Annotated in this window: 51 protein-coding genes; 23 read left to right on the top strand and 28 right to left on the bottom strand. The window is 63.2% G+C overall.

Going from position 1 to position 56,571, the window contains the following annotated elements:
- Positions 1-243: 243 nt before the first annotated feature.
- Complete coding sequence (locus tag B5F28_RS00255; protein ID WP_087291832.1) at positions 244-1,647, bottom strand: ROK family protein; 1,404 nt, start codon at positions 1,645-1,647, stop codon at positions 244-246.
- A 296-nt stretch (positions 1,648-1,943) separates the two neighbouring features.
- Here B5F28_RS00255 and B5F28_RS00250 point away from each other — a divergent pair, with 296 nt between their 5' ends.
- Positions 1,944-2,150 carry a DUF378 domain-containing protein gene (locus tag B5F28_RS00250; RefSeq protein WP_087291829.1) on the top strand — a complete coding sequence of 69 codons (207 nt, stop codon included), beginning with the start codon at positions 1,944-1,946 and terminating at the stop codon, positions 2,148-2,150.
- Positions 2,151-2,227: 77 nt separating this feature from the next.
- Here the strand turns inward: B5F28_RS00250 and selD are convergent, their stop codons facing one another.
- From selD to yedE, 4 genes are read right to left on the bottom strand one after another with little or no spacing between them, the layout of a single operon-like run.
- Positions 2,228-3,268 (bottom strand): selenide, water dikinase SelD, encoded by a 1,041-nt coding sequence (gene selD / locus B5F28_RS00245; protein ID WP_087291826.1) that lies wholly within the window; start codon positions 3,266-3,268, stop codon positions 2,228-2,230.
- Positions 3,269-3,282: 14 nt separating this feature from the next.
- Positions 3,283-3,528 (bottom strand): putative Se/S carrier protein, encoded by a 246-nt coding sequence (locus B5F28_RS00240; RefSeq protein ID WP_087291823.1) that lies wholly within the window; start codon positions 3,526-3,528, stop codon positions 3,283-3,285.
- Complete coding sequence (locus B5F28_RS00235) at positions 3,525-3,734, bottom strand: sulfurtransferase TusA family protein (protein WP_087291820.1); 210 nt, start codon at positions 3,732-3,734, stop codon at positions 3,525-3,527. Before B5F28_RS00235 ends, B5F28_RS00240 begins: the two co-directional genes overlap by 4 nt.
- Before the next feature lie 14 nt (positions 3,735-3,748).
- Positions 3,749-4,834, bottom strand: a complete 1,086-nt coding sequence (gene yedE, locus B5F28_RS00230; RefSeq protein ID WP_087291817.1) for a YedE family putative selenium transporter — start codon at positions 4,832-4,834, stop codon at positions 3,749-3,751.
- A 237-nt stretch (positions 4,835-5,071) separates the two neighbouring features.
- On the opposite strand from yedE, the gene B5F28_RS00225 reads away from it, so the two are divergent.
- Together B5F28_RS00225 and B5F28_RS00220 are read left to right on the top strand one after the other, a co-directional pair.
- Entirely contained in the window at positions 5,072-6,235 is a 1,164-nt protein-coding gene (locus tag B5F28_RS00225) for an aminotransferase class V-fold PLP-dependent enzyme (protein ID WP_087291814.1), read from the top strand.
- Positions 6,225-7,130: a selenium metabolism-associated LysR family transcriptional regulator gene (locus B5F28_RS00220; RefSeq protein ID WP_087291811.1), complete on the top strand. Its 906-nt coding sequence runs from the start codon at positions 6,225-6,227 to the stop codon at positions 7,128-7,130. Before B5F28_RS00225 ends, B5F28_RS00220 begins: the two co-directional genes overlap by 11 nt.
- 73 nt (positions 7,131-7,203) lie before the next feature.
- Here B5F28_RS00220 and B5F28_RS00215 read toward each other — a convergent pair whose 3' ends face one another.
- Positions 7,204-8,394, bottom strand: a complete 1,191-nt coding sequence (locus B5F28_RS00215; protein WP_087291808.1) for an FtsW/RodA/SpoVE family cell cycle protein — start codon at positions 8,392-8,394, stop codon at positions 7,204-7,206.
- 275 nt (positions 8,395-8,669) lie between these two features.
- On the opposite strand from B5F28_RS00215, the gene tsaE reads away from it, so the two are divergent.
- The 5 genes from tsaE to B5F28_RS00190 are packed head-to-tail and all read left to right on the top strand — an operon-like array spanning position 8,670 to position 11,701.
- Complete coding sequence (gene tsaE, locus B5F28_RS00210) at positions 8,670-9,095, top strand: tRNA (adenosine(37)-N6)-threonylcarbamoyltransferase complex ATPase subunit type 1 TsaE (protein WP_087181808.1); 426 nt, start codon at positions 8,670-8,672, stop codon at positions 9,093-9,095.
- The gene (tsaB, locus tag B5F28_RS00205) at positions 9,092-9,796 is read left to right on the top strand and encodes a tRNA (adenosine(37)-N6)-threonylcarbamoyltransferase complex dimerization subunit type 1 TsaB (RefSeq protein WP_343212726.1); all 705 of its coding nucleotides are present in this window, start codon (positions 9,092-9,094) and stop codon (positions 9,794-9,796) included. The genes tsaE and tsaB overlap by 4 nt, the downstream gene beginning before the upstream one ends.
- Complete coding sequence (gene rpiB, locus B5F28_RS00200) at positions 9,793-10,239, top strand: ribose 5-phosphate isomerase B (protein ID WP_087291805.1); 447 nt, start codon at positions 9,793-9,795, stop codon at positions 10,237-10,239. The genes tsaB and rpiB overlap by 4 nt, the downstream gene beginning before the upstream one ends.
- A gap of 54 nt (positions 10,240-10,293) precedes the next feature.
- Entirely contained in the window at positions 10,294-10,926 is a 633-nt protein-coding gene (gene upp / locus B5F28_RS00195; protein ID WP_087291800.1) for a uracil phosphoribosyltransferase, read from the top strand.
- 40 nt (positions 10,927-10,966) lie between these two features.
- Entirely contained in the window at positions 10,967-11,701 is a 735-nt protein-coding gene (locus B5F28_RS00190) for a hypothetical protein (protein ID WP_087291797.1), read from the top strand.
- Positions 11,702-11,764: 63 nt separating this feature from the next.
- Here the strand turns inward: B5F28_RS00190 and B5F28_RS00185 are convergent, their stop codons facing one another.
- Together B5F28_RS00185 and B5F28_RS00180 are read right to left on the bottom strand one after the other, a co-directional pair.
- Positions 11,765-12,487: a YoaK family protein gene (locus B5F28_RS00185; protein WP_087291794.1), complete on the bottom strand. Its 723-nt coding sequence runs from the start codon at positions 12,485-12,487 to the stop codon at positions 11,765-11,767.
- A 96-nt stretch (positions 12,488-12,583) separates the two neighbouring features.
- Positions 12,584-13,771, bottom strand: a complete 1,188-nt coding sequence (locus B5F28_RS00180; protein ID WP_087291791.1) for a nucleotidyltransferase family protein — start codon at positions 13,769-13,771, stop codon at positions 12,584-12,586.
- A gap of 187 nt (positions 13,772-13,958) precedes the next feature.
- Here B5F28_RS00180 and B5F28_RS00175 point away from each other — a divergent pair, with 187 nt between their 5' ends.
- Positions 13,959-15,158, top strand: coding sequence for an acetate/propionate family kinase (locus B5F28_RS00175; RefSeq protein ID WP_087291788.1), 1,200 nt, complete (start codon positions 13,959-13,961; stop codon positions 15,156-15,158).
- A 107-nt stretch (positions 15,159-15,265) separates the two neighbouring features.
- On the opposite strand, the gene B5F28_RS00170 is transcribed toward B5F28_RS00175, so the two are convergent.
- From B5F28_RS00170 to B5F28_RS00155, 4 genes are all read right to left on the bottom strand, one after another.
- The gene (locus B5F28_RS00170) at positions 15,266-15,940 is read right to left on the bottom strand and encodes a DUF4956 domain-containing protein (protein WP_087291784.1); all 675 of its coding nucleotides are present in this window, start codon (positions 15,938-15,940) and stop codon (positions 15,266-15,268) included.
- Entirely contained in the window at positions 15,927-16,643 is a 717-nt protein-coding gene (locus B5F28_RS00165; protein ID WP_087291781.1) for a polyphosphate polymerase domain-containing protein, read from the bottom strand. The genes B5F28_RS00170 and B5F28_RS00165 overlap by 14 nt, the downstream gene beginning before the upstream one ends.
- A complete protein-coding gene (locus tag B5F28_RS00160) occupies positions 16,627-18,273 on the bottom strand; it encodes a CotH kinase family protein (protein ID WP_143424654.1) in 1,647 nt (548 codons plus the stop codon). Before B5F28_RS00160 ends, B5F28_RS00165 begins: the two co-directional genes overlap by 17 nt.
- Before the next feature lie 195 nt (positions 18,274-18,468).
- On the bottom strand, positions 18,469-18,690 hold the full coding sequence (locus B5F28_RS00155; protein ID WP_058963270.1) for a hypothetical protein: 222 nt from the start codon (positions 18,688-18,690) through the stop codon (positions 18,469-18,471).
- Between the two features lie 490 nt (positions 18,691-19,180).
- Between B5F28_RS00155 and B5F28_RS00150 the strand changes: the two genes are divergently transcribed.
- From B5F28_RS00150 to B5F28_RS00140, 3 genes are all read left to right on the top strand, one after another.
- The gene (locus tag B5F28_RS00150; RefSeq protein ID WP_247643360.1) at positions 19,181-20,428 is read left to right on the top strand and encodes a hemolysin family protein; all 1,248 of its coding nucleotides are present in this window, start codon (positions 19,181-19,183) and stop codon (positions 20,426-20,428) included.
- 5 nt (positions 20,429-20,433) lie between these two features.
- Entirely contained in the window at positions 20,434-21,441 is a 1,008-nt protein-coding gene (gene asnA, locus B5F28_RS00145) for an aspartate--ammonia ligase (RefSeq protein WP_087291772.1), read from the top strand.
- Positions 21,442-21,581: 140 nt separating this feature from the next.
- Positions 21,582-22,349: a sulfite exporter TauE/SafE family protein gene (locus B5F28_RS00140; protein WP_087291770.1), complete on the top strand. Its 768-nt coding sequence runs from the start codon at positions 21,582-21,584 to the stop codon at positions 22,347-22,349.
- A 48-nt stretch (positions 22,350-22,397) separates the two neighbouring features.
- On the opposite strand, the gene B5F28_RS00135 is transcribed toward B5F28_RS00140, so the two are convergent.
- The 3 genes from B5F28_RS00135 to B5F28_RS00125 are packed head-to-tail and all read right to left on the bottom strand — an operon-like array spanning position 22,398 to position 27,358.
- Positions 22,398-22,766, bottom strand: coding sequence for a winged helix-turn-helix domain-containing protein (locus B5F28_RS00135; protein ID WP_087291767.1), 369 nt, complete (start codon positions 22,764-22,766; stop codon positions 22,398-22,400).
- A 34-nt stretch (positions 22,767-22,800) separates the two neighbouring features.
- Complete coding sequence (locus B5F28_RS00130; RefSeq protein WP_087291762.1) at positions 22,801-24,951, bottom strand: Tex family protein; 2,151 nt, start codon at positions 24,949-24,951, stop codon at positions 22,801-22,803.
- A 28-nt stretch (positions 24,952-24,979) separates the two neighbouring features.
- On the bottom strand, positions 24,980-27,358 hold the full coding sequence (locus B5F28_RS00125) for a YfhO family protein (RefSeq protein WP_087291759.1): 2,379 nt from the start codon (positions 27,356-27,358) through the stop codon (positions 24,980-24,982).
- 134 nt (positions 27,359-27,492) lie between these two features.
- Here B5F28_RS00125 and yfbR point away from each other — a divergent pair, with 134 nt between their 5' ends.
- A complete protein-coding gene (gene yfbR, locus B5F28_RS00120; RefSeq protein WP_087291756.1) occupies positions 27,493-28,092 on the top strand; it encodes a 5'-deoxynucleotidase in 600 nt (199 codons plus the stop codon).
- Between the two features lie 5 nt (positions 28,093-28,097).
- Here the strand turns inward: yfbR and dusB are convergent, their stop codons facing one another.
- Positions 28,098-29,072: a tRNA dihydrouridine synthase DusB gene (dusB, locus tag B5F28_RS00115; RefSeq protein ID WP_087291753.1), complete on the bottom strand. Its 975-nt coding sequence runs from the start codon at positions 29,070-29,072 to the stop codon at positions 28,098-28,100.
- A 172-nt stretch (positions 29,073-29,244) separates the two neighbouring features.
- On the opposite strand from dusB, the gene polA reads away from it, so the two are divergent.
- From polA to B5F28_RS00085, 6 genes are all read left to right on the top strand, one after another.
- Positions 29,245-31,764 (top strand): DNA polymerase I, encoded by a 2,520-nt coding sequence (gene polA / locus B5F28_RS00110; RefSeq protein WP_087291750.1) that lies wholly within the window; start codon positions 29,245-29,247, stop codon positions 31,762-31,764.
- Positions 31,765-31,795: 31 nt separating this feature from the next.
- Positions 31,796-32,248, top strand: a complete 453-nt coding sequence (gene rimI, locus B5F28_RS00105; protein WP_158097463.1) for a ribosomal protein S18-alanine N-acetyltransferase — start codon at positions 31,796-31,798, stop codon at positions 32,246-32,248.
- A 61-nt stretch (positions 32,249-32,309) separates the two neighbouring features.
- Positions 32,310-33,338: a tRNA (adenosine(37)-N6)-threonylcarbamoyltransferase complex transferase subunit TsaD gene (gene tsaD, locus B5F28_RS00100; RefSeq protein WP_087291743.1), complete on the top strand. Its 1,029-nt coding sequence runs from the start codon at positions 32,310-32,312 to the stop codon at positions 33,336-33,338.
- Between the two features lie 98 nt (positions 33,339-33,436).
- Positions 33,437-34,273 carry a DegV family protein gene (locus B5F28_RS00095; RefSeq protein ID WP_087291740.1) on the top strand — a complete coding sequence of 279 codons (837 nt, stop codon included), beginning with the start codon at positions 33,437-33,439 and terminating at the stop codon, positions 34,271-34,273.
- Between the two features lie 99 nt (positions 34,274-34,372).
- On the top strand, positions 34,373-35,191 hold the full coding sequence (locus B5F28_RS00090; RefSeq protein WP_087291737.1) for a metallophosphoesterase: 819 nt from the start codon (positions 34,373-34,375) through the stop codon (positions 35,189-35,191).
- Between the two features lie 129 nt (positions 35,192-35,320).
- A complete protein-coding gene (locus tag B5F28_RS00085) occupies positions 35,321-35,737 on the top strand; it encodes a hypothetical protein (RefSeq protein ID WP_087291734.1) in 417 nt (138 codons plus the stop codon).
- Between the two features lie 75 nt (positions 35,738-35,812).
- Here the strand turns inward: B5F28_RS00085 and B5F28_RS00080 are convergent, their stop codons facing one another.
- The 5 genes from B5F28_RS00080 to B5F28_RS00060 all read right to left on the bottom strand — a co-directional run bounded on the left by B5F28_RS00080 (position 35,813) and on the right by B5F28_RS00060 (position 42,683).
- Positions 35,813-36,286 (bottom strand): phosphate-starvation-inducible PsiE family protein, encoded by a 474-nt coding sequence (locus B5F28_RS00080; RefSeq protein ID WP_087291731.1) that lies wholly within the window; start codon positions 36,284-36,286, stop codon positions 35,813-35,815.
- A gap of 30 nt (positions 36,287-36,316) precedes the next feature.
- Complete coding sequence (locus B5F28_RS00075) at positions 36,317-37,312, bottom strand: 3'-5' exonuclease (RefSeq protein ID WP_087291726.1); 996 nt, start codon at positions 37,310-37,312, stop codon at positions 36,317-36,319.
- 37 nt (positions 37,313-37,349) lie between these two features.
- Positions 37,350-38,678, bottom strand: coding sequence for a 2-hydroxyacyl-CoA dehydratase (locus tag B5F28_RS00070; protein WP_087291723.1), 1,329 nt, complete (start codon positions 38,676-38,678; stop codon positions 37,350-37,352).
- Between the two features lie 4 nt (positions 38,679-38,682).
- The gene (locus B5F28_RS00065) at positions 38,683-41,601 is read right to left on the bottom strand and encodes an acyl-CoA dehydratase activase (RefSeq protein ID WP_087291720.1); all 2,919 of its coding nucleotides are present in this window, start codon (positions 41,599-41,601) and stop codon (positions 38,683-38,685) included.
- Positions 41,602-41,765: 164 nt separating this feature from the next.
- Positions 41,766-42,683, bottom strand: a complete 918-nt coding sequence (locus B5F28_RS00060) for a YitT family protein (protein ID WP_343212725.1) — start codon at positions 42,681-42,683, stop codon at positions 41,766-41,768.
- Between the two features lie 466 nt (positions 42,684-43,149).
- Here B5F28_RS00060 and B5F28_RS00055 point away from each other — a divergent pair, with 466 nt between their 5' ends.
- The 4 genes from B5F28_RS00055 to B5F28_RS00040 all read left to right on the top strand — a co-directional run bounded on the left by B5F28_RS00055 (position 43,150) and on the right by B5F28_RS00040 (position 50,753).
- On the top strand, positions 43,150-45,024 hold the full coding sequence (locus B5F28_RS00055) for a sensor domain-containing diguanylate cyclase (RefSeq protein ID WP_158097462.1): 1,875 nt from the start codon (positions 43,150-43,152) through the stop codon (positions 45,022-45,024).
- Positions 45,025-45,040: 16 nt separating this feature from the next.
- A complete protein-coding gene (locus tag B5F28_RS00050) occupies positions 45,041-46,957 on the top strand; it encodes an EAL domain-containing protein (protein WP_087291714.1) in 1,917 nt (638 codons plus the stop codon).
- Between the two features lie 129 nt (positions 46,958-47,086).
- Positions 47,087-48,754 (top strand): glutamine--tRNA ligase/YqeY domain fusion protein, encoded by a 1,668-nt coding sequence (locus tag B5F28_RS00045; protein WP_087291711.1) that lies wholly within the window; start codon positions 47,087-47,089, stop codon positions 48,752-48,754.
- Positions 48,755-48,968: 214 nt separating this feature from the next.
- Positions 48,969-50,753, top strand: coding sequence for a M20/M25/M40 family metallo-hydrolase (locus B5F28_RS00040; RefSeq protein ID WP_247643359.1), 1,785 nt, complete (start codon positions 48,969-48,971; stop codon positions 50,751-50,753).
- A 58-nt stretch (positions 50,754-50,811) separates the two neighbouring features.
- Here the strand turns inward: B5F28_RS00040 and B5F28_RS00035 are convergent, their stop codons facing one another.
- From B5F28_RS00035 to B5F28_RS00005, 7 genes are all read right to left on the bottom strand, one after another.
- Positions 50,812-51,435: a helix-turn-helix domain-containing protein gene (locus B5F28_RS00035; RefSeq protein ID WP_087291708.1), complete on the bottom strand. Its 624-nt coding sequence runs from the start codon at positions 51,433-51,435 to the stop codon at positions 50,812-50,814.
- Positions 51,436-51,613: 178 nt separating this feature from the next.
- Positions 51,614-52,735: an SLC13 family permease gene (locus B5F28_RS00030; RefSeq protein ID WP_087291705.1), complete on the bottom strand. Its 1,122-nt coding sequence runs from the start codon at positions 52,733-52,735 to the stop codon at positions 51,614-51,616.
- Positions 52,732-53,262, bottom strand: coding sequence for a DUF5662 family protein (locus tag B5F28_RS00025; protein ID WP_275532602.1), 531 nt, complete (start codon positions 53,260-53,262; stop codon positions 52,732-52,734). Before B5F28_RS00025 ends, B5F28_RS00030 begins: the two co-directional genes overlap by 4 nt.
- Positions 53,263-53,345: 83 nt before the next feature.
- A complete protein-coding gene (locus B5F28_RS00020) occupies positions 53,346-54,707 on the bottom strand; it encodes an alanine/glycine:cation symporter family protein (RefSeq protein WP_087291702.1) in 1,362 nt (453 codons plus the stop codon).
- A 117-nt stretch (positions 54,708-54,824) separates the two neighbouring features.
- Positions 54,825-55,118, bottom strand: coding sequence for a phage holin (locus B5F28_RS00015; RefSeq protein WP_087291699.1), 294 nt, complete (start codon positions 55,116-55,118; stop codon positions 54,825-54,827).
- Positions 55,115-55,378: a hypothetical protein gene (locus tag B5F28_RS00010; RefSeq protein WP_087291696.1), complete on the bottom strand. Its 264-nt coding sequence runs from the start codon at positions 55,376-55,378 to the stop codon at positions 55,115-55,117. Before B5F28_RS00010 ends, B5F28_RS00015 begins: the two co-directional genes overlap by 4 nt.
- A gap of 11 nt (positions 55,379-55,389) precedes the next feature.
- Positions 55,390-56,403 (bottom strand): GH25 family lysozyme, encoded by a 1,014-nt coding sequence (locus B5F28_RS00005; protein ID WP_087291693.1) that lies wholly within the window; start codon positions 56,401-56,403, stop codon positions 55,390-55,392.
- Between the last annotated feature and the right edge of the window lie 168 nt (positions 56,404-56,571).

The following is a 56,571-nucleotide window of genomic DNA, read 5'->3' as shown; positions in this document are numbered from 1 at the left end:
ATAACACAAAAACGCCCACCTCCAAAGAGGTGGGCGAAAATGCTCTGCAAGTTTTACAAAAAGTTTTCAGGCAACGCCGCACAATTCACGGTGAAGCCCTCAGGCGGCGTATCACGCCAAAATTTTCTGTGATATTTTCCAAAAATGCTCGCCAAGCCACCAAGGCTTGTCTGCGCTTTTTTGTTCATCTCACAAAAAATTTTCCGGCGCGCACCACCACCTGAAATTATGCGGTGTTGCCGCTTACTTAACCTCAGGCAGGCTGGCAGCAGCGGAGCTCTGGCCAACGCGGCGGGTCATCTCGTCCGGAGCTTCGGGACGGAACTTCACGTCGGGGTACTCCTCGTCCATCACGCGGGCAGCGGTCTCCAGAATGATATCGCCGCCGCGGCCGCTCATCACGCGGCCCATCATCTGCACGTGGTGGATGTCGTAGAACTGAGCGTACAGGCCCATGGTGTGGCCCAGGTACACGCCGATGCTCTCGTACACCTTGATGGCGCGCTCGTCGTTCTCAGCCATCAGGCCCTGAACAACCTTCAGGCGCTTTGCCGGGGGCTCGGTCTCGTCCAGCTCGATGCCGGCACGGGGAGCCAGCTTGTTCACGCCGTCCTGGCTGAAGTACTTCACGCCGCAGCCGATGTCGCCGCTCCACTCGTCCTCCATGGCGTCGGGCTGACCGTCCACGGGAGCAAATGCCAGCTCGTTCAGCCAGCCGCAGATGTTGCCCTCGCCGTCCACGTAGCCAACGGCCTCGCTGGTGCCCATGGCGATGCCCATGATGCCGTTCTCACCCAGGCCCATCGCACCGGCCAGAGCGGAAACGTCGCCGTCGTTGGCAACCACAACGGGGATCTCGTAGCCCAGGATGCGGCCCAGATCCTCGGCGGCGCGGGTGTAGATGTTCTTCACCTTGGCGTCGAAGTCTTCCTTGCCCACCTTCAGGAACAGGCTGGCAACCATGCACTTGTTGTCGATGTAAACACCGGCGGAGGAAACGCCGATGCCGTCCACCTTGCGGCCCTTCTCCAGGATCTTGGCGGCAGCGGTCTCCATGGCGGCCAGGATGCCCAGGTAGTGGTAATCGGGATTGGTGTTGACCTTCGGGTACCACACAACCTCTTCGCTGTAGATGGTCTCGCCGTCGATCACGGCGCTCACCTTGCGGTCAGATCCGCCGGCATCAAAGCCGATGCGGGCGCCGTTGGTGTGACGGCCCACGCTCTCGGTCTTCTGGAAGGCAGCGGGCTTCTGGTCGTAGGGCAGAGCCACTACCTCAAACTCGCGCTCGTAAACGCCCTCCATGAAGTTCTTGTCGAACTCACGGCTGCCGCCCACGGAGTAGGCCTTCTTGATGCCCTCGGCCAGCTTGTCGTCGCCGCAGATGTACACCTTGAAGCCGCCCCAGCTCCACAGCAGGAACTTCACCAGACGGTCCACATAGTAGGCATCGGCCTCGGCCATCTCGGAGGTGTCGTAAACCTTGCACTCCCAGGTGCCGATCTGACCGCCGCTGCGCTCCACAGCGATGCACAGGGGCTTGGTGGCGCCCATGGAGTAATGCTTAAAGAACAGGCCCAGAGGCACAAAGCCCTGGTCCAGCTCAGGCAGGTTCTTTACGGGAATCTCAACATTCAAGAATTTCATGTTCTTCCGTCCTTTCGTGTCATCACCGGCGCTTCGGCCTGCGGCCCGCAGCGCACTGTGCCGGGCTGCAGACCCGGCCGCTTCTCTTGCTTTCATTGTAGTACATCCCTCAGCGCAGCGTCTATTGCAAAGCGGCTTTACAATTTGTACTTTCGTGTATTTTTGGGCGCTGTGGCCAAAATCACTGCCCCATGTTTACAGCTTTTGCACTATATTGGACGGAAGCAAAAACGCGCCCCGGCTGCATAACCCGGCCGGGACCCGGGCAGACTAAGGCCAGAAAAGGAGGAAAAAACATGTCTGTTTTTTATAAGATCTGTATCCTGCTGCTGATCGTGGGCGGCTTGAACTGGGGCCTTGTGGGCCTGTTCCGCTTCGATCTGGTGGCCTGGCTGTTCGGCGGCTCCGCCAGTGTGCTCAGCCGCATCGTCTACTCGCTGGTGGGCGTTTCGGCTCTGGGCGCCATTCCCAGTCTGTTTATGTCGTCCGACGGCGAGCACTGACCGCCTGCAGCACAAAAAGCGCGCTTTCCCGCCATTTGGGGAAAAGCGCGCTTTTTGTTATGAGAAAAAGGAAAATTTTAATCCTCCAGGCAGACCGCCGCATCCTGCTGCTCGGTCACATAGCCGATGCGTGCCGCCTTTACGCCCGCGGCCAGCAGCTGCTGAAGGCATTCTTCGGCGCACTCTTCCGGCACCGCCGCCAGCAGACCGCCGCTGGTCTGGGGGTCGTAGAACAGATCCTCCAGCGCCTGCTCCACCTTTCCCTTCACCTGCACGCCCGCCTGGGCGTATTCCCGGTTGCGGTAGGCTCCGGCGGGAATGAAGCCCATCCGGGCCAGCTCCAGCGCCTCCGGGTGGAAGGGCACCGCATGGGCCTGAATGTGCAGGGTGCAGCCGCTGCCCTGTGCCATCTCGAAGCTGTGGCCCAGCAGGGCGAAGCCGGTCACATCGGTGCAGCTATGCACCGGGTACTCCACCAGCACATCCCGGGCGGCCTTGTTCAGGGTGGCCATCTGCCGGTAGATGCGCTCCAGCACTGGCGCTTCCACCAGGTCCGCCTTGGCGGCGGTGGTGATAACCCCCACGCCCAGCGGCTTTGTGAGCAGCAGCACGTCGCCGGGTTTGGCCCCGCTGTTGGTGAGGACCTTATCCGGGTGGACAAAGCCCGCCACCGCCAGGCCGTAGATGGGCTCGGCCCCGTGGATGGTATGCCCGCCGGTGATGATGGCCCCCGCCTCGTAGGCCTTGGCGTAGCCGCCCCGTAGAATTTCGTGCACCGTGTGCTTGTCCATGGATTCGGGCAGGCACATGATGTTCAGCGCGGTGCGGGGCTCGCCGCCCATAGCGTATACATCGCTCAGGGCGTTGGCCGCCGCGATCTGACCGAAGAGATAGGGGTCGTCCACGATGGGCGGGAAAAAGTCGGTGGTCTGCACCAGCGCCACCTCATCGGTAATCACATACACGCTGGCGTCGTCGCTTTTGTCGTAGCCCACGATGAGCTGGGGGTCGTAGTGGGTCTCGAAGCCCTCCAGCATGCGGGCCAGCGTGCCCGCGCCCACCTTAGCCCCGCAGCCCGCGCAGCTGGCCAGCTTTGTCAGCTTTACCTCGGTTTCCATCAACAGCGCCTCCTTCAGCTGCCTTCCGCCCGGTAGACCGGGCGATATCCCTCACCGGTCACCTCCACCACCTGCTCCACCTCGGCGGGATATTCCCCGCCGAGGCAGGGGTCGCTGCCCCCGTATTCCGCGCAGGTGCCGCAGCTGCTGCTCAGCGCCCGGGGCACCGGCATCACCTTCACCGGAATGCCCGCTTGCTGGCACAGCTTTTTGAAGCGGATGGCTCCGAAATGGGAGTAAAAGGTTGCAATGTAGCTCATGCCCGGGTCAGGGTCAGGGTATATTCGCCGCCCGTCTCCTCCACCTGGACCGTGTAGCCCTGGTGCTGGGCATAACGGGTCACGTTTTCCTTGCTGGCCAGATTGTCCACCAGCACCTGATATTTTGCCTGCTTGTCCATCATGGCCTTGCGGGTCATGACCACCGGCTCCGGGCAGGAAAGCCCTCTTGCGTCCACGATAACCATCGTTATTTTCCTCCTTATGCGTTCTTGCGGAAGGTGTTCACGCAGGCGATGACCGCCACCACCACGATACCGATGATCACAGCCAGCTGACCGGCAGGGGTGCTGCCGGTGCCGCTGGAGGCCAGACCGAAGTTGTGGGCAAAGGCAGCGCCCGCGATGAGGCCCAGAACGGCCACCGCGCTGTCGGAATTGCCCTCACCCGCCAGCACCAGCTGACGCAGGGGGCAGCCGCCCAGCAGCACGCAGCCGAAGCCCGCCAGCAGCATGCCCAGGAAGTTCCACACACCGTCGGTATGAGCCACAGGCTGACCCTCAAAGCCCAGGTTGAAGTAGGCCTCGCCGGTGACCGCGCTCAGGATCAGGTTGCAGACCAGGGCGCTGGCGAAGATGGCCACAAAGCCCAGCAGCAGCTTGCTCTCCCGGAAGAGGGCCATGTCACGGATGCCGCCCACCATGCACAGGCGGGTGCGCTGGGCCAGAGCGCCCACCACAAGACCGGCGATCAGGCTGATCAGGATGGGAGCATGCAGCGCGCCCGGGCCTGCGCCCGCCTCGGAGAAGAAGATGAAGGCGGGAGCCGCCACCAGCAGCACCAGCATGACCACCTGCACCGCCGGGAAGGCCGCGCCCTCCAGCACCGGCTGCTTAAAGGTCCGGCCCAGGGAGTAGCCCCGGTTCAGGAACACAACGCCCACCAGGATGCCCGCCACGAAACCGGCCAGACCCAGCAGCGCGTTCAGATCGCCGCCCGCCAGACGCAGGATCATGCGGAAGGGGCAGCCCAGGAACATCAGACAGCCGATCATCACAAAGAAACCCAGCACGAAGCGGGTCAGCGGAGCGCTGCCGCCACGGGCAGAGAATTCCTTCTTGGCCAGCGCCATGGCAAAGCTGCCCAGCACCAGGCCGATGATCTCGGGCCGGATGTACTGCACCGCGCCCGCCCGATGCAGGCCCAGCGCGCCCGCGGTGTCACGCAGGAAACAGGCGATGCAGAAGCCCATGTTCACCGGGTTGCCGAAGAATACCAGCGCCGCCGCAATGACGCCGATGATCAGACCCGCGATCACAATTGTGATCTTTTCTTTTTTCAAGTCCATACCAAACGATCCCTCACTTTTTGTAGTTTGAGCCCCCGCTCCCTTCACGCCCGGAAGGCCGCGGGATTTTCTTTGGGGTTCTCCTGTTTCCAATTATAGATAGTATTACTTTCGTTTTCCAATAGAATCTATTAATCTATTAAATAGATTTATCTGCTTTTCCAATAAAACAATTGTAGACTGCCCTCACCTGTGATATGCTGAAAGCAAACCACAGATCGAATGGAGGATGCGACCATGCCGCGCATTTATCTGGACAATGCCGCCACCAGCTTTCCCAAGCCGCCTCAGGTGGCCCGGGCGGTGTTCGAGTTTATGACCCAGGGGGGCTGCAACATCAACCGGGGCGGCTACCAGACCGCCTACGACACCGAGGAGCAGGTATTCGACACCCGCCAGCTGCTGTGCGACTTGTTCGACGGACCGGACTGCAAAAACGTGATCTTCACCAAAAACGTGACCGAGAGCCTGAACCTGCTCATCAAGGGCTTTCTGCACCCGGGGGACCATGTGCTGGTCTCGGCTATGGAGCACAACGCGGTGATGCGCCCGCTGGTACAGATGGCCGCCCACGGGGTGGAGTTTTCCCGCATTCCCTGCCAGGCGGACGGCTCGCTCTGCATCGAGCAGCTGGAGGGACTGATCCGCCCCAACACCCGGACGGTGATCCTGACCCACGCCAGCAACGTGTGCGGCACCGTGATGCCGATCCGGCAGGTGGGCGAGATCTGCCGCCGCCGGGGCCTGCGCTTTTTCGTGGACGCCGCCCAGACCGCCGGAGTGCTGCCCCTCTCCATGACGGAGGACTTCATCGACGCGGTGGCCTTCACCGGCCACAAGGGGCTGCTGGGACCCCAGGGCACCGGCGGGCTGGTGCTGGCCGAGGGGCTGGAACAGGAGCTGGACCCGCTGCTCAGCGGCGGCACCGGCAGCCTGAGCCACACCGAGGAGATCCCCGCCTTTCTGCCGGACCGGTTCGAGCCGGGCACCCTGAATCTGCCGGGCATTCTGGGCCTGCGGCAGGGGCTGCTGTGGCTGAGTGAGCAGCCGGAGGGTGCGGTGCTGGCCCACGAGCTGGCCCTCACTGGCCGGTTTCTGCAGGGGCTTGCCCCGCTGGAGACCGCAGGCCTTGTGCGGCTGGCGGGCAAGCGAAATCTGAAGGGCCGCACCGGCGTGGTGGCACTCCAGACACCGGGCCGGGAGATGGCCCAGGTGGCCTACCGGCTGGACAGCGAGTTCGGCATCCAGACCCGGGTGGGGCTGCACTGTGCCCCCTCGGCCCACAAGAGCCTGGGCACCTGGCCGGAGGGCGCCATCCGGTTTTCCTTCGGGGCCTTCAATACCGAGGCGGACGTGGACGCGGCCCTGGCCGCGCTGGAGGTGATTCTGCATGGAGATTAAGCAGCTGCGCTCCTTCGCGGCGGTGGTGCGCTACGGCAGCTTCACCCGGGCGGCGGAGAACACCTATCTTTCCCAGCCCACCATCAGCACCCACATCCGAGCGCTGGAGGAGGAGCTGAACACCCAGCTCCTTCTGCGGGACACCAAAAATTTACAGGTCACGCCCCGGGGTCAGGAGCTGTACGAATGCGCCTGCCGGATGCTGGAATTACAGGACAATCTGTTGCAGCGCTGGCGGCAGAGCGACCAGCACATCATCCAGCTGGGGGCCTCCACCATCCCCTCGGCCTACATCCTGCCGGAGGTGCTGCCCCTCTACGGCAAACAGAACCCGGGCAGCTACTTCGTGGTGCATCAGAGCGATAGCCGCCAGGTGATCGAGGGGGTGGCGGGCGGCTTATTCGACGTGGGCATGAGCGGCATGCCCTGTCAGGACGAGACCATCCGCTGCGAGCCCTTTTTCCGGGACCGGATGGTGCTCATCACCCCGGTGAGCCGCCGCTTTCTGGCCCTGCAAAGCCAGGGCGAGCAGGCGCTGCCCGAGCTGCTGCGCGAGCCTATCATCCTGCGGGAAACGGGCAGCGGCAGTCAGAAAAGCGCCGACCGGTTCCTGGCCCAGATGGGCCTGCGGGAAAACGAACTGCGGGTCACCGCCCGAGTGAATGACCAGGAATCCATCAAAAATCTGGTATCCGGCGGGCTGGGGGTGTCCATCGTGTCGGAAAAGGCGGTGCGGGATTTCGTGGCGGAAAAACGGCTGCTGGCCTTTCCTCTGCCGTCCGGCAGCGCCGAGCGGAATCTTTATCTGCTGCTGCCGCGCCACGCCAGTGCCGACAGCCTGCGCTTTTGCAGCTTTGTGCGGGAGTTCTACCGCGCCCCGCAGTCTCTGGAATGACACAGAAAAAAGCCGCCCGCCGTGTGCTTTGGCTGCACACAGCGGGCGGTTTTTGTTTTTCAAGCTGTCCGGCTCAATCGCTGAACAGGCGTTTTTTGTTGTGCATGTAAACGCTGGTGACCAGACCCACACACAGATACATCATCAGCACGCTGCTGCCGCCCGCCGAGAAGAAGGGCAGCGTAACGCCGATCACCGGCAGCAGCATGGTGTTCATGCCCAGATTGATGATGATCTGCCAGGCCATGGTGGCGAACACGCCCACGCAGATGTAGGTGCCGATGTGGTCCTCGCTGCGCAGGCCGGTGGTGAGGGTGCGGATGGCGATGCCGAACAGCAGCGCCAGCACCACGATACAGCCCACAAAACCCACACACTGGGCCAGGTAACTGAAGATGAAGTCATCCTGGGCGTTGATCACATAGGCGTGGCCATCGTGGAAAAAGCCGTTGCCGAAGATCTGACCCGAGCCGATGGAGACACGGCCGCCCTTCTGCTGCTGCATGATGTCCCGGTACTTGGGGTCGTCCGGGTAGAACCACAACGCCATGATCCGGTCCACCTGATAGCCCTTGAGCTTATCCGGGAAGAAGTTCAGCACTGCCGCCAGACCCGCCGAGCCCAGCGCAATGGCGCTGAGGATATATTTCCAGGAAAGGCCCGCCGCGAACAGCATCATACAGCCGATGGTGGCGAACACGATGCCGGTGCCGTCGTCGCCCTGGATGTGGATGATGCCCACCGGCACCAGAATGTGCAAAAGCAGCTTGGCCAGCACCTTGGGCTCGTTGATGCGCTCGCGCACATTGTCCAGATGCATGGCGAAGGTGAGGATGAAGCTGATCTTGGCCAGCTCGGTGGGCTGCAGACTCAGCGGTCCCAGCACGATCCAGCTGTAGTTATCGGTGCCGCCCGGGTTTTTGCCCAGGGTGACCGGTCCGATGGTCAGATGGGTCAGGGTGAGCAGCACCAGACCCCAGGTGATGGATACATGCACCGGCCAGATCTTGGCCAGACCCCGGTAGTCGATGCAGGAAAGCACCACCGCACAGCTTATCCCCAGCAGGCTGGCCACCGCCTGGATCAGCACGTCCCGGTAGTTGCCCAGGCCGGTGATCTTGCCGGTGAACTGATCCACGGCGAAGCCGCCGTTGTCCATGCCGATGCTGATGAGGGTGATCACGCTGAGGATGGAACAGCACACGCACAGCAAAAGATAAAACCAATCGGTGGCTTTTACATATTGACGGATGATCTTGAACATTCCACGGCTCCTTTTGTGTTTGCCCCAGCCGCCCGCAGCCCTTTACAGCCGGGGCAGGGGGTTGCTTTTTATTATAGCCCAGTTGAAGGCGGCTGACAATCATTTCCCCGCCGCTTTGTGTTGAACTTTCGGGGGCAATTGAGTATACTTATTATAAGTATGCTTGTTTCTTGTGTTTCTTTTATGAAAACGAGGCTGCATCCCGTTTTATTTCACGGCCGGGGCCTTCTTTTTTGCCGCGGCCGGCATCCCATCGTTTAAGGAGTATCTGTTTCATGGCCATTTTCAATACCGCCAGCCGCGCCGAGACCGTGGCTCTGGGCGAGCGGCTGGCCGGCCGCCTTGCCCCCGGCAGTCTGGTGTGCTTCACCGGCGGGCTGGGCGCGGGCAAGACCGCCTTCACCGAGGGGCTTGCCAAAGGCCTTGGCTGCACCGACCCGGTGAGCAGCCCCACCTTTGCCATCGTGAACTACTACCGGGGTCCCCGGCCGCTGGCCCATTTCGATCTGTACCGCATCTCCACCGAGGAGGACCTGAACGCCGCCGGCTTCTATGATTATCTGGACCAGGGCGCGGTGGTGGCCGCCGAGTGGAGCGAGAACTTCGCCGCACTGCTGGCGCTGGAGCACCCGGTGACGGTGGACATCCAGGTCACCGGCCCCGAGAGCCGCTGCATTACCATCGAGGGGGTGAGCCTGTGATCACCTTTGGTATGGATACCGCGGGCCGCACCGTGAGCGTGGCCCTGATGCGGGACGAGCAGCTTTTGTACGAGTGCTACCAGGACGCGGGCCTCACCCACAGCGAGACCCTGATGCCGCTGGTGGATCAGGCCTTCCAGGCCACCGGCCTGACCCCCGCGGATGTGAACCTGTGGGGCGTGTGTGCCGGGCCGGGCAGCTTCACCGGCCTGCGCATCGGCCTTGCGGCGGTGAAGGGCCTGGCCTTCTGCACCGGCGCGCTGTGTGCACCGGTCTCCACCCTGGAGGCGCTTGCCCACAGCTTTGTGGGCGAGGGCACCGTGGTCAGCGCGCTGGACGCCCGCCGCGGTCAGGTGTACTGGGCAGCCTTTGATCTGGCACCCGGGCACGCCCGCCTGGTGCCGGACACTGCCGCCGAGCTGGAGGATATGTCTGAATTTTTGCAAAATTGCAAAAAACCGGTGTTTTTTGTTGGTGACGGGGCTGCACTGTGCTATAATAGGTACGGCTCTTTGCCGGGGGTTCTGCCCTGCCCGCCCGCCCTGCAGCGGCCCCGGGCAAGCGCGGTCTGCCTCGCGGCAATGGAAATGAATCAAAAGGGCCTCTGCGTGCCCCCTGCCCGGCTGCTGCCCAGCTATCTGCGGCTGAGCCAGGCGGAACGGGAACGCCAGGCCCGTATCAAAGGAGAATCGATGCAATGAGCAAACCCGTTGCCCTTGCCGCCGACCATGGCGGCTACGAACTGAAGGAAGCCATCCGCAAGCATCTGGACGAGATCGGCGTTGCCTACAAGGACTTTGGCAGCTACACCGGCGAGGCCTGCGATTACCCGGACATGGCCGAAGCCGCCTGCCGGGCCGTGGTGGCCGGTGAATGCGACAAGGCGCTGCTGTTCTGCGGCACCGGTGTGGGCATCAGCATGAGCGCCAACAAGGTCCGCGGCATCCGCGCCTGCTGCTGCAGCGACGCCTTCAGCGCGGAATACACCCGCCGCCACAACGACGCCAACGCCCTGTGCATGGGCGGCCGCGTGGTGGGCCCCGGCCTGGGCGTGTATCTGGTGGACCTGTTCCTAAACACTCCCTTCGAGGGTGGCCGGCATCAGCGCCGCATCGACAAGGTGATGGCTCTGGAAGAGCAATAATTGCGTTTTAAGGAAGTTTTCATACACAACTCACAACATAAGGAGCGGTTAATTATGAGTAAGAATCCCATGATCCTGGACCATCCCCTGGTACAGCACAAGGTAAGCCACCTGCGCGACAAGTACACCGGCACCAAGGAGTTCAAGGAGCTGGTCAGCGAGCTGGCCATGCTGCTGTGCTACGAGGCCACCCGTGACCTGCCCACCGAAGAGGTGGAGATCGAGACCCCTGTGGCCATCGCCAAAACCCGCGTGCTGAGCGGCCGCAAGCTGGCTCTGGTGCCCATCCTGCGCGCCGGCCTGGGCATGGTGGACGGCATGCTGACCCTGCTGCCCGCTGCCAAGGTTGGTCACATCGGCCTGTACCGCAACGAGGAGACTCTGGAGCCTGTGGAATACTACTGCAAGCTGCCCAGCGACATTGCCGAGCGTGATGTAATGGTTCTGGACCCCATGCTGGCCACCGGCGGCAGCGCTGTGGATGCCATCACCCAGATCAAGAAGCGCGGCGCCAAGAGCATCAAGTTCCTGGCCATCATCGCCGCTCCCGAAGGCCTGGAGCGCCTGCACAGCGTCCATCCCGATGTGGACATCTACGTGGCTGCTCTGGATGAGAAGCTGAACGAGAACGGCTACATCATCCCCGGTCTGGGCGATGCCGGTGACCGCATCTTCGGCACCAAGTAAGCTCCCCTTATAAAGCCAAAACGGAAACGAGGTGTGCCTTGTGAAACAATTCATTCGTTCGCTGCTGCTCAGCCTTCTGCTGACCGGCGCGATCGGCGCGGCCTTCTGGGTGTTCCATCAGGGCACATTTTTTGGTCCGGCGGTGAACCGGATCACCATGACCTGCCTGATCCTGCTGCTGGCGGCGGTGTGGTATCTGTTCTTCTCGAACCTGTGGTTCCACCACATGCAGCGCAAGCAGCGGGTGCTGGACGCACTGCCCCAGCCGCCTCAGGCGGAGCCGGAGCCCGCTGAACCGGAAGGCAAGCCCGAGGCAGCCGCCGAGAGTGAGCCGGAGCCGGAGGCCGTGCTCGAGCCGGAACCGGTTTCGGAGCCTGAGCCCGCCAACGGGCCGGAAGCCACGGTGTTCATTCCGCCGCAGCCCGAAGAGGCCCCGCAGCCCGAGGAACCGGCAAAGCCGGAGGCCAAACAGCCCGCGGAGCAGTGGACCGCCGCGCCGGAAAGCACTCAGCGCCCGGCCGCAAAGCCCGCCCGCACCGCTTCCGCCCGAAGCCGGGCCAAAACCGCGGAGGAAAAGGCCGCGGAAAAGGCCCGCAAGCTGCAGGAAGCCGCCCAGGAAAAGCAGGCCAGCCGGGCCCGCCGCCTGGACGAGGACGCCGCCCGCCAGCAGAAAAAGCTGGAGGAGCTGCGCGCCGCAGCCGCCCGCAAAAAAGCGGCCGGCACCAAAAAGCGAATGGACTGGAAAAACAGCGATCCCCAGGACAGCGAGCAATAAAAAGCAAAAAGTTCCGTGTGCAGCGCACACGGAACTTTTTTGTTGCTTTTGTTGGATGGATGGTCACACCGGGCCGCTGGTCTCCCACTCGCTGGAAAACAGCATACCCAGCACCACGGCCAGCACCAGGCATGCCAGCCAGATGGCCCCGGTGCCCAGCGGCTCGCAGACCAGTGCGCTGATTCCCGCGCCCACCACAAAGGCCAGAATGACCCCGTAGTAGTTGCACATGTGGGCCAGCAGGGTCCTGTCGCCGGTGCGGCGGTACTGCACCAGCAGCTCGGTGCCGCTGCGCAGATTACCGGTGCACATGGTGGTGGCGTAGGCCCTGCCGTGCACCTTGCGGAAGGACTCCACCTGCAGCGAGCACACAAAGGACACGCACACGTTGGCCAGATCGTTCCAGCCCTCGGCCGCGGGCAGAAAGCCCACCGCCGCCAGCACTGCCAGCTCGATCAGCAGCACCCACTGCCGCCAGTGGAGCCGTCCGCCGGGGCTTGCTTTGCCCCGCGCCCTGATCCATTCCGCCAGCAGCACACCTGCCACAAAGGCCAGGATGGGCAGCAGGTAGTGCCCCGCACCGGCCCAGTCGCCCCGGGCCACGTCCACCCCAAGCATCACGATATTGCCCGTCTGGGCGTTGGCAAACACATGCCCCCGCCCCAGATAGGTATATGCATCCAGAAAACCGCCTGCCAGCGCCAGCAGAAGGCCCACACGAAGCGCCTCACTGCTCTGCACCACGGCCTGCTGTTTGTTCTTCACCGCATCTTCCCTCCCGCTCATGGTTCTTCGCCCCTCATTATAGTGCGTCGGCACGAAAAATGCAACTTGCCCAAAAAAGCCGCCGGGCATTTGTGGGTTCTGCCAAGGAACATCCGGTCATTCCCCGGTGCGCAGCAACGGCTTTTGGGTGTAGCTGCCGCCCATGGGACCGGGCGTGCGGCGGCACAGCGCCGCCAGATCCGCCCCCGCCGCGTGGGCGCGGGCCATGGCGCGGGCCGCGTCGCTTTTCTTCTCCAGCGCGGCCAGAGAGGTATCCGCCGGAAGGAGCGCCCCCTTCAAAAGGGCAAGGCCCGCCCGGTTGGCCGCCAGCACATGCAGGTAGGGCGGGGTCTGGGGCAGGTCCGGGCCGTAGCCCAGCGCCGCGCACAGCGCATAGCGGCGCAGCCGGGCGTGGGCATAACGCTTGGTCTTCATGGCGGTGTACAGGCCCTCCAGGTCCGGCGCGGTACGCGCTGCTGCCGCCAGCCGGTGCTCCAGACCCTCGGCGGTGCCCCGGGTGGCGCTCAGCTGCTCGGGACCCATGGCCCGCAGACGGCTCAGCACCGCGATGGAAAAGGCACGGCTGTCCAGATCCTCCCCTTGGGCCGCGGCGGCCTTATACCGCTCCAGCGCCGGGGCGGGCACATAGGGCTCCAAAGCCTCCACGCCCTGCTGCCGCCACAGGCTTCGCAGAAAGCTGGCGCTGGCAAAGCCGCCCTCGCCGGGGGTCTGCTGGCCGTGCTGGGCCCCGGTGCGCTGCACCGGCACCGGTACAAGGCGTCTGCCCTGCCGCAGAATGGCCTTGCAGTATTCCACCCCCAGATTGTTGTTGGGAGCCGCCAGAATCTCCCCGGCCCGGGGATGCAGCGCCCCGGCCGCCCGGGCACGGGCGGCGGCAAAGGGCAGCCCCTGCCCGGACAGCTGCCGCACCAGCCCGTCGAATTCCGGTCTGCACAGCACCCGGGCGGTTTCCTGCAGGTCCTGCGCATCCGGCGTTTCCGCCCCGAAGACCAGGCTGTCCAGCCCGGGCAGGGCGCTGAGCGCAGCCACCCCCGCAGCGGCAAAGCCCTCGGCGCTCTGCATCGCACAGGGGTTGGGCAGGCCGATCACCAAATCGGCCCCGGCATCCAGCGCGGCGGCCGCCCGCACCGCCGGGGGCAGCAGTGCCGCCGCGCCCCGCTGGGTCAGATCCTCGCTCATACAAACCGCAATTGCCTCGGCTCCCAGCTCCCGCGCCCGGCGCAGCTGCCAGGCATGACCCGCGTGAAAGGGGTCGTATTCTGTGATAATGCCCGCCAAACGCATGTTTTTACCGCCTTTCTCCAGCTTATTGCCGGAAAACCGGCCTGCTTCTTGAAAACGAATTGGTTCCATTATATAATAAAAAAAGCAAAATGTAAAAACCCGGCTCGGTCAAAGGTCTTCTTTTTCCTGGGCGCGGGTTTTTGCGCCGATTTTTTGATTTTACATGATTGCAGGAGGAAACTAACACATGAAGATTCTGGTTATCAACTGCGGTTCTTCTTCTCTGAAGTACCAGCTCATCGACATGGACAATGAGAACGTGCTGTGCAAGGGCCTGTGCGAGCGCATCGGCATCGAGGGCAGCAAGATCACCCATAAGGCCAACGGCGGCGCCTGGACCGAAGAGGTTCCCTTCCCCACCCACACCGAGGCTTTCTCCAAGGTCGTTGAGATGATGACCACCGGCGAGGGCGCTGTTGTGAAGGATAAGAGCGAGATCGGCGCCATCGGCCACCGCGTTGTGCAGGGTGCTGAGTTCTTCACCAAGAGCGAGATCGTGACCGATGCCATCATCGACAAGATCGAGGAGATCGCTCCCCTGGCTCCCGTTCACAACATGGCTCATGTGCAGGGCCTGCGCAGCGCCAAGGCTGTGTTCGGTGCTGAGACTCCCAACGTGGTTGTATTCGACACCACCTTCCATCAGACCATGCCTCCCAAGGCTTACATCTACGGCGTGCCCTACGAGATGTACGAGAAGTACTCCATCCGCCGCTACGGCGCTCACGGCACCAGCCACCGCTATGTGAGCATGGCCGCTGCCAAGTTCTTGGGCAAGGACCCCAGCGAGCTGAAGATGATCACCTGCCACCTGGGCAACGGTTCCTCCATCACCGCTGTGGACGGCGGCAAGTGCGTGGATACCAGCATGGGCCTGACCCCGCTGGCCGGCGTGCTGATGGGCACCCGCTGCGGCGACGTTGATCCCAGCGTTGTGACCTACATGGAGCAGAAGCTGGGCATCCATGGTCAGGAGATGGCCGACTACCTGAACAAGAACAGCGGCCTGCTGGGCATTTCCGGCGTTTCCAGCGACAAGCGTGACGTTGAGACTGCCGCTCAGTCCGGCAACAAGCGCGCCCGCCTGGCCGAGGAGATGCTGAACTACCAGATCAAGAAGTACATCGGCGCTTACACCGCTGCCATGGGCGGTCTGGACTGCGTGGTCTTCACCGGCGGCATCGGCGAGAACGACGCCCCCCTGCGCAAAGAGGTTTGCGAGAACATGGAGTTCTTCGGCATCAAGCTGGATGAGGAGAAGAACAAGCAGCGCGGCGCCGACATCATCGACATGTCCGCTGAGGACAGCCGCGTGAAGATCCTGATGGTCTGCACCAACGAGGAGCTGATGATCGCCCGCGATACCCTGGCTCTGGTGAACGGCTGATCCATTCCCCTGAACAAGGCATAACAAAAGCCGCCCGGTTTTCCGTTTGGAAAACCGGGCGGCTTTTGTTTCGATTGATTTTAAAGCACGGATGAATGCGCGGCGGCTCAGAACCGGGCCTCGCCGTCGTGGGCCAGCAGGCTCACGCTCTCCACACCGGGCACCGCGGCGCAGGCCTGCACCAGCTGGGCCTCCTTACCGGTGCGCAGCTCCAGAATCAGGTCCACGCCCTGAGCGGTCAGGTTGCGGCTCTTCACCCGAACTCCCTTGGCATACTGGCGAACCACCGCCTCCAGCGCCTTTTCCACCGCCGGGTCGCTGCCGTTCACCACCAGCAGGAAGGGCGCCTTGCCCGCGGGCACCAGGTCCAGCAGGAAGACCAGCACGGTGACCACCAGGCTGGCGATGATGGCAATGGAATACAGCCGCGCGCCGCACACGATGCCGATGCTGATGCTCCAGAACAGGAACACCAGATCCATGGGGTCCTTCACCGCGTTTCGGAAACGCACGATGGACAGCGCACCCACCATGCCCAGGCTGATCACGATGCTGCTCTGCATGGCCAGCACGATGGCCGCGGTGATCACCGGCATCAGGGCCAGGGCCTTGTTGAAGTCCCGGCTGTAGAAGGCGTTGCGGCTGGCCAGCCGGTACACCACATACAGGTAAACGCCCAGTAGGGTGGTGATGCCCAGCACAACCGCCAGGGCGGCGGGGGTGATATCGGTGGAGGCGAAGCCCTCCAGCACACTGTTTTTGATCACATCATTGAAGCTCATATTGCATTGCCCTTTCCGCCAGAGGCTCGCTCAGAACCAGCCGGCTGAGATAATATTTTGAGAATGCGGTGCGGCGCAGATGCCCCAGTTCCAGCACCTGGGCCACCGGGTCCGGGAGGAATTCGTCGTATTTGACCTCCAGCACATGCTGCCCTGCGGGCAGGATAGGCGTGAGCGGCACCCGCTCGTCCAGAAAGCGGCCCACCGCCGCACCGGCGGCGATGTTCCGGTCAAAGGTGATGCGCACGTTGCCCAGACGGCTTATGTAGGCGGTGCGCTCGTATTCCACGATCACCTTGGGGGCAAGGCCCCGGGTGCGCATGGCCGCCGCCAGCAGGTTCATGGGCGGCGGACTGCCCGGCCCGATGGGGGGAGGCGTGCCCTGCAGGATGGCCCGGCACTGCTCCGGCGTGATGGTGCAGCCGGTCTTGTGGGTCATGCCGTGCAGCTTTTCCTTGATCTCCAGCTTGATGAGGCCCGTGTCGCCGTTGTAGATGCGCAGCCGGTATTTGCGCCGGTCGTCCACGCCGGCCTCGTTCTCCCACAGGCAGTTGTTGTCGAAGTCGTCAAAATACAGGCTGCGGATGGCATAGCCGCCGGGCCGGTGATGGCCGTCCGGCCGGAGCAGCGGGGCAAGCCGGGCGGCGAGCACCGTCAGCTGGGCCCCGCTCACCTGGTACTTCCATTCATTCCGGTAATCCAAACTCTTCCACCCTTTCCGGCCGGTAATCCGCCATGTATTCGTCCAGATAATCCAGCCGCTTTTGCATCAGCTCATCGGTTTCCTCCAGATCCATCGTCCGATGGGCGGAAAGGCCGCTGGCGTAGGCATCCTTTTTTCCCCAGAGCGCCCAGTCACGGGCCATGGCTCCGCTTTTCACCAGATATTCGGTCTCGGTCTCCATGGCCTCGAGGATTGCGTCCCAGTCGAACAGGGTCTCGCGCAGCTCGGCCCAGCGCCGGGCCACCCGGTCGGCGGTGCCCTCCGGGTCGGTCTCATACAGCCGGTTCAGCTCCATATCCGGGATGACGAGGGTGGTGAAGTCCAGCTCGAACATGCCCTCGTGGGTATCGCCCCACACATAGTTCAAGTCCCAGGGGATGCGGTAGAACTGCCCCTCGTCCGACCGGTACATGTAGTACATATTGTGGTAGGAATTGTCGATGGCGCAGGTAAACTGCTTGAACAGAGCCACATCGATCAGGTTATCGGTGTTGGCCGTCTGCTCCAGGTGCCCGGTATCCGTCTCGGTATCCGGCCAGAAGAAGGCCTCTGCGTAGCTGCGCAGGGGCTCCCACACGCCTTCGGTCCAGCGCTTCGGCCAGACCACCTCCAGCTTGTTCAGCCACTGCAGGCTCTGGTCCTCCTCCAGCTGGTCGTATTCCTCATCGTGGGCCATCACGCCCTGCCGGTATTTATACAGCCGGTCGCCGCCCTCCAGGTCCAGCAGCTCCCGGTCCACGGTGGTGCACAGCAGATACATACCCATGTACTCGCCGTTCAGATACAGCTCCACGAACTCGCAGGACGCGCCCGCCGGGTCGAAGTCGTAGGCGGCGCTCATCTGGCCCCACAGGTCGTTGACCACCTTGTCCCGCACGCGGGTCACATCGGTGGCCAGATTCAAAAGAATCCAGTCCGCATCCGAGCCAAGGCCCAGCAGGTCCTGGGCGTCGGCGGCTCCGCTCTCGTCCATCAGGTTCAGCCGGTAGGATTTTTTGTCCGCAAAATAGCTGGCGTTGCCCCGCCAGTGCCATTCCAGACCGGTGCTCACCGCCTGCTGACGCACATTTCCCTCGGGCCAGAACACCCGGATGCTGCCGTAGTTGTTCTCCACCGGCAGGCGGCCCATGGTGCCGCCCACGATCGCCGGGTCACGGGGCGTACTTACCCGCACCTGACTGTCGATGGCGATGGCCGGCATGCCGCTGCGGTACACATACAGCTTTTTCCACTGCTTGCCGTCGCACACATACATCGCCTGCGGCGCGCCGGTCTCGATGGCCTCGGCGCCGTCCGTCTGCCAGAGCCAGTCCGGCAGATAGACCTGCCCCCACTGGGCACTGAGCGTGCCGGTCACCTCTCCGCTCAGCGGCTGCGGCAGGCAATAGGCCCCCAGCTCCCGGTTATAGGGCAGCTCCACCCCGTTCCAGTACAGCGCGCATTCCTCGGCGCTCAGGGCGGTGGTGGCGGTCAGCTGCTCGATTTTGTCCCGGTCCGCCAGAGAAACGCCGAACAGCAGCCGGGACTGCTGCAGGCTGCTGAACGCCAAAAACCCGGCCAGGGCGCAAAGGCAGCCGATGACCAGGACCAATTTGACTGTTTTCTTCAAGAAATTGCCCCATTTCCCTAAGGCCGCACCGCTTGAACAATACGCCGTAAATCGCGCGGAGCCGCCGTAAAATTGTGTCGCAGTTTCGTTTTATTTTACCACGCTGCCGGGTGGGCTGTAAAGGCTGGTCCAGCTTCTGCCAGACATAAAAAAGCCGGCCGGTGCAATGCACCGGCCGGTCCTTTTTTGGTTTGGTTACTGAACCACCGCGTTGTAGACCTGCTCTACTTCCTCGGCGTTCTCACCCATCAGCTTGACGGGATGTTTGTAATCCAGATTCATCAGGCCCAAAATGCTCTTGGCATCGGCGATGACGCCCTTCAGATCCTGCACGTTCAGCTCGCACTCGCAGGAAGCTGCGGCGCTCACAATGTCCTTAACCTGTTTGAAGCTGGAAACCTTGATTTCTTTCATCATTGTCTCATGCCTCCCAAAAAATCTTTTCCATGTTTTCCGGCGGCGCGCCTTTCCCCTGCGCGCGGCATTCCGGTTTTTCCTCGGAGCCTTACCGGTGTGTTATAGTATGGCTGAATCAGCCGCCCCTCAAACACAACCTTGCTCCTCGCTAGGCATTATAGCACGGAATAATCCATTTGTCGCCACTTTTCAGAAGTTTCTCCCCGATGTACCAAAAGCGCTGTTCTTCTTGGTTACTTTTTGTCACTTTTGTCTTTAACATTGAGATGGGTTCACACTTCGGAAACATTTGTCCATATCCTTTTGTTTGTTAGGCAAAAACACATTGTTTTGCTGCAACAACCTTCGCCATATTTTTGTTGCATTGTCGGCCATGTTCTGTTATATATAATAAGGTAACCCCTGCCCCGCTGCGGGGGCTGCAGCCCGAAAAATACATTTGAGAATTCAGAAAGGTTCGTGATTGTTTTTGGATACGCCTGGCCCTAGTATGTACCTGTTTCTTCTTCTTCTGGTCGCCGGTTCGGCCTTCTTTTCCGGCAGCGAGACCGCACTTTCCTCCTTCAACCGCATCCGTATGCGCAACCGCGCGGAAAGCGGCGATAAGGGAGCGGCCCTTGCGCTGAAAATCGCCGACGATTACGACAAGACCATCTCCACCATCCTCATCGGCAACAACATCGTAAACATGGCCAGCTCCTCGCTGGGCACCGTAGTGGCGATCGCCATTGTGGGCCAGCAGTGGGGCCCCACGATTTCCACCGTGGTAATGACCCTGCTGGTGCTGATCTTCGGCGAGATTCTGCCCAAAAGCGTGGCCAAGGAGCACGCGGAATCCATCGCCATCCGGGTCGCCGGCATCATCGACATGCTGCGCAAGCTGTTCGCCCCCCTGGTAATGTTCTTCGTGCTGCTGAAAAAGCTGGCCTTCGGCCGCAAGGCGGCGGACGATCAGCCCAGCGTGACTGAGGACGAACTGAAGACCATCATCGACACGGTGGAGGAAGAAGGCGTGCTGGACAGTCAGGAGACCGACATCATCCAATCGGTCATCGACTTCGACGATATCACCGTGCAGGAGATCCTGATTCCCCGCGTGGATATGCTGGCTGTGGATGTGAACGAGCCGGTGGATCAGGTGATCGCCACCGTGCTGGCCAACAGCTACACCCGCATCCCGGTGTATGAGAACGACATCGATCACATCATCGGTATGCTGCACACCCGGGACCTGTTCAACTGCCTGGCCCAGAACAAGCCCGTGAATGTGCGCGAGCTCTGCCGCGACATTCCCTTCGTTTACCGCACCAAGCACATCAACGACCTGCTGGCCGAGCTGCGCCGCAAAAAGCAGCACATGGCCATCGTGACCGACGACTACGGCGGAACCCTGGGCCTTGTGACCATGGAGGACGTGCTGGAGGAGCTGGTGGGCGAGATCTTCGACGAGACCGACGAGGTGGAGGAGCTGCCCATCCAGAAGCTGGAGGATAACCTGTACCGGGTGGCCGGCGAGGTGAACATCGACGACCTGTTCGATGAGCTGGACCTGAAATTCAAAGGGTTTGAAAGCGATTATTCCAGCGTGGCCGGCTGGGCCCTGGAGTGCCTGGAGCACATCCCCGAGCCCGGCGAGCACTTTGTGTTCCAGAACCTGCACGTGACCGTGGAAAAAGTGGAGGACAAGCGCATTCTGAGCCTGCTGGTGCGCATCGAACCCAAGCCCGAGGAGGAATAACACCAATGAACAAGACCGTGCTGCCCAGCGGCTACACGCCCTGCCTGGGCCTTTACGACACCCAGAAGGCCATCGGCCTGATCAAGCAGATCTTCGAGGTGAAGCTCTGCGCCGCACTGCATCTGAAGCGGGTCACCGCGCCCCTGTTCGTGGACCCGGCCACCGGCCTGAACGACGACTTGAACGGCGTGGAGCGCCCGGTCAGCTTCGACGTGCCCGCCACCGGCTCCAGCGCCCAGGTGGTTCACAGCCTGGCCAAGTGGAAGCGGCTGGCCCTGCATCAGTACGGCTTCCGGGTGGGCAACGGCCTTGTAACCGACATGAACGCCATCCGCCGGGATGAGGAGATGGATAATCTGCACTCCATCTACGTGGACCAGTGGGACTGGGAAAAGGTGATCACCGCCCAGGACCGCACCCCGGAATTTTTGCAGCACACGGTGCAGAACATCGTGTACGCCATCAGCTCCACCCTGGATGAGCTGAAATGGCAGTTCGCGGATCTGAACACCAGCCTGTGCCGCGAGGTCACCTTCGTGACCAGCCAAGAGCTGGAGGATCTGTACCCCGGCCTGTCGCCCAAGGAGCGGGAAAACGCCTTTGCCAAGGAGCACCGCACCATCTTCATCATGCAGATCGGCGGCAAGCTGAAGAGCGGCAAGCCCCACGACGGCCGCGCCCCCGACTACGATGACTGGACCCTGAACGGCGACCTGCTGTTCTGGCACGAGCCGCTGGAACAGGCCATCGAGATCAGCAGCATGGGCATCCGCGTGGACCCCGCCGCGCTGGACCGGCAGCTGAGCGAGGCCGGCTGCGACGAGCGCCGCGCCCTGCCCTTCCACCAGATGCTGCTGGCGGGCGAGCTGCCCCTGACCATCGGCGGCGGCATCGGCCAGAGCCGTCTGTGCATGCTGCTGCTGGGCAAGGCACACGTGGGCGAGGTACAGGTGAGCCTGTGGGACGACGAGACCCGCGCCGCCTGCCGCGCCGCCGGTGTTCCCCTGCTGTGATATTTTCCTGATGTTACAGGTTCCCGGCCTTCCGGAATGGAAGGCCGGGTCTTTTTTCGGACTGTTCACAAAATTTTCGCCTTTTTGCGCTATTCTTCTCTTTGACATTTTGGAAATTGGAAAAGTGAGGAAACGGTAAGATGCTTTTGAGCCTGATCGTATGCTTTTTTGCGGGGATGGGCGCGGGCCTGGGCACCGGCTTCGCCGGCATGAGCGCCGCCGCGGTGATCAGCCCCATGCTCATCACCTTCCTGCACATGGACCCCTATCTGGCGGTGGGCATCGCCCTGGCCAGCGACGTGCTCGCCAGCGCCGCCTCCGCCTACACCTACGGCAAAAATAAAAACCTGGACATCCGGGGCGGACTGGTGATGATGGCCGCGGTGCTTCTCTTCACCATGGTGGGCAGCTGGGCCGCCAGCCTGATGCCCAGCCAGACCATGGGCGGCTTCTCGCTGTTTATGACCCTGTTCCTGGGGCTGAAATTCATCGTGCTGCCGGTGACCACCACTAAGGAGAAGCGGGCCGGGCTCTCGCCGCTGGTGAGCTGCCTGCAATCGCTGGGCTGCGGCGTGGTGATCGGCTTCATCTGCGGCTTTGTGGGCGCGGGCGGCGGTTTGATGATGCTGCTCATCCTTACCAGCGTGCTGGGCTACGAGCTGAAGACCGCGGTGGGCACCAGTGTGTTCATCATGACCTTCACCGCCCTCACCGGCGCGGTTTCCCACTTTGCCATCGGCGGCACACCGGACGCTCTGGTGCTGGCGCTGTGCATGCTGTTTACTCTGGTGTGGGCGCTCATTGCCGCCCGCTTCGCCAACCGGGCCAGCCCGGTGGTGCTCAACCGGGCCACCGGCGCAGTGCTCACCGTGCTGGGTGTAATCATGATCGCGGTGCATTATCTGTAATCAAAAAAGCCGCGGAGCATTCCAAAAGAGAATGCTCCGCGGCTTTTTTTATTGCTCCGGGGGAAGATCCTTTTCCGGATGGAACGAGGAAAAATAGGTGTTGTACAGATCCTGGGCGCTCTGGCCGCAGGCGGTACGGTAGGCCTGATAGCGCATGAGCAGCTCCTTGGCCTGAGGGGTGATGGTACTGCCGCCGCCCCCCTTGCCGCCGATGGTCCGCTGGGTCATGGCGAAGCCGAATTCCCGTTCCGCCCGCTTGACCATGGAAAAGGCCTTGGTATAGGCCATGCCCAGATGCTGGGCCGCAGCCCGCAGGCTGCCCAGCCGCTCCACCTCCAGCAGCAGCTCACAGGGGCCAGCGCCGAAAAAACGCTCGCCCTCGTCGCTGCAAAAGTACACGCTGAATTTTACCTGCATGGCTGTTTCCTCCCTTTCCCTTCTCTGCCTTGATTTACTGCTTGTTCAGCCCCTTCATGGTCAGGCTGATGCGCTTTTTCTTCTGATCCACATCCAGGATCTTCACCTTGACCACGTCGCCCACCTTCACCGCCTGGCTGGGGTGCTTGATGAACTTGTCGCTCAGCTGGCTGATGTGCACCAGGCCGTCCTGGTGCACGCCGATGTCCACAAACGCGCCGAAGTCGATCACGTTGCGCACGGTGCCCATCAGCTCCATGCCGGGCTTCAAGTCCTCCAGGCTCATCACGTCGCTGCGCAGCATGGGCGCGGGCAGCTCGTCGCGCATGTCCCGCCCGGGGCGCAGCAGCTCGGCGATGATATCCTTCAAAGTCGGCTCGCCCGCGCCGGTCTCGGCACAGAGGGCGGCAAAGCCGATCTCTTTGGCCTTTTTGGGCAGAGCCTGGATGGCCTCGGTGCCGATGTCTTTGTCCGCAAAGCCGCACAGGCTCAGCAGCTTTTCCGCCGCCGGGTAGCTTTCCGGGTGGACGGCGGTGCCGTCCAGCGCCTTTTTGGCCCCGGGAATGCGCAAAAAGCCCGCGCACTGCTCAAAGGCCTTGGGGCCGAGACCCTTCACCTTTTTCAGCTGGGCACGGCTGGCGAAGGCGCCGTTCTCCTCCCGCCAGGCCACCACGTTTTTGGCGGTGGAGGCGCTCAGGCCCGCCACCCGGGCCAGCAGGGGTGCACTGGCGGTGTTCAGGTCCACGCCAACGCTGTTCACGCAGGCCTCCACCACGCCGTCCAGCGTTTCGTTCAGCCGCTTCTGGGGCATGTCGTGCTGGTACTGGCCCACGCCCACGGCCTTGGGGTCGATCTTCACCAGCTCGGCCAGGGGGTCCTGCAAACGGCGGGCAATGCTCACCGCGCTGCGCAGGTTCACGTCGAACTGGGGGAACTCCTCGGCGGCAAGCTTGCTGGCGGAGTAGACGCTGGCTCCCGCCTCGCTGACCACCATGTACTGGACGCCGCCGCCCAGCTCCCGGATGACCTCGGCGGCGAAGATCTCGGTCTCCTTGCCGGCGGTGCCGTTGCCGATGGCGATGATTTGCACATGGTGGCGGCGGATCAGGTCCTTTACCTTCGCCTTGGCCTGATCCACCTTCTTGAACTCGGGCACCGGGAAGACCACCGCGGTGTCCAGCACCTTGCCGGTCTCGTCCACCACGGCCAGCTTGCAGCCCATGCGGTAGCCCGGGTCCATGCCCAGGGCCACCTTGCCCTTGATAGGGGGCTGCAAAAGCAGCTGGCGCAGGTTCTCGCCGAACACCTGGATGGCGCCCTCGGCGGCCTCGTCGGACAGGTTGGAGCGCACCTCACGCTCCAGACTGGGGTGGATCAGCCGGGTGTAGGCATCCTCCACCGCGGCGCTCACCTGGGCCGCGCTGGGGCCGCCGCCCGCCTTCACGAACATGCGGCGGATACCGCCCACGGCCTTTTCCGCGTCCACCTCCACGGTCACCTTCAGAAAGCCTTCCCGCTCGCCCCGGTCCAGAGCCAGCACCCGATGACCGGCGATCTTGTTCACCGCCTGGCTGAAATCATAGTACCCGGCATAGACGCTGTCCTCCTCCTTGGCGGCCTTGCTCTTCACCAGGCCGAAGGTCTGATAAAAGCGGCGCAGCTGGGCGCGCAGGGCCGCGTCGTCGCTCACCTGCTCGGCGATGATGTCCCGCGCACCGGCCAGAGCGGCTTCGGCATCCGGCACCTCGTCATTGATGTACTTCTCCGCCTCGGCGTTCACATCCAGGCCCGGCTTCTGGGCGAAGATGGCCTGGGCCAGCGGCTCCAGCCCGCGGGCCTTTGCCACGCTGGCGCGGGTCTTGCGCTTGGGCTTGTAGGGCCGGTAGATATCCTCCACCTCGGCCAGGGTCTTGGCGGTGTCCAGAGCCTTTTGCAGCTCCGGAGTCATGGCGCCCAGCTCTTCGATGGTAGCCGCCACCTCGCCCTTGCGCTTTTCCAGACCACGCAGGTACTCCAGCCGGTCGGCCAGCTGGCGCAGCACCTGGTCGTCCATGGCGTTGGTGGCCTCCTTGCGGTAACGGGCAATGAAGGGAATGGTGTTGCCCTCGTCGATCAGGCGGATGGCCGCCGAAACATACTGCTCGGGAACGTTCAGCTCCCCGGCAAGAATCTTTGCAAAATCCATTGGGTTCTTTCTCCTTTGTGTTCCGGTCTTACTGCCGGGGCTGCGGCGGGTCCAGATGATATTTTTCCGCGAGAGCCGCCCGGTGCTTTTTGCGGGCACGGGCGCACAGCACCAGATAGCCCGCAAAGACCACGGCGCTCACTCCCGCCAGAGCAAGGCTCACATTCAGGCCCTGGGTATGATATTCCAGCCGGATGGTGTTGTCGCCCGCGGAGGCAGGCACCGCCATCAGTCCGCCGGAGACCTTGAGCACCGGGGCCTCCTCGCCGTTTACAATGGCGGTGAAGCCCGCGTCGTAGGGCACCGGGAAGAAGACCAGGGTGCTGTTTTCCAGCTGGATGTTGGCGGTAAGGCCCCAGTTGTCCAGCGCGACGCTGCTGGCGGCCATGGCCTGGCGGTCGTCCAGATCCTCCTCGTAGCTGGCCCGGTCGAAGTCGGTCTGCTCGGCCTCGGTCAGGTGGCGCAGTCCGCCGCCCCAGGTGTTCACCTGCTCCTCGCTGAGCACCATGGCCCGCACCAGCAGATTGTCCCGGTATTCCTCCGGGATGTCCTCGTACTCCTCCTCGGTGATGTAGGCATCGTAGGCGTAGGCCATGGGCAGCCAGTCGGTGTTCTCATACACTGCCAGCTGGCCCTGGGTTGTCCAGTAGCGCCAGTTGTCGCCGGCTTTTTCCTCAAATTCCTCCTGCTTGTCCACCGGGCAGATGGTGTATTTCACGCTCAGCAGACCCCGCAGGGCGTATTCGTCCACCTCCGGGGCGCTGCGCACATCCCGCTTCACGCCCACCTGGGGGTAGAACTCCAGAATGGAGGGGGCCACGGTGGAGTTGAAGGTCTGCAGGTCGCTCCGGTTCACCCACAGACCCAGGTTATCGTAGCATTCGTAGTCGTCGATGCGGTAGGCGCCCTCCGGCAGAATCTCCGCCAGAGCCCGGCCGTCCACATACTGCTGCTGATAAAAGTCCTTGTCGTTGTCCCACTGGGCAAACTTGCCAATGGCAATGTGCACCGCGCCGTACAGGCAGCCGAAGGCCAGCACCGCGGCGGTGAGTCGCCGGGGCAGCTGGGGCGTGCGCTTGTACATGAGCCACAGCACCCAGAACAGCAGCACCCCGATGAAGGCGATGCCGAAGTTCAAAAAGAACTTTTCCGGGTAGTCCATCACGCCGATCTTCCAGCCGCCGTCGTCGGTCTCGGTGGGCACCAGCGCGAAGGCACAGTAGGCCAGCAGCACCGCCAGCGTGGGACGAAGGCCCTTTTTCAGGTCCACCTCGTCCTCGTGCTCCAGCCCGTAGATGGTGACCGCGCACATGATGAGCACCGGCATGTAGTACCAGCGGGCGTAGTAGCTGGAGTTCATGGCGTAGAACATGGAGTTCAGCCCCGGCACCAGTGCCATCACCAGGCAGACGCTGAGAATCCACTTGAAGGCGGTGCCCTTTTTGCACCGGCAGTAGGCCAGCACGCCCATCATGCTCACCAGGGGCAGATAGGCGGTCATGCTGGTCCATTTAATAACGCCGGAATCGAAGATCACCGGCATGTAGGGGCAGTCCGGCGGGAAGAAGAAGCTGTAAAGAATGGCGGCGTACTGCTGCACATTGCCGTAGAGCAGCAGGCCGAAGCCATCGGAAAAGCTGGACACCCGGGGGTTGTTCTGCAAACTGAGCATGGTGGGGATGGCCAGAATGGCCCCCATGCCCACGCCCGCCAGACTCTCGAAGGCCAGCGCGCCGAAGGTGCGGCCATTGATTTTGTACCGCCCGGCCAGCACCATGCAGATAAAGTAGATGGCCAGGAACACCACCTGACCGGCGAAGAAGAAGTAGTTGTTGAGTAGGTTCAGCGCCACCAGCACCGCAAAGGGGCCCCGGCGCTTTTCGTACACCGCCGCGTCCAGCGCCCAGAGCAGATAAGGAAACAGCGCCACCACATCCACAAAATGGTTGAAAAACACGTTGTACACGGTGAAGCCGGAAAAGGCATACATGCAGGCCCCCAGCACCGCCATATTGGGCTTGCGGGTGTAGCGGCGCATCCACAGGTACGCGCCCCCGCCCGCCACGGCGAATTTCAAACAGAGCAGCGGCACCATCAGATAAGGCAGCCAGGCCGCCGGGAACAGCAGGCTCAGCCACCAGAAGGGACTGCCCGCCAGATAAAAGGCGTAGCTGTTCAGAAAGCCGCTGCCCAGGTCGGTGGCCCAGCTGAAGGAGCCGCCGCCGGATTTCACGAATTCATTGGCGGAATAGTAAAAGGCGATCTGCTGGCTGTTGAAGTCCCCCGCGTACAAAAAGAAGCCTTTGTCCACAATATAGAACGGCAGGAACATCAGCGCGGCGGCCAGGCCGCACAGCGCAAAGGTGAGCCAGTATTTGTTCTGTGGTTTTTCCAGTGGGCGTATCATAGAACGCACCTCACATCCTTTTTCTTTCGCCGCGCCGGGGCTGCCCCCGTGCGGGAAAATATGATATAGTGTTTTCAGAAAGCGCCCGGTGGGCGCAGATAAAGTTCAGTATAACACCCAGGAGTGTGAAAGAAATGAAAATCTATTCCTTCAACGCACTGGTGAGCCGGATGAAATACATCCGCCGGTGGAGCCTGATGCACGCCTCCCGCACCGAGAGCCTGAGCGAACACGCGGCGGACACCGCCATTCTGGCCCATACCCTGTGCCTGATCGCCCAACGCATCACCGGCACGCCGGTGCGGCCGGAGACGGTGGCGGTGGCGGCGCTGTATCACGATGCGCAGGAGATCCTCACAGGCGACATGCCCACCCCGGTGAAATACAAAAACGAGCGGCTGCGCAAAGCCTACAAGGCATTGGAAGACGAAAGCGCCGCCGCCCTTCTGGGGTATCTGCCGCCCCAGCTGCGGGGCGAGATGGCCGGTTACGTGACCGGCAGCCTGCTCACCGAAGAAGAGGCCAGGCTGCTCAAGGCGGCGGACCGGCTGAGCGCCCTGATCAAATGCACCGAGGAGGTGCAGGCGGGCAACCGGGAGTTTGCCGCCGCGCTGACCCAGCAGCGGGCCGCATTAAAGGAAATGAACTGCCCGGAGGCGGACTATTTCATCGTACACATGCTGCCCTGCTACGCCCAGCCTTTGGATGAGCTGACCGGCCAGAGCGCGGACTGAACCGCTCAGCGGTTGCCCGCGTCGTATACTTTTTGGAAGAGCTCGTCCAGGTCTTCGTAGTGGCTCAGCTGGCAGCAGGCCCGGCGCAGCCCCGCCGCGCCCTTGAGGCCCCGCATGTAATAAAGGGCCTGGCTGCGGGCCTGGGGCATGGCTACCCACTCGCCCTTTTCCTCGCACATCTCATACACCTGGGTGCGCAAAGCCTCCAGCCGCTGGCGGAGGGTGGGCTTTTCCGGGGCAGGCTCACCGTTTAAGGCGGCCTTGATCTCGGCAAAGATCCAGGGGTCGCCCAGCGCGGCACGGCCCACCATCACGCCGTCGCAGCCGGTGGCGTTCACCATGGCCAGCGCGTCGGCGGCGGATTCAATGTCGCCGTTGCCCAGCACCGGGATGTTCACCGCCTTTTTCACCGCTTCGATGATCTTCCAGTCCACGGTTCCGGGCTGATACATCTGCTCCCGGGTGCGGCCGTGCACCGCCACCAGCGCCGCGCCCGCGGCCTCGCAGGCCTTGGCCACCTCCACGGCGGTGATGTGGTCGGCATCCCAGCCGGCGCGCATCTTCACGGTGACCGGCTTGCCCTGGCTCTCCTTCACCACGGCGGCCACGATGTCGCCGCAGTTTTTGGGGTCCAGCATCAGCTTGCTGCCCGCTCCGCTGGAGTTGATCTTGGGAGCCGGGCAGCCCATGTTGATGTCGATGAAATCGAACTTGTACTTCTGGATCAGCGCGGTGGCCTGGCCCATGGTCTCGGGCTCCGCGCCGAACAGCTGCACCCCGTAGGGGGCCGGGTTGTTTTCATTATAAATCAGCTGGGCGCTCTTTTTGTCGCCAAAGGTCAGAGCCTTCGCGCTGACCATCTCGCTGATGGTGTAAAGCGCCCCGTGGTTGGCCGCCAGACGGCGGCAGGCGGCATCGGTAAAGCCGGCCATGGGGGCCAGCACCGCGCCGGGGGCAAAGGTCATATTGCCAAGCTGCATTGCAGTTTCTCCTTTGAATAAGCCGGAGCGCCGCCCCGGCAGAAATCCAGGGTTTATTGTACCACAAAACGCAGCGTTGTGGTATACTTATTAAATATAGCTATGGCATAGCGACCGCTGCCCGCTGTTTTTCGCGGGCGGCCAACACACGTTTTTTTTCGGAGGTCTGCCCATGAAATTGCTGGTTTTGGACGGCAACAGCATTGTGAACCGCGCCTTCTACGGCATCAAGCTGCTCACCACCAAGGATGGCCGTTACACCAACGCCATCTACGGTTTTATGAACATTCTGCTGAACCTGTTGAAAGAGGTCCAGCCGGACGAGGTGGCCATCGCCTTTGACCTGAAGGCCCCCACCTTCCGCCACAAGATGTACGACGGCTACAAGGCCACCCGCAAGGGCATGCCCGAGGAGCTGGCCCAGCAGATGCCGGTGCTGAAGGAGCTGCTGGCCGACCTGGGCTTCGTGATGGTCTCCAAGGAGGGCTACGAGGCGGACGACATTCTGGGCACCCTGAGCGCGGCCGCTGCCGCCCGGGGCGACGAGTGCTACCTGGCCACCGGTGACCGGGACAGCCTGCAATTGGTAAATGACCACGTGACCGTGCTGCTGGCCGCCACCCGTATGGGCCGCAGCGAGACCGTGGTGATGGACAAGGCCGCCGTGGAGGAAAAATACGGCGTTACCCCCAAGCAGCTCATCGAGGTGAAGAGCCTGATGGGCGACACCTCGGACAACATCCCCGGTGTGGCGGGCGTGGGCGAAAAAACCGCCCTGGCCCTGATCCAGAAATTCGGCAGCCTGGCGGGCGTGTACGAGAACATCGACGACAGCGCCATCAAACCCGGCGTGCGCACCAAGCTGACCACCTATAAAGAGGATGCCGAGCTTTCCCGCAAGCTGGCGGAGATCGACTGCGCCATCCCGGTGGAGACCGCCCCCGGCGCCTACAAGCGGGGCGAGGGCGACGCGGCCGCGGCCGCCGGGCTGCTGGCCGAGCTGGAGATCCACAGCCTGGCCCCCCGGCTGGGTCTGGAGGGCGTGACCCCCAAGGCCGCCGCCCCCGCGCCGGAGCTTGCCGCCGTGGAGCCGGACGTGCTGCCCATGCTCCCCGAGGGCCGGTATGAGCTGGCCCAGGAGGGCGAGGGCTGGTACGCAGTGCAGGAAAACACCGTCTACCCGCTGGACGAGGCCGCGCTGGTCCGCCTGCTGGACAGCGACGCCACCCTGCGGGTGTTCGACGCAAAGCCTTTGTATCATCTGGCACTGGCAAACGGCATCGAGGGCAAGAGCATCGTGTTTGACGCGAAGCTGGCCGCTTACCTGTTGAACCCCGCCGCCAGCAGCTACACGGTGGAAAATCTGACCGCAGAGTACGGCATCCAGCCCGCCTTCCGGTGCGAAGCCGCCCCGCTGGCCGGTGTGCTGGCCGGGCTGTACGACGCGCTGGATACCAAGGTGACCGAGGAGGGCATGGACCGGCTGCTGGCTGAGGTGGAGCTGCCGCTGGCGCTGGTGCTGGCGGACATGGAGCGCACCGGCATGCTGGTGGACCGGGAAGGCCTGGTGGCCTTTGGCGAAAAGATGAAGCAGGAGCTGGAGGGGTGCCTGGCCCGCATTTACGAGCAGGTGGGCTACCAGTTCAACGTGAACAGCCCCAAGCAGCTGGGTAAGGCCCTGTTTGAGGACCTGAAGCTGACCCCCGGCAAAAAGACCAAGAGCGGCTACTCCACCAACGCGGAAACGCTGGAAAACCTGCGCCGGGAGCATCCGGTGATCGACGACATTCTGCAGTACCGCACCTACCAGAAGCTGAACTCCACCTATGTGGAGGGCCTTTTGAAGGTGATCGGGCCGGACGGGCGGATGCACTCCACCTTCAACCAGACCGAGGCCCGCACCGGGCGGCTTTCCTCCAGCGAGCCCAACATGCAGAACATTCCCATCCGCACCCCGCTGGGCAGCCAGCTGCGCCAGTTCTTTGTGGCAGCGCCCGGCTGCACCCTGGTGGACGCGGACTACAGCCAGATCGAACTGCGGCTGCTGGCCCACATTTCCGGGGATGAATCCATGCGCCAGGCCTTTCTGACCGGGCAGGACATCCACCGCAGCACCGCCGCGAAGATCTACAACCTGCCGCCGGAGATGATCACCCCCGCCCTGCGCTCCTCCGCCAAGGCGGTGAACTTCGGCATCGTGTACGGCATCGGCGCGTTCAGCCTTTCCCGTGACATCAACGTGACCGTCAAGGAGGCGGACCAGTTCATCAAGAACTATCTGGCCACCTTCCCCGGCGTGAAAAACTATATGGACGAGACCATCGCCCACGGCACCGAGAAGGGCTATGTAACCACCCTGTTCGGCCGCCGCCGGGCGCTGCCCGAGCTGGCCAGCAAGAACCACAACCTGCGGGCGCTGGGCGAGCGGATGGCCATGAACACCCCCATCCAGGGCACCGCGGCGGATGTGATCAAGCTGGCCATGGTGAAGGTATGGCGGCGGCTGCGGGCTGAGGGCCTGGCCGCAAAGCTGATTCTGCAGGTGCACGACGAACTGATCGTGGAGGCCCCGGAGGCCGAGGCCGAGACCGTGACCCGCATCCTGAAGGAGGAGATGGAGGGCGCGGTGAGCTACTCCGTACCCCTGACCGCCGATGTGGGCCAGGGTAAGACCTGGCTGGAATCCCACTAAGGCGGGTTTTCCACAAAGGAGGCGTTGTTTCGTGGAATATTTGATCCGGCCCATGGAGCGGGCCGATCTGGAAGTCTGTGCGGTGATCGAGCAGAGCGCGGGCGACCCCTGGAGCCTGGCCCAGCTTGCCGAGGAGCTGAAAAACCAGCTGGCGGGCGGCGCGTCCCGGCTGTTTGTGGCCCAGCAGAAAGACCGGCCGGTGGCGGGCCTTGCCGCCTGGCAGCTGGCCGCCGGGGAGGCCAGTCTTTACACCCTGACCGTGGCCCCCGAAGCCCGGCGCACCGGCGCGGGCAGCGCCCTTCTGCGCCGGAGTCTGGAGGCGCTGCGGGCCGAGGGCGCGGAGGTGGCCTTTCTGGAGGTGCGGGCCTCCAACGCCGGGGCCATCGCCCTGTATGAGCAGGCGGGCTTTGCGGCGGACGGCCGCCGCCCCCGCTTTTACCAGAACCCCACCGAGGACGCGGTCCTCATGCACCGGGCCCTGTGAATCTGGCCGAACCGGCCCGGATTCCCCTGATTTTTGTTGAAAAGCATGGTGATATTACAAAATGTATATTTTAGGAATCGAGAGCACCTGCGATGAGACCGCCGCCGCCGTGGTGAAGGACGGCCGCGAGCTGGTGAGCAATGTGATCTCCACCAGTGTGGCGGAGCAGGCCCTCTATGGCGGCGTGGTGCCGGAGATCGCCAGTCGCCGCCACGCGGAATACATCAGCGCCACGGTGGAAAAGGCGCTGGCGGATGCGGGCATGACCCCCGCCGAGCTGGACGGTATCGCCGTTTCCTTTGCGCCGGGCCTGATCGGCGCGGTGCTGGTGGGCGTGAACTTCGCCAAGGGTCTGGCCTACGCGGCAAACAAGCCTTTGGTGCCGGTGCATCATCTGCGGGGGCACATCGCCGCCCTCTACCTGACCCACCCGGATTTAAAGCCGCCTTTCCTGTGCCTGGTGGCCAGCGGCGGCCACAGCCATATCGTGCAGGTGACCGACTATACCCACTTCACGGTGCTGGGCCGCACGGTGGACGACGCGGCGGGCGAGGCCTTCGACAAGGTAGCCCGCACCCTGGGCCTTGGCTACCCGGGCGGACCGGCCATCAGCAAGGCGGCCAAAAACGGCAACCCCAAGGCCTACAAGCTGCCGGTGCCCCACGTGGAGGGCAAATACAACGTGAGCTTCTCCGGCCTGAAAACCGCCGTGCTGAACGCGGTGAACCAGGCCGAGATGCGGGGCGAGACGGTGAACGCGGCGGACATGGCCGCCAGCTTTGAGCGGCGGATCGACGAGATTCTGGCGGGCAAGCTGCTGGATGCCGCCAGGGACACCGGCGCGTCCACCATCTGCCTGGCGGGCGGCGTGGCCGCCAACAGCCTTTTGCGCTGTCTGGTGAATGAGGGCGCCCAGAAGCTGGGGGCAAGGCTCTGCCTGCCCGCGGTGGAATTCTGCGGCGACAACGGGGCCATGATCGCCGCCCAGGGCTTTTACGAGCTGCAGAGCGGCAATGTGGCGGGCCTCGACCTGAACGGTCTGCCCACCCTGCCCATCGATTACAACTGCGCTTCGACTGTTTCGCCTTGACGAACAGATTCAAAGGCTCTATAATATATAATATATCTAGTATTAAAAACTATGTGGTTTTGCGCGGCTCCGCGCCGCCCAAAGGGAGTGTATTTACTATGTCTTGGATGATCGTTGCCGACTCCTCCTGCGAACTGCGCAGCCTGCCCGATGCCGCCCCCGATACCGGCTTTGCCACCGTGCCGCTGAAGATCCGTGTGGGCGACCGGGAATTCGTGGACAACGCCGCGCTGGATGTGGCCGTAATGATGGCCGAGATGCGCAACTACAACGGCGCGTCCACCACCGCCTGCCCCAGCCCCGAGGAATGGGCCGAAAAGTTTCTGATGGCGGACCGCATCATCGCGGTGACCATCAGCAGCAATCTTTCCGGCAGCTACAACAGCGCCATGATCGCAAAGGAAATGGTGCTGGAAAGCCATCCGGACAAAAAGATCTACGTGCTGGACAGCCTGTCCACCGGCGGCGAGATGGTACTGGCCATCCGCAAGGCCAACGAGCTGATCGGCCAGGGGCTGGAGTTTGAGGATGTGGTGAAGGAGCTGGAGGTATATTACGCCCCCCGGCAGGTTCTGTTCGCTCTGTCCTGCTTTGACAATCTGGTAAAGAACGGCCGCATGAGCCGCGTTGTGGGCTTTGTGGCCGGCAAGATGGGCATGCGCATCGTGGGCCGCGGAAGCGACGAGGGCAAGCTGGAAATGCTGCACAAGACCCGCGGCGAGACCCGCACCCTGGCCTTCATTCTGGAAGAGATGGACCGGCGGGGCTATCAGGGCACGCCGGTGGTCATCAGCCACTGCTTCAACGAGAACGCCGCGCACCTGCTGCGCCACGGCATCGAGGCCAAATGGCCCGGCGCGGATGTGACCATTCTGCCCTGCAGCGGGCTGACCAGCTTCTATGCCCAGGACGGCGGCATCATCGTGGGCTACTGATTTTTCACTTTTTTCACGCACTCTGTTTGTTTTCAAACAGGGTGCGTTTTTGTTATAATAAGGGTATCGAAACAATTTCCCCACAGGAGGTCAGACCCTATGGATCAAAACCGTGCCGATCGGGCCGCCCGTCTGTTTCTGGGCGCAGCCGCCGGAGCCGCCGTTGCCGGGACCGCGGTGGGCTGGTATGCCGCGAAGGTGGAGCCCCGGCAGCTTACCATAAGCCGCCCGGAGCTTTGCCGCCGCCCGCCGGTGAAGACCCTCTTTTTCTCGGATGTACACTTCGGGCCCATGTATTCCCCTGAATTTCTGGAGCCGCTGGTGGATGCCATCAACGCCGAAGGCCCCGAGCTGGTGCTGTTCGGCGGCGACTTCTTCGCCAAGTTCGCCCGGGATGCCCATATGCTGGACTTCTCCTGGCTGGCGGGCCAGCTGCAGCGCATCAAAGCGCCGCTGGGCAAGTACGCGGTGTGGGGCAACCACGATGTGCGCCAGGGCGCCGCGCCTTTTTACCGGATGCTGATGGAGCACGGCGGGTTTGTGCCCCTGTGGGATAAAATCGTGCAGCCCGCGCCGGGCATCACGGTCTGCGGCCTGGCCCCCTATTCCGACGGCAGGGTGCTGCGGGATATGCCCGCCGAGGGCTGGCGGGTCTGTTTGTGCCACATGCCGGACAAGGCCCGCTACCTGGACCTTTCCCAGGTGGATGTGATGCTCAGCGGCCACAGCCACGCAGGCCAGCTGCAGGTGCCGGTGCTCACCAAAATGATCCTGCCGCCGGGGGGTAAGATGTTCCCCAAAGGGCTTTACCGGCCCCAGCCGGACCGCCCCGCCCAGCTGTTCGTGAGCCGGGGCATCGGCATGAGCGGCGTGCCCTTCCGGCTGCTCACCCCGCCCGAACTGGTGGTGCTGGACTGACGCGCCCTTCCCTTTTTGTTTTTTGCTGGCCGTGCTCATCGCACGGCCGGTTCGCGTTTTTCCTGATCTGCAGTCGGTCTTCCCACGCGCTTGTGAAGGGAGGGCCGGCTTTTTTGGCGGTGAACCCCTATGAACGAATTTTCTCTGCCTCAATTCACCCGGGAGCTGTGGGAGCATCTGGATGCGCATCCTCTGGCCCAGCCCGCCGATCTGGTGAAATACTGCCGCCAGCGGGCCTTCGACGCTTCCCGTACCTATTCCGGGGAGCAGGAGGCCCTGCAGGCTCTGGCCGGAGAATATGCCACCCTTTCGCCCGGCGATACGGCTCCGCTGCTGGAGCCGCTGGGCTCCGGCGTGGTCCGGCTGAATCTGGCGGGCGCCGCCGCCAGCAGCCTGAGCCCGGCCCAGCTGGCACGTGCCTGTGTGCTGGATTCCTCCCTCCCCCGGCGGGAGGAGGTCTGGTTCCGGGAGGAATGGATTCCCATGGAGCGGCTGTATCAGGAGCATTTTCAGATTCGCCGCCAGGCGGACCTGATCGTGGAATAAAAACGCCCGGCACACGGAGTCGATACCGTGTGCCGGGCGTTTTTGCTTTGGGAAGGGAAACGGTTGCCGGGATGCTCAGTCCTCGTCCTCCTCGCTCTTGGCATCGCTTTGGCTTCGATTCAGGCTGGAGGTGCCGAAGGTGTCCTCGCCGGGCATGTGCGCCCCGAAGGCGGGAACAAACAGGTACTTGCGGATCACGAAGATCAGCAGGATAGCCAGAATGCTCACCAGATTTTCCACCGGGGAGGTGTGCTCCACCACCATCTGGCGGGCAATGGCGAAGAGCAGCACCTCAATGGCACTGCCGGGGCTGTGCTTGGCCAGCATCTTGACGAACTCGATGCCGATGACCACGTTGAAGGCACTGCGCAGGAAGGTGGTAAAGGCCTCGTCCACATCCGGGGCAAGGAACAGATCCTGCACATCCAGCAGCACCCTTACACCCGCCACCAGAATCGCCAGCAGCACCACCAGTGCAACCACCGTTTCGATGATGCTGGCCATTCTTGCCACCCACTGGCGGCAGAAAATCAACCGATTGCGTTTCATTACCGGGGTCCCTCCTCAATTCTTCAATTTTCAGCGGCCCGCGTTGCGGACCCGTTCCAGCGCTTCGGCGGCTTCCTTTTCCCGCTTGCGGCGGGCCCGCTCCAGCGCGGCTTTCTTTTCCTTGGCCCATTTGGTCTGGGCCTCCTTGCCCGCCGGCTCGGTGGCCCGGGCAAAGGTGAAGTGCAGGCCGTCCAGCCGCATGCGCCGCAGCCAGATCAGGGCCGGGCCGTGCTGGACGCACTCGCCCATGCTGTACAGGCAGTTGTTGCCCTTGCGCAGCCAGATGTCGTCCCCGTCCAGCGCCAGCGGCGCGCCGCATTCCGGGCACACTGCGCCCCGCAGCTCGCTGCTGGTGGACCAGGCCTCGCCGTCCACATGGCCGGGCCAGATCACAAAGTTCCGGCGATCTTTGCCCTCCGGGCAGAGCAGCTCCTTTAACTGCTGCTCCTCATCCGGGTACTCGGCCAGACCTCGCTCCAGATCCAGAAAGCCGCACACCGCGGCGGTGTATTCCGCGTCGCTCAGCGCGTCGTGGAAGGCGTCGTTTTTGGGGATGCCCAGCCGCTCCACCACCGCCTCCAGAGTCATGCCCTCGCCCTCCTGCCGGGGGCGCTGGCTGGTGAAGACCCGCTGCAGGTCGTACCACTTATGGGGCCAGGTCGCGTCCAGCCCGCAGAGCACCAGATTCTGCTTGAGCACGGGCACGTCGTCCTGCCCCCACTCGCCCAGAGCGGTATCCGGCCCGCACCACTCGGCAAAGCGGCGCAGGCCCTCCTTGATGGGCACGCCCGCGTCCAGCTGGGCCTGGGTCAGACCGGTGACCTTGGCCACATGATGATGCAGCCGGGGGAAGATGCGGGGCTTCATGGTCAGGGAGAAGCGGTCCACCGGCTGACCGTCCCGCAGCTTCACCGCGCCGATCTGGATGATCTCGCCCCGAAGGGTCTGCTCGATGCCCTGATAGCGGAAGGTTTTGGGCTGGTAGCCCATGTTCCATTCCATGTCAAAAATCACAAAGTCGCTCATCTGCGGCTTCCTTTCCTGCTCAGCGCAGCCCGGGCGCTCAGTGCACGCCGGGGATGCTTTCGATTTTGGATTCCAGACCAGCCACCGGCTCCTGCACCGGGGCGGCCTGAGCGGCGATGCGCTCCTCCAGCCGTTCCTTGCCCACGCTGATCATCAGCTTGATGCGGTTTTCCTGGTTGACCGGGGTAGCGCTGGGGTCGTAGTCGATGGGGGTGATGTTGGCATTGGGGTAGATGGCCCGGATGCGGCTGATCATGCCCTTGCCGCAGATGTGGTTGGGCAGGCAGCCGAAGGGCTGGGCGCAGACGATGTTCTCGTAGCCGGTGGTGACCAGCTCCACCATCTCGGCGGTGAGCAGCCAGCCCTCGCCCATCTTGTTGCCCCGGCTGATGATGCCGTTGGCCATCTCCCGCAGCTCCAGAAAGCGTGCCGGGGCGTGGAAGCCCGCCTCACGCATGGCCTTGCCCATGGCCCGCTCGAAGCCGTCCAGATATTTCAGCAGCGCCTCGCTGCCCCATACCTCGGCCAGGCTGCCGCCGTAAAAGCGCACGGTGTCGCCCATGTTGCTGATGCAGTAGTCCACAAAGCCCAGCAGGCCCGGCAGGTTCACCTCGCAGTCCTGGCTGGCCAGGAACTCCTCCAGGTTGTTGTTGCCCAAGGGGGAATATTTCACGTAGATCTCGCCCACGATGCCCACCTTCACCTTGGGGGTGCGCACCACCGGAATGGCGGCGAAGTCTTTGGCGATCTTGGGGAAGGTGGCCTTCATCTCGCCGCCGGAAAAGCCCTTGTTCTGGTGGAACCAGCCGCAGATGGTGTCCACCCATTGTTCCGCCAGCGCCTTGGCCTGACCCTTGGTGACCTCGTAGGGGGAGGTCTGGTTGCGCAGGGCCATGATCAGATCGCCGTAAAAAATCGCGGCGATGGCCTTGCGGCCGATGGACAGGTTCATCTGGAAGCCGGAGTCCTTCTCCAGGCCCGAGAAGTTCAGGCTGGCCACGGGAATGTGGCCGTAGCCCGCCCGCTGCAGCGCCTTGCGCAGCAGGTGGATGTAGTTGGAGGCACGGCAGCCGCCGCCGGTCTGGGTAATCAGCAGAGCGGTGTGGTCCAGGTCATATTTGCCGCTCTGCAGCGCGTCCAGAAACTGGCCGATGACCAGCAGAGCCGGGTAGCAGGTGTCGTTGTGCACGTACTTCAGGCCCAGCTGCGCCACCTGGCTGCCGCAGTTGCCCAGCACCTCCACATGGTAGCCGTCGTATTCCAGCGCCGCCGCCAGCATGGAAAAGTGCAGGGGCAGCATGTTGGGAATCAGGATGGTGTGGGTCTTTTTCATCTCCTGAGTAAAACGGGGATAATTGGGTTCCATTGGGTCATTCCCCCTTTCGTTCTTTTTCGTCCAGCGCGGCCAGCAGGCTGCGGATGCGGATGTTCACCGCGCCCAGGTTGGTGATCTCGTCGATCTTCAGCTGGGTGTACAGCTTGCCGCCCTCGTGCAGGATCTCGCGGGTCTCGTCGGTGGTGATGGCGTCCACGCCGCAGCCGAAGCTCACCAGCTGCACCAGATCCATATCCTTCTGGGTGGTGCAGTATTTGGCGGCGGCGTACAGGCGGGAGTGGTAGGTCCACTGGTTCAGCACGGTGGTGGGGAATTTCTCCTCATGCCAGGCCACGCTGTCCTCGGTGACCACCGCTGCGCCGTGACGGCACAGCAGCGCGTCGATGCCGTGGTTGACCTCCGGGTCCACATGGTAGGGACGGCCCGCCAGCACCATGATGCGCTTGCCCTCGGCCCGGGCGGCGGCGATGATCTCGGCCCCCTTGTCCCGCAGGCGCTGCATGTGGGCGTTGTATTCCGCGTAGCCCATGTCGGCCGCGCGCTCCACCTCGGCCCGCTTGATGCCGGTGAAGTACCGGTTCAGGATCTCGAACATCTTCTTCTTGAAGTCCTTCGGGCGGTGCAGACCCACATACTCGTTGATGAAGGTGACGTTTGCCAGCTCGGGGCAGTTCACCGCCAGCACCTCCGGGTAATAGGCCACCACCGGGCAGTTGTAGTGGTTGTCGCCCAGATGTTCGTCGATGTTGTAGCTCATGCAGGGATAGAAGATGGTCTTCACGCCCATGTCTGCCAGCGCGCGGATGTGGCCGTGGGCCAGCTTTGCCGGGAAGCAGACGGTGTCGCTGGGGATGCTGGCCTGGCCTTTGATGTACATGGCGCGGGTGGATACCGGGCTGGTGACCACCGCGAAGCCCAGACTGGTGAAGAAGGCATGCCAGAAGGGCAGCAGCTCATACATGTTCAGGCACAGCGGGATGCCGATGGTGCCCCGCACCGACGGGCCGGGCTTGTAGGAAGCCAGCATCTTCTGCTTGTAGGCATACAGGTTCAGGTCGTTCTCGGCGGTCTTGCCGGTGACCGGCTTTTCGCAGCGGTTGCCGCTGATGAGCTTGCGGCCGCCCGCGAAGGTGCTCACGGTGAGCTGGCAGTGGTTGGTGCAGCCGTTGCACTGCACGTTCTGGGTCTTCTGGGTGAATTCCAGCAGCTCCTGATGGCTGAGCAGGCTGCTCTTGTGGCCCTTTTCCACCAGGGAACGGCCGTGCAGCGCCGCGCCGAAGGCGCCCATCAGGCCGGCGATGTCCGGCCGGACCACCTCCACGCCCATCTCCTTTTCAAAGGCGCGCAGAACAGCCTCGTTGTAGAAGGTGCCGCCCTGCACCACGATGCGGCGGCCCAGCTCCTCGGGGCTGGCGGCACGGATGACCTTGTAGATGGCGTTCTTGACCACGCTGATGGACAGGCCCGCCGAGATGTTCTGGATGGACGCGCCGTCCTTCTGGGCCTGCTTCACGCTGGAGTTCATGAACACGGTGCAGCGGCTGCCCAGGTCCACGGGCTTATCCGCGAACAGGCCCAGAGCCGCGAACTCCTTCACATCGTAGCCCAGCGCCTGGGCGAAGGTCTGCAGAAAGCTGCCGCAGCCGCTGGAGCAGGCCTCGTTCAGGAAGATGTCGCTGATGGCGCCGTCCTCGATCTTGAAGCACTTCATGTCCTGGCCGCCGATGTCGATGATGAAGTCCACATCCGGCAGGAAGTGACGGGCAGCGGTGAAGTGGGCCACCGTTTCCACCACGCCGAAATCGCCCCGGAAGGCGTGCTTGACCAGCTCCTCGCCGTAGCCGGTGCTGGTGACGCTGGCCACCTCCAGATTGGGGTGGTTCTGGTACAGCTTGAGCAGCACCTCGCGGATGAGGGGCAGCGGGTTGCCCAGGTTGGGCTGGTAGTCGGTGAACAGCAGATTCGCGTTGTCGTCGATGACGGCCACCTTCACGGTGGTGGAGCCGGAGTCCACGCCGATGTGCACCGGGCCCACATCCGCGCCGAAGGGCACGCGGGGCACGCTGGCGCGCATGTGGCGGGCGTGGAAGTCCTCGTATTCCTGCTTATTGGCGAACAGGGGCGGCTGGCTGGTGTATTCTCCCACCTGCTGGATGCTGCCGATGGCCTTTGCCACCTGGGCCAGGTCCATCTCCTTGTCCGCGTAGAAGGCCGCGCCCATGGCCACAAAGTGCAGGCTGTGGTCCGGGCACAGGCCGGTGAGCTCCAGCGTCTGGTCAAAGCTTCGGCGCAGCTCGCTGTTGAAGGTGAGCGGACCGCCCAGATACAGCACGTTGCCCTGAATGGGCCGGCCCTGCGCCAGACCCGCGATGGTCTGGTTCACCACCGCCTGGTAGATGCTGGCGGCGATGTCGCCCGCGGCGGCGCCCTGGTTGATCAGGGGCTGGATGTCGCTTTTTGCGAACACGCCGCACCGGCTGGCGATGGTGTAGGTCTTCTCGGCCCGGCTGGCAGCGGTGTTCAGCTCCTCCGGGCTCATCTTCAAAAGGGTGGCCATCTGGTCGATGAAGGCGCCGGTACCGCCGGCACAGCTGCCGTTCATGCGCACCTCGGTGCCGCCGGAGAGGAAGAGGATCTTGGCGTCCTCGCCGCCCAGCTCGATGACCACATCCGCCTGGGGGGCCAGCCGCTTGGCGGCCACCCGGGTGGCGAACACCTCCTGCACGAAGGGTACGCCGCAGCCGTCCGCCAGGCCCATGCCCGCGGAACCGGAAATGGCCAGATATGCCTTGCCGCCGGGCACCTGCTCTTTGGCAAGCCGTGCCAGCAGCTCCCCGGCCTTTTCGGTGATGTGACTGCCGTGGCGCTCGTATGTATCGTAGATGACCTGATCGTGCTCATCCAGCACGACGCACTTGATGGTGGTGGAACCAATGTCCAAGCCTACCCGCATGTATCAAACACTCCTTCTTGCTGTACGGGAGCCCCGCCCCCGCGAAAAACCAATGCGGACCGCCCGGGGCTGCAGAACACCCCGGCGGCATGGGAGCGGCGCGGTGCGCTCCGGTGTATATCATACCGCGCAATTTTGAACGAATTGTTGCGCCAATGTCCTGCTCACAGCGCCCGGAAGCCCTTGCCCACGATCTCGGAGGAATTCACGATGGTGAGGAAGGCCTTGGGGTCCACCCGGCGCAGATGGTTGCGCAGCAGCACCGCCTGCCGGCGGGTGAGCACGGTGGTGAACACCTGCTCGGACTGGCCGGTGTAGGCACCCTCGGCGGTGTAGACCGTGGCGCTTCGGTGCAGCTTTTCCAGAATGAAGTTCTTCACATCCTCCGGGTGGCTGCTGATCACGGTGACCACCTTGCGCTGGTTCAGGCTCTCGATGAAGCTGTCCACCATGAAGGCCTTGGCAAAGGTGCCCAGCACACAGTAAAGGCCGGTGGCGATGCCGTACAGCCCGCCCGCCCAGGCCGCGATGGCCAGGTCCGAGATGAGCAGCGCGCGGCCGATCTCCATGCTGGTGTATTTGGAGAGGATCATGGCCACAATGTCGGTGCCGCCGGTGGAGGCCCCCACGTTGAACACGATGGCGCTGCCCGCGGCGGGCAGGGCCACCGCGAAGCACAGCTCCAGCAGCGTGTCATTGGTGAAGGGGGCGCTCATGGGGTAGATCTTCTCCAGCAGACTCACGAAGGCCGACAGGGCAAACGAGGAATAGATGGTCACGCCCATGGTCTTCACGCCCAGGAAGATGATGCCCAGCGCAACCAGGATGCCGTTGATGATGAACAGCGCCCCGCCCACGTTCATGCCCGGCCACAGGGTGGCCATGATGATGGACACACCGCTGGTGCCGCCCATGGCGAAGTGGTTGGGGGTCTTGAACAGGTGGATGCCCGCCGCAGTGAGGAACAGGCCCAGATTCAACAAAAATGCATATTTTGCAAATTCACCGGGGCTGCTCATGTGTTCCAGTCGAAAGGGGATCAGCTGCCGCCCCTTACCGGCTTTGTTGTGTGGTTTTTCCACGCTCATCGCTCCTTTTTGCCCTTCGCTGCCTGCGTTTATACTGCACAAAAAAATCCGAGCCCGCAAACAGGCCGCCCTCAGCCGGGAGCGGCGCCGCGCGGGCAGCGTTCGCTTTTGACCCGCGCCGAAGCATCGCTGCCGCGGGCGGCGGGCCGGTATTCTTTTGCGCGCGGTCTCGCCTTACCCCTGCTCGTTTACTTATTAAATACGCGTACGCGCATGGGCATTCGCTATTTTACATTACCACAGTACATTGTTCCTGTCAATGTTTACAGCTTACTTTGGCATTTCTTACCGTTTTTCGGGCCCGAACCGAAAAATTCCTGCGCGGATTGTATGGTTAACGCTTGCGCACCGGGCGGCTTTTTACTATAATTTTAACCAGAAAAGCCAAAGTTTGGGCAAAGCGGCTTTGCCCGTTCCGGAACGCCGCCGCTCTGCTCTGCTCCAGAGGAGTGATCTTCTGATGAAACATTTGTCCGTTTTTCGCCGCTGGATGCACACCGTCCGGCAGCTTCGCCTTGCCCTTCTGGGCCTTACACTGCTGTTCGTGACCCTGGTATTCAGCGCGCTGGACTTCACCCTGCAGCTCAACCGCTACACCATCGCCTCCAGCCAGGATCCCCTGCAAAACACCGCCCGCTCCAGCATCGTCACACTGGAAAGCTATCTGGAACGGCAGCTGAGTTATGTGCAGTGGGCGGCCACCGCCATCGCCAGTCTGCCCGAGGGCAGCAGCGAAGCCGAGGTGCGCCAGCTGCTGGATGAATACTTCCAGCGCAGTGACTTTGCCCAGATGTGGGCTGTCTCGCTGGATAAGCAGGCCATCTCCTCCCAGGGTTTTTCGCTGGATCTGTCCAGCGAAGAGGCTCTGGACAGCGCCTTTCAAGGGCTGAGCGGCTATTCCGCCGTATACACCAGCCGCACTTACAAGGACGATCGGTTCTACGTATACGTCCCGGTGCGTGTAAGCCCCGAGCAGCCGGTAACCGGCGCCGTGCTGGGGGTGCTGGAGGTGGACCAGCTGGCACAGGAGCTCACCTTGTACGGCCTGTCGGACGAGAGCTGCCTGGCCGTATTTCAGCCGGACGGCAAGCTGGTTTATGCCTGCCCCAATCTGCGAAGACAGCTGACGGACAGCGACAACTTCTGGGACACCGAGGTTGGCCACATTCTGGGCAGCCTGCCCGAAAATGAAGCCGGGCAGTTCGGCACCGCCGGCAGCGATAAGGATGCGGTGGCTTGGCTGTGCGTTCCCACCGGCATCCAGAACTGGTACCTGTATCAGGATGTGCCCCAGAGCGCCCTGCTGGCCACCAATGCCCAGGAGACCAGGCTCGTGATGCTCATGGCGGTGAAGATGCTTGCCGCCTCGGTGGTGATGCTGGTGCTGCTGGCGGTCTACCACCGGCAGCGGGAAGGCCAGGTGCAGCGGGCCGAGGACTCTCTGCGCACCAGCAACCAGCTGCTGGCCATGGCTCTGCAGCATACCGCCATCACCCTGTTCATTTATGACCTGCACGATCATACCATGGCTTCCTGCGCCGAGCCCCGGCCCGGCGAAAAAGCCTCTGCGCCCACCGAACCTGCCCTGCTGGTGCAGAGCGGAACGGTGGCCCCCCAGCATTCCACCGGCTTTCTGGCTCTGTTTCATCAGATCCGCCAGACGCAGGAACCGGTGCAGGGCGATTTTCTGGTGCGCTGGCCGGGCCAGAGTGAATACCGCTGGACCCGGGTGACCCTGACCGCCGTGCTCATACCGGGTCAGGCCCCTAGCCATGCCATTGTGACCTTTGAGGACATCACCGAGGAGCGCCGCCGGGAGGACGAACTGCGCCAGCGGGCCAACCGGGACCCGCTGACCGACCTGTTCAACCGGCGTGGGCTGCGGGTGCGGGTAAACGAACTGCTGGCCCAGCCCGACCCGCCCAAAACCGCCGCCCTTTTGATGATGGACCTGGACCACTTCAAGGAAGTGAACGACATGCTGGGCCATCCCGTGGGCGATGTTCTGCTGCGGGAGGTGGCACGGCTGCTGGAGCAGCTGGCCCCCGCCCCCGGCATGCCGGTGCGGCTGGGCGGCGACGAGTTCCTTGTGCTGCTGCCCGGCGCGGACTGGGCCCAGGCCGAGGCACTGGCCGGGCGCATCTGCGACCGGCTGCCTGCCCTTGCCAGCAAGCTGGAGTTGGGTGTTCCGGTGGGCGTGAGCGTGGGTGTGCACCTGTTTGACCCCGCCGCCGAACCGCTGAACCAGGCCTATCAGCAGGCGGACGTGGCCCTCTATACCGCCAAGCGCAACCGGGGCTGCTGGGTATCCACCCGCAGCCTGCGGAAGCTTTGAGCCCGGGAGGTATGCCATGGAACCGTTCGTACATTACAACATCTATTTTCAGATGGCCGGATTTGTATTTCTGGCCGCGCTGGCCCTGATCTGCCTGCTGCGGCAGGGGGCTCACACCCTCACCCGCACCGCTTTGCACCGGCTGTTCGCCAGCGCCATGACCGCCACCGCGCTGGATGTACTGGCCACTCCGGTACGCGCCGGGGCCTGGTCCTGGGTGCCCGGATGGGTGGCCCACCTGCTGCTGGTGGTCTGGCTGATCAGCCAATATCTGTTTTTCGCCTGTTTTGTGCTGGGCATGCTGTTCCTAGCCAAGGCGCCCGGTCCTCGGCTGCGCCGGATGATGCAGCTGACCGGTGTGGTGTGCTTTGCCGGAACCGCCGCCGCCCTGCTGAGCCCCTGGCTGGAGCTGCTGTACCGGCCCGCGCTCAGCGGCGGCTTTGCCGATGGTCCGCTCTATCTGCCCATGCTGGCGATCTGGTGGCTGCTGCTGGTCTTTGCCTGCTTCTGGCTGCGCGGGGCGCGGCCGGGCTCCGGCCGCCGCTGCGCCGCCTGCATGGCCGGACTCGTTCTGACTGCCATGCCGCTGCAGCTGGCTGTGGGCGGCGTGCGGCTGTTCTGGTTTTTCGTGGCGCTGTCCCTGCTGCCCGCCGCGCTGGGCGCACCGCTGCCGGGCAATCAGATCCACACCGCCAGCCGCTGCCCCAACTACCGGGCCCTGGTGGACACCCTGTGGGACTGCTACCAGTTCCGCAAGCCTTATAATCTGGCCTTTCTGCGCATCGCCCCCGCCAACGACGCGGGTGCAGCCCAGTCCACCGCCTGGATGGCTCCGGCCGCAGCACGGCTGCGGGCTGCGCTGCCCCGGTGCACCGTCTTCTTTCTGAGTCAGGCGGACCGGTTCTTGGTATTCAGCCGGGGCAGCCGGGAGGGCTTCAGCAGCCAGATGGCGGAGCTTGCCGCCGGGCTGAACGAGGGCTGGCTGCTGGGGGAATCCACCGTTACCCTGACCCAGCCCGCCTTGCTGATGGACGGCCTGCGCTGCGCGCCCGACCTGGATCAGGCGCTGCTTCTGCTGGACCTTCTGGAGAAGTTCGTGCCGGACGGCCCGTCCCATGCGGCTCCCCAGTGGGTGAACGATCAGGCACTGGCCCGCTTGCAGCGCACTCTGGCGGTGCGCCGCGCTTTGACCGGTGCGCTGGAGCGGGGGCGCTTTGCACTGCGCTATCTGCCGGTGCTGAACGCCCGCACCGGAAAGCCGGTGCAGCTGGAGGTGCTGCCCCGCATCGACGACGAGCAGCTGGGCCTGCTGGGCCCGGATGCCTTTGTGCCCATTGCCGAGCGCTGCGGCCTGACCGAGCGGATGGGCGAGGTGATCTTCGATTCGCTGCTGGCGGCCATGGCTGCCGACCCGGAGCTGTTCAGCCGGGTGGAGCGGGTGAGCATCAACCTGAGCCCGCTGCAGCTGGCGGAGCCGGACCTGGCGGACCGGTTCATCCGCATGGCCCGGGAGAAGGGCGTGCCCTGCTCCCGGCTGGCCTTTGAGCTCACCGAGAGCCGCAGCCTGCGCCGGAACGACGGGGTTCCCCGGCTGATCCGCCAGCTGTTCGACGCAGGAGCCGCCATCACGGTGGACGACTTCGGCGCGGGCCATTCCAACCTGACCCGCATTCTGGACCTGCCGGAGGCGGGAGCCGTGAAGCTGGACCGCTACGTGATGCGCATCTGCCTTTCCCGGGACCCCCGGCTGCTGGCCCACCTGATCGACTTCGTGCACGACTGCGGCAAGCTGGTGATCGCTCAGGGCGTGGAAAGCCGCCAGCAGGCCCAGCAGCTGGTCGATCTGGGCGCGGATTACCTGCAGGGCTTTTACTACACCATGCCGCTGGACGAGGCCGGTCTGCGCCGGTTCCTGCACGGCGACGGAATCTGAATGGCTGTTTGCCTTTGCTGCCCCGCTTTCTGTGTTGCAAAGCGGGGCAAAATCCTGTAAAATGGGAGAATAGAGCGCTTGGGGCCCCTTTGCGGGCCCCTTCAAAATAAGAGGAGCGAAGAATCAGCTATGGAAAAGCCGAACAATTTTCTCACCGAGATCATCGACGCGGACCTGGCGGAGGGCCGCGTAACGGAAATTCACACCCGGTTCCCGCCGGAGCCCAACGGCTACCTGCACATCGGCAGCGCCAAGGCCATCTGGATCAACTGGGGCATTGCCAACGCCTACGGCGGCAAGTTCAACCTGCGCTACGACGACACCAACCCGGTGCGCGAGGACGACGAGTACGTGAAGAGCATCGAGGAGGACCTGCGCTGGCTGGGTGCTGTGCCCAACGGCGGCATCTACTACGGCAGCGACTACTTTGAGAAGTGCTACGAGTACGCCGAGCAGCTGATCAAGGAGGGAAAGGCCTATGTGTGCGACCTGACTCGCGAGCAGATGCAGGAGTACCGGGGCACCCTGACCGAGCCCGGCAAGCCCAGCCCCTGGCGCGACCGCAGCGTGGAGGAGAACCTGGACCTGTTCCGCCGCATGCGTGCCGGTGAATTCGCCGACGGCAGCCGTACCCTGCGCGCCAAGATTGACATGGCCAGCCCCAACATGAACCTGCGCGACCCGGCCATCTACCGCATCGTGCGCGCGCATCATCACCGCCAGGGCGATGCCTGGTGCATCTACCCCCTGTACGATTTTGCCCATCCCATCCAGGACGCCATCGAGGGCATCACCCACAGCATGTGCAGCCTGGAGTTCGAGAACCACCGTCCCCTGTACGAGTGGGTTATCAACAACCTGCATCTGGGTCCCTTCCCCATCCAGCGCGAGTTCGCCCGCCTGAATGTGTCCAACACCGTGATGAGCAAGCGCTACCTGCGCGAGCTGGTGGAAAAGGAGATCGTGGACGGCTGGGACGACCCCCGCATGCCCACTCTGTGCGGCCTGCGCCGCCGCGGCTACACCCCCTCCAGCATCTTTGAGTTCGTGAAGAAGGCCGGTGTTTCCAAGGTGTACAGCCTGGTGGACTATCGCCTGCTGGAGTACTGCATCCGCACCGAGCTGGAGACCACCGCTCTGCGCCGGATGGCCGTGACCGAGCCCATCAAGCTCACCATCACCAACTACCCCGAGGACAAGGTGGAATACTTCGATATTCCCAACAACCCCAACAAGGCCGCCAACGACTCCTCCACCCGCAAGGTGGCCTTCTCCGGCAGCCTGTACATCGAGAAGAGCGACTTCGCCGAGGTACCCCCGCCGAAGTTCCAGCGCCTGAAGCCGGACGGCGAGGTTCGCCTGATGGGCGCCTACATCGTGAAGTGCAACGAGGTCATCAAGGACGAAAACGGCGAGGTGGTCGAGCTGCGCTGCACCGCCGACCTGGAGACCGGCAACGGCAATCCGGTGGACGGCCGCAAGGTGAAGGGCACCATCCATTGGGTGAGCGCCGCCCACGCGGTGGACGCTGAGGTTCGCCTGTACGACAAGCTGTTCACCCAGGAGAACATGGGCGAGCTGCCCGAGGGCAGCGACTACAAGGACTTCCTGAACCCGGATTCCGTGAAGGTTCTGAAGGGCGCCAAGCTGGAGGCCAGCCTGGCCGACGCAAAGCCCGGCGAGAAGTTCCAGTTCGTGCGCATAGGCTACTTCACCCCGGATTCCAAGAATCCCGGCGTGTTCGGCCGCATCGTGACCCTGAAGGACAGCTTCAGCAAGACTCTGGAGCAGAAATAAGTTTAGCACGCTTGCTTCAAACAGCACCGGCGGCTGCCGTATTCCCCCACCCGGGGAACGGCAGCCGCCGGTTTTTCTTTGTTTTCTTCCGCCTTGCCAGAAGCTTTTGATCTGTGGTATACTGAAATATAGCGGGCAGATGCCTGCCAGCCATATACAGATTCTTTCGCGCCGCTGTGCGCGTTTTCCATATCCCCATCAAGGAGGCCTTTTTATGATCGCTTTATGGATCGTGCTTATTCTCATTCTTATTCTTTTGATTCTGCTGGGCGTTGCTGCCGCCCGTGCGCTTCAGATGAAGCCCACCTCTGCCGCCACCGCTCAGTTCCCGGATTCCGATCTGGAACGGGCCCAGCGGTACGCCGAGGCCCTGTCGGCTCTGGTGCAGTGCGAGACCGTGTCGGAAAAGGACCAGGCAAGCCGCCGCAAGTTCCAGGCCTTCCACAAGCTGCTGCGGGAGCAGTTTCCTCTGGTGCACAAGGCAGCCACCCGCACCGTGCTCAACGGCAGCCTGATCTATAAAATTCCCGGTCTGGACGGCGGCGCAGGCGCGCCCATCCTGATCATGAGCCACCACGACGTGGTGCCCGCCCAGGGTGAGTGGAAGTACCCGCCCTTCTCCGGCGAGATCGTCGAGGGCTCGGTGTGGGGCCGCGGCACCGTGGACACCAAGGGCAGCCTGTTCTGTTTCATGCAGGCGGTGGAGGAGCTGCTGGCCCAGGGCTGGAAGCCCGAGTGCGACGTGTATCTGGCCTCCAGCTGCACCGAGGAATGGGGCGGCGACGGCGCGCCCGCCATTGCTGCCTGGCTCAAGGAGCAGGGGGTCCATCTGGGCCTGCTGCTGGACGAGGGCGGCATGATCATGGATTCCCCCATGGCCGGGGTCAAGGGCCGCTACGCCATGGTGGGCGTGGTGGAAAAGGGCTACGCGGATGTGAAGTTCACCGCCAATGCCGCCGGTGGCCACGCCAGCGCTCCCGGTCCCAACACCGCACTGGTGCAGCTGGCCAAGTTCATCTGCAAGACCGACCGGCACAGCCCCTTCCAGGCCCGCTTCTCCCCCACCCTGCGGGAGATGTTCCAGCGCCTGGCTCCCAACATGAGCTTTGGCATGCGGATGCTGCTGGGCAACCTGTGGCTGTTTGAACCGCTGCTCTGCTTCCTGCTGCCCCGTGTGAACCCGCTGGCGGGCGCGATGATGCGCACCACCTGCGCCTTCACCATGGCCGAAGGTTCCCCCGCCTACAACGTGCTGCCCCAGCAGGCCTGGGTCACCGCCAACATGCGCTGCATGCCTCACCAGGGCACCGACGAGAGCATCGAGATCATCCGCGCCGCTGCCAAGAAGTGCGGGCTGGACACCGAGGTGCTGAAGGCCGACCCGGCCTGTGCCGAGGTGGACTTCAAGGGCGATGCCTTCCGTCTGCTGGAGGAGACCATGGGCAAGATCTACCCCGGCTACGGGGTGGCCCCCTACATCATGACCGGCGGCACCGATGCCCGGTTCTACATGTACGAGGGCGTGGTGGAAAACGCCCTGCGCTTTGCCCCGCTGGAGATCAACAAGCAGCAGTACGCCAGCATCCACGCGGCCAACGAGAACCTGTCCATCCTGGCGCTTCCCCCGGCCGTGGACTTCTACCAGGAGCTGCTGCGCTGCTACTGCGCCCGCAACGGCAAGCCGGAGCTGGCCCCCGAAAAGCCCGCCCGCAAGGCACCGGCCCGCAAAAAGGCGGCTCCCAAAGCCAAGACCGAAGCGGAGGAGCCTGTGACCGAGACCGCCGAGCCCGCGCCCGAAGCTGCACAGCCGGAGAGCGAACAGCCCGCACCGGAGGCCCCGGCAGAACAGCCGAAGAAGGCCGCGAAGCCCCAAAAGAGCGCTGCCGCAAAGGCGGAAGCCGCTGAGCCTGCCGAAGCTGTGGAGGCTGCGGAAGCCACCGAGCCGAAGCTCGAAGCGGAGGAAGCCTCTGCCGAAGCGGACGAGCCCCGGGAGGAATAATCCAAACGCAAACGAGCACCTGCATGAAAAACGCAGGTGCTCGTTTTTTGTTTGTTTTTTACTGTTTTGCGCCCCGCAGCAGCCGCCATTCCAGTGCGCCGCAGCCACCCAGATACACCACCCAGAACAGGCCGTAGGCCACCAGAGAATTCACCGGGATGGGATAGGGTGCGCTGGCAAAGCCGCCCATCAGGTTATTGTACAACAGGGACAGGGGGATGAAAGGCAGCAGCCACAGGTTCACCGCCCAGAACCGCCGCTTTGCCCGGGGACGGCTGGCAGGCTCGCCCACCGTCATGCCGATGGCATAGACCACGCAGCCCATCACCATGAGCAGCAGGCCGATGGCGGTGGCGATGGCGGTCTGCTTTTCGTACCAGAGCATCGCCGCTGCCAGAAGGCCCGCCACGGTACTTCCGGTGGCCACCACCGAGAAAAGCGCCGCGTCCGGCCCCTGCTCCCGCGCTGCCGGGTGCTGCCCGGTCAACAGATAATCGGTGGTGACATCCAGCTGCTTGCTCAGCGCCAGCAGCCGCTCCAGGTCCGGCGCTGTCTGGCCGCCCTCCCATTTGGACACCGCCTGCCGGGACACGCCCACCCGATCCGCCAGCTCCTCCTGGGAAAAGCCCTTTGCCTTGCGCAGCTGCTGCACCCGCCGGCCCAGCTCCTCGTTCAGACTCATACCGTCCACTCCTTTTTGTTTTGCTGGAACCCAGTATACCCGATGAAGCCGGGGCCTGTCCACCATTCGCCGCCCGAATTCCGTCAACCGGGCGTTGCGTTTTGTCAATCGCTGCCCCTGCGGGCGCAAAAAAGCGGCGGAGGCCAAAAACCTCCGCCGCTTTGCATGCAAAATTGATTTACAGAATGCCGCACCCGGCCAGCACCAGCAGCACCGCCAGCAGGCCGAAGTTCAGCGCGCTGAACACCAGCAGATACCGCCCGGTGTTCGCGCCCGGGGCCTTGGAATAGATCTTCAGGCTGATCAGGCTGGCCAGGCTGGCAATGGGGGTGCCCAGACCGCCCAGGTCCACGCCCATGAGCAGACCCGCGCCGTTTTCGGTAAAGCCGGAGAGCAGCACCGCCGCCGGCACATTGCTGATGACCTGGCTGGCCGCCGCGCCCACCAGCATCTCCCGTCCCTGCATCACACTGGCCAGGAAATTCTGCAGCGCCTGAATGCGGGCCAGGTTGCCCGCGAAGACGAAAAAGCACACGAAGGTGACCAGCAGCGCAAAGTCCGCCCCCAGCACCAGCTTACGGTCGAATACCGCCAGTGCCGCGATCACCACCACCAGCAGCGCGGGCCAGGGCAGCAGATGGAACACCGAGGCAAGGCAGACGCAGAACAGCACGCCGCACAGAATCAGCTGGGCGCGCTGGCGGGCGGTCATGGGTCCTTCCTCGTTCTGGCTGGTCAGGGTGACCCGCCGGGCCGGGGTGAAGAGACACAGCACCACCAGCACCACCAGGCTCGCCAGAGTGGCGGGCACGGTGAGGGCGAAGAACTCGCCCGCGGAAAAGCCGTAGCGGCTGTAGAGATAGAGGTTCTGGGGGTTGCCCACCGGGGTGAGCATGCTGCCCAGATTGGCTGCCACCGTCTGCAGGCTCACCACCCAGGGCAGCAGCCCGCCCTGGCCGCTGGCGGCCAGCACCAGCACCGCGAAGGGCACAAAGGTGATGAGGGCCACATCGTTGGTGACCAGCATGGAGGAGAAAAAGCAGAGCATCACCAGCACAAGGCACAGCCCCTTGCCGCTGCCGCTGCGTTTGACCAGCGCCGATGCCATCCGCCGGAAAGCCCCGGCCTGCTCCATGCCCGCCACCACTGCCATCAGGCAGTAGAGCAGGGCCAGCACCCGGCCGTCCACATAGCCCAGGTATGCCGCATCCGGCGGAATCACCAGACAGGAGGCCAGCGCCAGCACCGCCGAGATGACCAGCACCGGCTCGCCTTTCAGCCATTGCATCATGTTTTTCATCGGCCCAGCACCTCCTTCTTCAGCACCCGGAAGGCCTCGTCCTCGCCCTTGTCCCGCAGGGTGAGAAGCATATATTCCAGCAGCTTGCGCGTCTCCGGGTGGAGAATGTAATGGTCCCGGCCCCGGTCGTAATATTCCCAGGGGGAGGCATCGGTGTAGTTCTTGCCCTGATACACCTTGCTGGCGGCCACCCGGTCGCAGAACATCTCGGCCACAAACTGCAGCGGCATTTTATTGCCGATCAGCTTGCCGGTGCCCGCCGGGTCGTAGTCGATCCAGTATTCCAGATGGTGCCGGTTGCGCCCCTTGTGGTGCAGCCAGGCGGTGCTGCAGCCCTCGGCCTGGCGCTGGGCGTCGTTGGGGCTGCGGTTGCCCTGATAATATTTCACGCCCGGCCAGAATTCACTGGGCGAATATTTGGAAAGGTCATGGGTCAGCCCCCGCCAGTAAAGCCCCAGCCGGAAGCAGTGCTTCATCACCAGCCATTTGTGGTGATTGATGGTGCAGAAATGCCCCCACAGATTCACAGTTGATCCCTCCTACAATCAAAGACCGGGCTCCATGGGAACCCGGCCTTTATTATAGCATATTTATGCAGCGGCGTGGACCATCAATCAATGGTTTCCGACTGCTCGTCCAGCCGGTCTTCCCACAGATAGTGCCGGGTCTCGGCCACGATCACCCCGCTGAGCAGCAGCACCGAAATCAGGTTGGGGAAGGCCATCAGGCCGTTCATCAGGTCCGCGAAGCTCCAGACCAGGTCCAGGTTGGCCACCGCGCCGATGAACAGCACCACCAGGAACACCAGCCGGTACACCGGGATGCCCTTCGGCCCGAACAGGTATTCCACGCAGCGCTCGCCGTAGTAGCTCCAGCCCAGAATGGTGGTGAAGGCAAACACCGAAAGGGCCAGCGCCAGCACGATCTGACCGGCGGGCAGGTTGGCAAAGGCCAGGCGGGTCATGGCGTCGTCGCTGGCGCCCTCATACAACTGGGGCTGCTTGACCATGCTGCTCACCACCACGATTCCGGTCATGGCGCAGACGATCACGGTGTCCCAGAAGGTGCCGGTCATGGAGACCAGAGCCTGGCGCACCGAGTTTTTGGTCTGGGCAGTGGCCGCCGCAATGGGCGCGGTGCCCAGGCCGGACTCGTTGGAGAACAGGCCCCGGGCCATGCCGTAGCGGCAGGCGGCCATCATGGCGCCGCCCACGAAGCCGCCGGCGATCTGCTGAAAGCCGAAGGCGCTTTTCACGATCAGCACCAGCGCCTCGCCCAGATAGGGAGCGTTCAGCACCAGAATGGCGATGCAGCCCAGAATGTAGAACAGGCTCATAAAGGGCACCAGCTTTTCGCACACCTTGGCAATGGCCTTGACGCCGCCCAGGATCACCACGGCGGTGATGGCGGTAACCACCAGACCGGAAAGGGCGGGAGCCACCCCGAAGGTGGTGTGGATCACGTCGGTGATAGCGTGGCTCTGCACGGTGCAGCCCGCACCGAAGGTGGCCAGCACCGTGAAGGCGGCGAAGATCACCGCCAGCCATTTCCAGCCCAGGCCCCGCTCAATGGTATACATGGGCCCGCCCACGATGGCGCCGGTCTTGCCCCGGGTGCGGTACTTCACCGCCAGCAGGGCCTCGCCGTACTTGGTGGCGATGCCAAACACGCCGGTGAGCCAGCACCAGAGCACCGCGCCCGGGCCGCCCAGGGCGATGGCGGTGGACACGCCGATGATGTTGCCGGTGCCGATGGTGGCCGCCAGCGCGGTGGCAAGCGCGCCGAACTGGCTGATCTCGCCCTGACTGCCCTCATCCGGCGAAAGGCTCAGCCGGATGGCCTTGGGAATATGCCGCTGCACCAGACGCAGCCGGACGGTCAGAAACAGATGGGTGCCGAACAGCATGACCAGCATCGGCACACCCCAGATAAAATTGCTGCACGCGCTTACAAGCGCGGTGAGGCTTTCCATGGGATTCTCCCCCTTAAAATCACAATATTTTAGTATTATACCATATCAAAGCCAGCCGCGCAAATCCGCGAAAAAGGCCGGGCCCCGGCAGCTTTCGGGGCCCGGCGCGGCTTTGTCTTATTGTTTTTTCGCGTCAGAGTCCCCGGTGCCGTCCGGGGCAGCCTTGCTCGCGCACAGCACGTTGTCGCTGTCGCACACGCCGCTGGTGGTGGGGTCGGTGATCACGCCCAGCACCGCCAGCACCGCAAACAGGGCGTTCACCACCGCCAGCAGCCGGTTGCCCAGCTCGCCCAGCTCCAGCTGGTAGCCGAACACCGCTGCCACCACCTGAACCAGCAGCAGCACCGCCGGGATCAGGCTCAGCCAGAAGGCCTTGTTTTGAATGCGTACCATCCAGTTGATCTTCTTCATCTTGTTCCTTCCTTTCGCTCCAGAATCGTGATTCGTGTTTCGTGGTCGTTGAGGGCAGCGTCCTGCCCGTCGTTGTGCTTCCACAGGCGGCGGTGGCTGTCGGTGTTGTCCCGCTCCTGACGGGCCTGCCGGTCCTGCAAGCCCTCCACCAGGGTGGAGAGCTTGGTGAGGGTGCTGTTCAGCCGGATCACCGGCGCCCCCACCGACAAAAACAACCCGGCCACCACCACCAGCACCCCGACCACATTCCATTCATTCATATTCATCCTCCTCACCAGATAAACTCCGCTGAAAAGCCCAGCCCCTTGCAGTAGTTCTCAATGCTGTGCCGGTCGCCCTCGTTGGGCACCGGGCACAGGCGCAGCTCCAGGCCTTCCTCCGGCGCGTCGATGATGCGGCAGCGGTCGTCCAGAAGGGCGGCGTACACGGTTTCGCTCTTGTACGCAAGCTGCACCATGGGGTAGCCGTCCACCAGACCATCCGCCAGAGTGAGGACGGGATAAGTACCCTCCGGCAGCTTGTCTGTTTTTCCGTCCGGGTTCAGCACCACCGCGTTGATGTCCGGCGCGGTGAAGTATTCGCAGCGGCCGGCATCGAACACCTCCAGCTGCTTGCCGAAAAGGGGCACAAATTCCGCCGCGCCGGGGGTGCAGCGCTCCCGCACGATGCGGGGCAGGTCACAGTACATCCGGTTCAGATCGCACCGGCCCGCAACGCCGGGCACCGACCCGCTGCTGGAGTGCTGCCAGATGGCGGCGTTGTCCACCCCGATTTTGCCAGTGTAGTTGGCGATCCACACCCCCTCGTACGGATCGAGTGCCGCCATGTCCATGTAGCTGTTCACAAAGCTGGTGTAGCTATAGAACATGGGCAGATAGCCCGCCGCGGCCACCACCTCCATAAAGGCGTTGCAGATGGCGGTATTCTTCGCCCGACTGAAGGCGGCGTATTTGACCGCGTGCTCGTAGTCCAGCACCAGAGGCAGGCTCAGCGCCCGGCCCGCCAGCAGCTCCAGCGCCCGGGCGGCGGCGATGCGGGCGTGGTCCTCACTGTCGATGTAGCTGTACAGATACACGCCCACGTCCAGCCCGGCGTTTGCCGCGCCGGTGAGGTTGCGTTCAAAACAGGGATCGACGACGACGCTGCCGTCTCCGTTTGCGTAGCCCAACCGCACGAAGGCGAAGGCATAGCCCGCCGCCTTTACCCGGGCCCAGTCCACCTCGCCCTGGTATTTGCTCACATCAATCCCGTTTACCGGTGTTTTGGTTTCATACTTCAATGCCATTTCGTTTCTCCCTTCCTGTTGCGCGGCTCAGGGCAGATACAGAATTACCATGCCGCCGCATTTCATATCCCGCCAGTAGATGTCGCCCGCGTCCGGGATGGTCAGGGTGATCGTCTGCCCGACAGAGATCTGCATCTCGCCCCGGGCCGAGATCTCACCGTCGCCGAA

The organism is Gemmiger sp. An194, assembly GCF_002160145.1.
Lineage (GTDB): Bacteria > Bacillota > Clostridia > Oscillospirales > Ruminococcaceae > Allofournierella.
This window is presented reverse-complemented; position numbering and strand designations above follow the sequence as displayed.

Bases quoted from the DNA above. Each gene is read 5' to 3' on its own strand.
- B5F28_RS00125 (WP_087291759.1), bottom strand. From the start codon at position 27,358: ATGATACGCCCACTGGAAAAACCACAGAACAAATACTGGCTCACCTTT.
- B5F28_RS00020 (WP_087291702.1), bottom strand. From the start codon at position 54,707: ATGGAAAGCCTCACCGCGCTTGTAAGCGCGTGCAGCAATTTTATCTGG.
- B5F28_RS00095 (WP_087291740.1), top strand. From the start codon at position 33,437: ATGTCTTGGATGATCGTTGCCGACTCCTCCTGCGAACTGCGCAGCCTG.
- B5F28_RS00225 (WP_087291814.1), top strand. From the start codon at position 5,072: ATGCCGCGCATTTATCTGGACAATGCCGCCACCAGCTTTCCCAAGCCG.
- upp (WP_087291800.1), top strand. From the start codon at position 10,294: ATGAGTAAGAATCCCATGATCCTGGACCATCCCCTGGTACAGCACAAG.
- B5F28_RS00050 (WP_087291714.1), top strand. From the start codon at position 45,041: ATGGAACCGTTCGTACATTACAACATCTATTTTCAGATGGCCGGATTT.
- asnA (WP_087291772.1), top strand. From the start codon at position 20,434: ATGAACAAGACCGTGCTGCCCAGCGGCTACACGCCCTGCCTGGGCCTT.
- yedE (WP_087291817.1), bottom strand. From the start codon at position 4,834: ATGGACTTGAAAAAAGAAAAGATCACAATTGTGATCGCGGGTCTGATC.
- rpiB (WP_087291805.1), top strand. From the start codon at position 9,793: ATGAGCAAACCCGTTGCCCTTGCCGCCGACCATGGCGGCTACGAACTG.
- B5F28_RS00180 (WP_087291791.1), bottom strand. From the start codon at position 13,771: ATGCGTTTGGCGGGCATTATCACAGAATACGACCCCTTTCACGCGGGT.
- B5F28_RS00140 (WP_087291770.1), top strand. From the start codon at position 21,582: ATGCTTTTGAGCCTGATCGTATGCTTTTTTGCGGGGATGGGCGCGGGC.
- tsaD (WP_087291743.1), top strand. From the start codon at position 32,310: ATGTATATTTTAGGAATCGAGAGCACCTGCGATGAGACCGCCGCCGCC.
- B5F28_RS00055 (WP_158097462.1), top strand. From the start codon at position 43,150: ATGAAACATTTGTCCGTTTTTCGCCGCTGGATGCACACCGTCCGGCAG.
- B5F28_RS00005 (WP_087291693.1), bottom strand. From the start codon at position 56,403: ATGGCATTGAAGTATGAAACCAAAACACCGGTAAACGGGATTGATGTG.
- B5F28_RS00065 (WP_087291720.1), bottom strand. From the start codon at position 41,601: ATGCGGGTAGGCTTGGACATTGGTTCCACCACCATCAAGTGCGTCGTG.
- polA (WP_087291750.1), top strand. From the start codon at position 29,245: ATGAAATTGCTGGTTTTGGACGGCAACAGCATTGTGAACCGCGCCTTC.
- B5F28_RS00155 (WP_058963270.1), bottom strand. From the start codon at position 18,690: ATGATGAAAGAAATCAAGGTTTCCAGCTTCAAACAGGTTAAGGACATT.
- B5F28_RS00080 (WP_087291731.1), bottom strand. From the start codon at position 36,286: ATGAAACGCAATCGGTTGATTTTCTGCCGCCAGTGGGTGGCAAGAATG.
- B5F28_RS00035 (WP_087291708.1), bottom strand. From the start codon at position 51,435: ATGAGTCTGAACGAGGAGCTGGGCCGGCGGGTGCAGCAGCTGCGCAAG.
- B5F28_RS00175 (WP_087291788.1), top strand. From the start codon at position 13,959: ATGAAGATTCTGGTTATCAACTGCGGTTCTTCTTCTCTGAAGTACCAG.
- tsaE (WP_087181808.1), top strand. From the start codon at position 8,670: ATGGCCATTTTCAATACCGCCAGCCGCGCCGAGACCGTGGCTCTGGGC.
- dusB (WP_087291753.1), bottom strand. From the start codon at position 29,072: ATGCAGCTTGGCAATATGACCTTTGCCCCCGGCGCGGTGCTGGCCCCC.
- selD (WP_087291826.1), bottom strand. From the start codon at position 3,268: ATGGAAACCGAGGTAAAGCTGACAAAGCTGGCCAGCTGCGCGGGCTGC.
- B5F28_RS00235 (WP_087291820.1), bottom strand. From the start codon at position 3,734: ATGGTTATCGTGGACGCAAGAGGGCTTTCCTGCCCGGAGCCGGTGGTC.
- B5F28_RS00070 (WP_087291723.1), bottom strand. From the start codon at position 38,678: ATGGAACCCAATTATCCCCGTTTTACTCAGGAGATGAAAAAGACCCAC.
- B5F28_RS00030 (WP_087291705.1), bottom strand. From the start codon at position 52,735: ATGAAAAACATGATGCAATGGCTGAAAGGCGAGCCGGTGCTGGTCATC.
- B5F28_RS00220 (WP_087291811.1), top strand. From the start codon at position 6,225: ATGGAGATTAAGCAGCTGCGCTCCTTCGCGGCGGTGGTGCGCTACGGC.
- B5F28_RS00170 (WP_087291784.1), bottom strand. From the start codon at position 15,940: ATGAGCTTCAATGATGTGATCAAAAACAGTGTGCTGGAGGGCTTCGCC.
- B5F28_RS00015 (WP_087291699.1), bottom strand. From the start codon at position 55,118: ATGAAGAAGATCAACTGGATGGTACGCATTCAAAACAAGGCCTTCTGG.
- B5F28_RS00135 (WP_087291767.1), bottom strand. From the start codon at position 22,766: ATGCAGGTAAAATTCAGCGTGTACTTTTGCAGCGACGAGGGCGAGCGT.
- B5F28_RS00240 (WP_087291823.1), bottom strand. From the start codon at position 3,528: ATGAGCTACATTGCAACCTTTTACTCCCATTTCGGAGCCATCCGCTTC.
- B5F28_RS00010 (WP_087291696.1), bottom strand. From the start codon at position 55,378: ATGAATGAATGGAATGTGGTCGGGGTGCTGGTGGTGGTGGCCGGGTTG.
- B5F28_RS00215 (WP_087291808.1), bottom strand. From the start codon at position 8,394: ATGTTCAAGATCATCCGTCAATATGTAAAAGCCACCGATTGGTTTTAT.
- B5F28_RS00085 (WP_087291734.1), top strand. From the start codon at position 35,321: ATGAACGAATTTTCTCTGCCTCAATTCACCCGGGAGCTGTGGGAGCAT.
- B5F28_RS00250 (WP_087291829.1), top strand. From the start codon at position 1,944: ATGTCTGTTTTTTATAAGATCTGTATCCTGCTGCTGATCGTGGGCGGC.
- B5F28_RS00090 (WP_087291737.1), top strand. From the start codon at position 34,373: ATGGATCAAAACCGTGCCGATCGGGCCGCCCGTCTGTTTCTGGGCGCA.
- yfbR (WP_087291756.1), top strand. From the start codon at position 27,493: ATGAAAATCTATTCCTTCAACGCACTGGTGAGCCGGATGAAATACATC.
- B5F28_RS00255 (WP_087291832.1), bottom strand. From the start codon at position 1,647: ATGAAATTCTTGAATGTTGAGATTCCCGTAAAGAACCTGCCTGAGCTG.
- B5F28_RS00040 (WP_247643359.1), top strand. From the start codon at position 48,969: ATGATCGCTTTATGGATCGTGCTTATTCTCATTCTTATTCTTTTGATT.
- B5F28_RS00045 (WP_087291711.1), top strand. From the start codon at position 47,087: ATGGAAAAGCCGAACAATTTTCTCACCGAGATCATCGACGCGGACCTG.
- B5F28_RS00150 (WP_247643360.1), top strand. From the start codon at position 19,181: ATGTACCTGTTTCTTCTTCTTCTGGTCGCCGGTTCGGCCTTCTTTTCC.
- B5F28_RS00130 (WP_087291762.1), bottom strand. From the start codon at position 24,951: ATGGATTTTGCAAAGATTCTTGCCGGGGAGCTGAACGTTCCCGAGCAG.
- B5F28_RS00185 (WP_087291794.1), bottom strand. From the start codon at position 12,487: ATGAGCGGGAGGGAAGATGCGGTGAAGAACAAACAGCAGGCCGTGGTG.
- B5F28_RS00075 (WP_087291726.1), bottom strand. From the start codon at position 37,312: ATGAGCGACTTTGTGATTTTTGACATGGAATGGAACATGGGCTACCAG.